This window comes from Streptomyces tritici, from assembly GCF_048500665.1.
GTDB lineage: Bacteria > Actinomycetota > Actinomycetes > Streptomycetales > Streptomycetaceae > Streptomyces > Streptomyces tritici.
This window is the reverse complement of the sequence record NZ_CP183183.1, coordinates 1,631,604-1,686,274: the sequence shown is the minus strand read 5'-3', so window position 1 is coordinate 1,686,274 and position 54,671 is coordinate 1,631,604. Positions and strand designations below refer to the sequence as shown.

Sequence of the window (54,671 nt, the reverse complement as noted above, 5' to 3'; positions counted from 1 at the left end):
CCCGGCTCCAGCGCGAACTGCGCCACCTCGACCAGGAACGCGCCGAGGCGAGCCTCGCCCTCGCCGAACTCGAGCGCAGCCGGCAGCAGGTCGCCCGCCACAAGCGCACGGTCGAACGGAAACTCGCCGAGGCCCGACGCGCCCTGGAGGCCCTGCCCGAGGCGGAGCGGGCGGACTTCGACCGGGCCTCCCGGTCCGGCCGCGACGGCGAACTCCCGCCGCTCGCCGGTCTCGGGGCCTCCTCCTCCCGGGCCGCCGCGGCGCTGATGGCCGCGCGCAGCGCGGTCGGCAAGCCGTACGTCTGGGGCGCCACCGGCCCGTCCGGCTTCGACTGCTCGGGCCTGATGGTCTGGTCGTACCGGCAGGCCGGGGTGAGCCTGCCGCGCACCTCGCAGGCGCAGCGGCACGCGGGCCGGCGGGTGCCGCTCTCCGAGGCCCGGCCCGGCGACCTCGTCACGTACCGCGGCGACGCCAGCCACGTGGCCATCTACGCGGGGAACGGCCAGGTGATCCACGCCCCCTACCCAGGCGCCAGCGTCCGCTACGACCCGGTGAACATGATGTCCGACGTCACGGTCACCCGCGTCTGACCGTACGATCGGGAGGGTGGCAGGGCAGGGGAGGGGACGAGCGCGGCGCGCGGCCGCCTGCCTGCTCGCCCTTCTCGGCCCGCTCGCCGGCTGCGGGCCGGCCGCCGCCCCGGCGGACCCCGCGCGCGGCGAGATCCAGCGGCTCCTGGACCGGCGCGCCCGCGCCGTGCTCGACCACGACCCCGCCGGATACGCCGCCGTCGTCGACCCCGCCGACCCGGCCGCCGTCGCCGCCGCGCGCCGCCTCTACGCGAACCTCGACGAGGTGCCCTTCGCGTCCTGGACGTACCGGGTGACGGACGTCGACCGGAACGGCGACGGCACGGCGGTCGCCGAGGCCGAGCTCGGCCACCGGCTCCGGGGCCACGACGCGGGCCCGGTCACCACCTCGCTCGTCCTGGACCTGACCGAGCGCGACGGCCGCTGGTACGTGACCGGGGAGCGGACCGCCGCAGGCGCCGCCCAGCAGCTGTGGCAGCAGGGCGAGGTGGACGTGGTGCGCGGGGCGCGCAGCCTGGTGCTCGGAGTGGGCCGGAGCGCGGCGCGGCTGCGCGAGCTGGCCGCCGGCGCGGACCGCGCCGCGCCCGCGGTCTCCGCGGCCTGGCCGAGGCCCTGGGCGGGCCGGGTGGTGCTGCTCGCCCCCGACTCCCTCGACGCGATGGGCCGGCTGCTCGGCGCGCCCGCGGCCGGGTACCGGGGCATCGCTGCGGTGACCACCGGCGAGACCGGCGGCGGGCCCGACGCGCCCGCGGACCGGGTGATCGTCAACCCCGAGGCGTACGGCGTGCTCGGCGCGTACGGCCGCCAGGTGGTGCTCACCCACGAGACGACGCACGTCGCCACCCGGGCGCACACCTCGGCCGCCACCCCGATGTGGCTCTCGGAGGGCTTCGCCGACTGGGCCGCGTACCGGGGCGGCGGACGCACCGCCGCGCAGACGGCACCGGAGCTGCGGCGCGCGGTGCTGGCGGGCGAGGCGCCGGACCGCCTCCCGGACGACGAGGACTTCGCCTTCTCCGGCGACGGCGACGCGCTGGCCCGGGCGTACGAGTCGGGCTGGCTGGCCTGCGAGCTGATCGCCTCCGCCTGGGGCGAGCGCGCGCTGACCGACTTCTACGCGGCCGTCGCCGCCCATCCGCGCCGCGAGGGCGCGGTCGAGAAGGCCCTGGGGGACGTGCTGACCACGACGCCGGAGGAGTTCACGGCCCGCTGGCGGGCGTATCTGACGGAGCGTCTGCGCTGAGCCCGTCGAGCACCGCGAGCGCCTCCTTCAGCCAGGCCTTCTCCGCGGTGCCGGTGGCGCGGGCGACGCGGAGCATCCCGGCGCGGAAGAGGTCCGGCTCCTGCTCGGCGCGGACCGGGGCGCCGTCCCGGTAGAAGAAGCTGGCCGGCGTCTCCAGGAACGCGAGCCGGCGGCGCAGTACGGCGGCCTGCGCGGCGGGGGAGTCCAGCAGGCCGAGGAAGGCGAGCACGGTGTTGAAGCGCTGACCGTCGGTGATCTCGGCCTCCTTGGGCTCGCTCAGCCGGGAGCGCAGCTCCGCCCGGCCCGCGTCCGTGAGCGACAGCGTCCGCCGAGCGGCCCCGCCCGCGCCCGGCTCCGTACGGCTCTCCAGGAGGCCCGTCTTCACCAGGCGGGTGAGCGCCGGGTACAGCGCGCCGTCGCTGACCGGCCGGAGGTGGCCGCTCAGTCCGTGGAGGCGTTCCTTGAGCTCGTAGCCGTGCAGCGGGCCCTCGTGCAGGAAGCCGAGGATCGACAGCTCCAGCATCCCGCCCTCCTCTCGCACTTGTCGTGTCCGCGGCCCTCATGATACCTCTCATCGAGGTACCTCGAATCGAGGTATGCGAAAAGGGGGAATAATGGAGCACCGCGGACGGCTCGTCGCGCTGGCGTATCCGGTCTACTTCGAGCTGCTGGCCTCGGTCGCCGCCGGGATCGTCAACATGGTCTGGGTGGCCCGCCTCGGCCCCGCCGCGGTGGCCGCCGTCGCGGTCGCCACCAACGTCGAGAACGTGCTGCTCGGCGTGGTCCTCATGGCCGGCTCCGGGACCACCGTGCTCGTCGCCCGCGCCCGCGGGGCCGGCGAACCCGCCGCCGTACGGGCCGCCGTGCGCGGCGGTGCCGCCCTGTGCGCGCTGCTCGTCCCGCCGGTCGCCGTCGGCGGGTACCTGCTGCGCGAGCCGCTGGCCCGGCTGCTCCTGGGGGAGGGCGGGGCGGCCGGGCTCGCCGCCGGCTACTTCGCGGTCTCGCTGCCCGGCACGGCCGTCTTCTTCGCCGGCCATGTCGTCGACGGCATCCTCAAGGGCGCCGGGAACACCCGGACGCCGATGCGCCTGGCGTTCCTGTCCAACGGCCTGATCCTCGTCCTCGACCCGCTGCTCATCGGCGTGTACGGCGTCGCCGGCGCCGCCCTCGCGACCGTCCTCGGGCGCGCCGTCGCGCTCGCCGCCGGGCTGTACGCGCTGCGCCGCGACGCGCTCCTGCGCGCCGCCCGGGCCGTACCGCCCGCCGAGGGCCTCGGCGCGGCCCTGCGGCGGACCACGGCCACCGGCTTCCCGATGGCGGTGGACTTCGCGGTGCGGATGGCCGGGACGCTCGTCCTCGTCGCCGTCGTGGCGCGGCTCGGGGTCGCCGAGGTCGCCGCGTACGGCATCGCCACCAAGGCCATGTACGTCGCCACCATGGCGTTCTACGCCGTCTGCCAGGCCGCCGCGATCCACACCGCCCACCTGCTCGGCACCGGCCGGGACGCCCGGCGGGCGGTCGGCCGGGAGGTGCGGCTGCTCGGCGGGGCGCTCGGCGCGGCCGCGGCCGTCCTGCTGCTGCTCGTCGCCGGCCCGGTGATGCGAGCCTTCGGCGCGGCGCCCGAGGTGGCCGCCGCCGGGGCGCTGTACCTGCGCTGCCTCGGGCCGTACCTGGTGCTCATGGGCGTGTTCATCGGCCTGGCCGGGGTGTTCGAGGGCAGCGGCGGCACGCCCCTCCTCGCCCGGGTGACGGTGGCCGGCGTGCTGGTGCAGCTGCCGCTCGCGTACGGGCTCTCCGGGCCCGCCGGGCTCGGGCTGCCCGGGGTCTGCCTCGGCATGGCGCTGGCGATGGGCGGCCAGTGCGCCGCGCTGACCGCCTTGCACCGCCGGGCCCTGCGGCCCGCCGGTCAGGAGCCGAGCAGGCTCCCGTCCCGCGCGGGCTGACCGGCGCGGGCCGGAGCGGGCACGGGGGCCGCGGCCGGCCGGGCGGCGGGAACCGTCTGCCGCCACAGGCCGCGGCAGGCCGAGACCGACGCCCACACCAGCAGCCCGTTGCGCACCAGGAGCAGCAACAAGCCCAGCGGGTCGCTGTCCACGACGTGCGAGAACCACACCGGGAACTCGAACTGCGTCACCGCCGTCGCCACGAGCACCAGATGCGCGGGCCGCCGCATGGCGCTGGAACGGTACGCCAGACAGACCGCGGCCAGGCCCACCAGCCAGATCATGTACTGCGGGCTGATCACCCGGCTGGTCACCGTGAACAGCAGCACCGCCGTGAACGCCGCGTCCGCCACCGTCGACGACGAGAACAGCCGGGCCCGGACCCGCCACACCAGCAGCCAGCCGAAGGCGGCCGCCGTCAGCGCCATCGCCGCGGTGCTCACCTGCGGGACGTACGGGCCGAGGAACTCCACCGAGCCGTAGTTCAGCAGCACCTGTCCCTCCCAGCCGAAGTGCCGGGCCACGTGGAACACCAGCGCGCCCAGCGACTCGACCTCCGTGCCCCGGTCCCGCTGGAACGTGAGGAACGCGAAGGCGCCCGGCATCCAGGCGCTGAACACCAGCAGCAGCGCCACGCCGACGCCCGCGGCCGCCGACCAGGAGCGCAGCGTCGCCCGGCCGCGCGGTGTGCCGGCCAGCAGCAGCGCCGGCCAGACCTTCAGCATCGCGCCGAAGGCCGCCAGCGCGCCGAGCACGCTCGGCCGGCGCAGCGCCGCGAGCAGCGCGGCCACGGCGACCGCGGTGACCATCAGGTCGTACCGGGCGTACGCCGTCGGGCCGAGCAGCGGGACGCCCGCGATCCACAGCCACGCCCCGCGCAGGGACCGGCCGCGGCGGCGGCCCGTGTACAGCAGCAGCCCGAACACCACGGCGTCGCAGGCCCAGGCCAGCAGGAAGAAGGCCGCGGGGTAGTCGAGGAACGGCAACAGGCCGGGGGACAGGATCGCGAGGGCGGCGCCGGGCGGGTACTGCCAGGTGACGTCGTCCAGCGGGTACGTGCCCGCTTTCAGGACGTGGCTCCAGTCCTGGTAGATCACCGCGATGTCGGTGGTGACGTCCGGACCCGGGACCACGATCACCCGGAAGACGCAGAGCAGGAGCAGGACCCTGGTCAGGGCCCACAACCCGAGCGGAAGCCGAAGTGCGGTCAGCGTCGATCGCGCGGTCGCGCCCGTCATTCCTACCTCGTCCTTGTCGTGTATGTCCGCGGTAGCGGGATTTGTGATGCCGGGCGGGGTTGTGCCGGAGCCACGGCTCGGGGCCGTTCGGTACTGTCGGCGACGATGCACAAGACCTTGATCGTAACCAACGACTTCCCGCCACGACCCGGTGGAATCCAGGCGTTCCTGCACAACATGGCGCTCCGTCTGGATCCCGAACGGATCGTCGTCTACGCCTCCACGTGGAAGCGCAGCCGCGAGGGTGTGGCGGCGACCCAGGCGTTCGACGCGGAACAGCCTTTCACGGTCGTGCGGGACCGCACCACCATGCTGCTGCCCACCCCCCGGGTGACGGCGCGCGCGGCCGGGCTGCTGCGCGAGCACGGCTGCGAGTCGGTCTGGTTCGGCGCGGCGGCGCCGCTCGGCCTGATGGCCCCGGCGCTGCGGCGGGCCGGGGCGCGGCGGATCGTGGCGACGACGCACGGGCACGAGGCGGGCTGGGCGCAGCTCCCGGCGGCGCGGCAGCTGCTGCGGCGGATCGGGGACGGCACGGACACGCTCACGTACCTCGGCGAGTACACCCGCAGCCGGATCGCCTCCGCGCTGACGCCGGCCGCGGCGGGGCGGATGGCGCAGCTGCCGCCGGGCGTCGACGAGAAGACCTTCCACCCGGACTCGGGCGGGGCGGAGGTGCGCGCCCGCCTCGGGCTGACGGACCGGCCGGTCGTCGTCTGCGTCTCGCGCCTGGTGCGCCGCAAGGGCCAGGACACCCTGATCAGGGCGCTGCCCGCGATCCTGCGCGAGGTCCCGGACGCGGTCCTCCTGATCGTCGGCGGCGGCCCGTACGAGGCCGACCTGCACCGGCTCGCCCGGGAGACGGGAGTGGCCGATTCCGTACGTTTCACCGGCTCGGTGCCCTGGAAGGAGCTGCCGGCCCACTACGGGGCCGGCGACGTCTTCGCCATGCCCTGCCGCACCCGGCGCGGCGGCCTGGACGTCGAGGGCCTCGGCATCGTCTACCTGGAGGCCTCCGCGACCGGCCTCCCCGTCGTCGCCGGCGACTCCGGCGGCGCGCCGGACGCGGTCCTCGACGGCGAGACGGGCTGGGTGGTCCGCGGCGACGCCCCCGAGGACTCCGCCGACCGCATCGTCACCCTCCTCAAGGACCCCGGACTCCGCCACCGCATGGGCACCCGCGGCCGTGCCTGGGTCGAGGAAAAATGGCGCTGGGACCTCCTGGCCGACCGCCTGAAGGACCTGCTGTAGCCCAGCCCCCAACCCCGCGGGGCCGCCGTGCGTCCTCCACTGAGGGACGGGCGACGGGAGGGGACGGCATGGCCGAGCGGCGTTGTCGGAGGAAGGCGATCGTCTGCGCGGAGAGGACCGGCCGTGCCCTGAAGGCCGTCACCGCCGCCGTCTGCCTGGCGGCGCTCGCCATCGGGTACGCCGTCGCGGGGCCGCAGGGCGCCCTGGGGGTCGCCGCCGTGCTCGCCGCCCTCGTCGGCGTCTGTGCGGTCGTCCTGGCCGTGCGCGGGCACACGTTCTCCTGCACGTGGCGCCGCGCTTTGCGCGCCCCGGCCAAGGTGGTGGAGAACCTCGACCCGCTCCCTTGAGGGAACGCCCACGGCGGGATCACGGCCAGGGGCGGGCGGGAGCCGAGAACGCGGACGCCCGTGGCCGTGCCCCTTCGGGGCTGCCACGGGCGTGCGGGTGTCGTACGGGGCGCGTTACGCGCGGTAGATCGCCTCGATCTCGTCGGCGAAGTCCTTCGCGACCACGTTGCGCTTCAGCTTGAGGGACGGGGTGATGTGGCCCGCCTCCTCCGTGAACTGGGTCGTCAGCACGCGGAACTTGCGGACCGACTCCGCCTTCGAGACCGCCGCGTTGCCGTCGTCGATCGCGCGCTGGACCTCCGCCAGCAGGTCCGCGTCCTCGCGGAGCGTCGCCGCCGTCGAGCCCGCCGGCTTGCCGTGCTCCGCGGCCCAGCGGCCCAGGAACTCCTCGTCCAGCGTGACCAGCGCGCCCACGAACGGGCGGCCGTCGCCGACGACCATGCACTCCGCGACCAGCGCGTGCGCCCGGATCCGGTCCTCGATGACCGCAGGGGCGACGTTCTTGCCGCCCGCCGTCACCAGGATCTCCTTCTTCCGGCCGGTGATCGCGAGGTAGCCGTCCTCGTCGAGCGTGCCGATGTCACCGGTGTGGAACCAGCCGTCGGCCAGCGCCTCCGCCGTCGCCGCCGGGTTGTTCCAGTACTCCTTGAAGATGTGCTCGCCGTGCAGCAGCACCTCGCCGTCGTCGGCGATCCGCACCACCGAGCCCGGCAGCGGCTGCCCGACCGTGCCGATCTTCTGCCGGTCCCACGGGTTGAACGCCGTCGCCGCGCAGGACTCCGTCAGGCCGTAGCCCTCCAGCACCGTGAAGCCGATGCCGCGGAAGAAGTGGCCGAGCCGCTCGCCCAGCGGCGCACCGCCCGAGATCGCGAACTCGCCGCGCCCGCCCAGCACCGCCCGCAGCTTGCTGAAGACCAGCTTGTCGAAGAGCTTGTGCTTCAGCCGCAGACCGAGGGACGGCCCCTGCGGCGTGCCCAGCGCCCGGCTGTACGCGATCGCCGTGTGCGCGGCCTTGTCGAAGATCTTGCCCTTGCCGTCCGCCTGCGCCTTCGCCCGCGCCGAGTTGTAGACCTTCTCGAAGACCCGCGGCACACCGAGGATCAACGTCGGCCGGAACGAGGCCAGTTCGTCGGTCAGGTTCTTGATGTCCGGCAGACAGCCCAGCCGGATCGGCGCCATCACCGACGCCACCTCGACCAGCCGGCCGAAGACGTGCGCGGCCGGCAGGAACAGCAGCACCGAGCACTCGCCGGTACGGAACAGCGGCTTCAGCCGCTCCACCACGTTGCCGCACTCCGCGAAGAACGCCCGGTGCGTCAGCACACAGCCCTTCGGCCGGCCCGTGGTGCCCGAGGTGTACACGATCGTCGCGACGTCGTCCGCGTTCGCCGCCGACATCCGCTCGTCGAGGAGCTCGTCGGAGATCTCCGCGCCCGCTTCCGTCAGCCGCGCCAGCGCGCCGTCCTCGATCTGCCGGACGCCCTTCAGCGCCGGCAGGTTCGCCCGCACCGACTCCACCGACGCCTCGTGCGCCGCCGACTCCACCAGCGCCAGCGTCGCGCCCGAGTCGCCGAGGATCCACTGGATCTGCTCCGGCGAACTCGTCTCGTACACCGGCACGGTCACCGCGCCCGCGCTCCAGATCGCGAAGTCGAGCAGCACCCACTCGTACCGCGTCCGCGACAGCAGGGCGACCCGGTCGCCGACGCCCACGCCCGAGGCGATCAGGCCCTTGGCCACGCCGCGCACCTCGGCGAGGAACTGCTTCGCGGTGACGTCCGCCCACGCGCCCGCCACCTTGCGCGCCATCACGGCGACGTCTGGGTGCTGCGCGGCGTTGCGGCGGATGAGATCGGTCAGATTGCCGTCCGCGGGGACCTCGTAAAGGGCCGGAAGGCTGAACTCGCGCAAGACTGCTGCTCCTCATCGGGCGCCGGCGCCACGGCTCTGTGGTGATGCACCGGTGCGGTCCACGACCGGGTGTGCTCCCGTGGGGGCAAGAGCACGACTGGACTGCCCGGACGTTACCCATCAGTACGTGGTTCCCGATAGGGGGTCCCGGCCAGATGTTCCGTGCATCACACACCTGTGGGGGTGCTTTCGCGCACAGTAGTCCACCGCTCTCGAGACTCCCAAGTAACCGCAGGTCCGACGCCCTAAGGTGGGGGCCATGCGAGTCCATGTGGTCAGTGACGTGCACGGGAACACCGGCGGTCTCGCCAAGGCGGGGGACGGGGCGGACGCGCTGGTCTGCCTCGGGGACCTGGTCCTCTTCCTCGACTACGCCGACCATTCGCGGGGGATCTTCCCCGATCTCTTCGGCGAGGCGAACGCCGATCTGATCGTGGAGCTGCGCACCGCCCGGCGCTTCGACGAGGCCCGTGACCTCGGCCGACGGCTCTGGGCCGAGCTCGGCATCGACCGCGAGACCGCCATCGAGTCCGCCGTGCGCCGCCAGTACGCCGAGCTGTTCGCCGCCTTTCCCACGCCGACGTACGCCACGTACGGCAACGTCGACATCCCGGCCCTCTGGCCGGAGTACGCCGGCCCCGGCACCACCGTCCTCGACGGCGAACGCGTGGAGATCGGCGGCCGGGTCTTCGGCTTCGTCGGCGGCGGCCTGCGCACCCCCATGCGCACCCCGTACGAGATCTCCGACGAGGAGTACGCGGCGAAGGTCGAGGCCCTGGGGGAGGTCGACGTGCTCTGCTCGCACATCCCGCCGGACGTCCCGGAGCTCACGTACGACACCGTCGCCCGGCGCTTCGAACGCGGCAGCCGGGCCCTGCTCGACGCGATCCGCCGCGCCCGCCCGCGCTACGCCCTGTTCGGCCACGTCCACCAGCCGCTCGCCCGGCGGATGCGGATAGGGGTCACCGAGTGCGTGAACGTGGGCCACTTCGCCTCGACCGGGAGGCCGTGGGCCCTGGAGTGGTGACACGAGGAGCACGCGATAGCCTTCGTCCCGTCCTCTTCCTTCGCTCACTCGAGGAGCCCCCGCGATGGCGGAACACACCAGCTCGAGCATCACCATCGAGGCGGCCCCGGCCGATGTCATGCGCGTGATCGCCGACTTCGCCCGCTACCCCGAGTGGACCGGCGAGGTGAAGGAGGCCGAGGTCCTGAAGACGGACGCGGCGGGCCGCGCGGAGCAGGTCCGGCTGCTGCTCGACGCGGGCGCGATCAAGGACGACCACACCCTGGCGTACACCTGGACCGGCGACGACGAGGTCAGCTGGACGCTGGTCAAGTCCCAGATGCTGCGCGCCCTCGACGGCTCGTACCGCCTCCGGCCGGCCGGCTCCGGCGACCGCACCGAGGTCACGTACCAGCTGACGGTGGACGTCAAGATCCCCATGCTCGGCATGATCAAGCGCAAGGCCGAGAAGGTCATCATCGACCGCGCCCTGGCGGGCCTGAAGAAGCGCGTCGAGTCGGGCGCGTAAGCCCCACGAGCCGGGCCCGTGCCCGGCCCCGGCGGGCCGTGGGAGCGAGCCGCACCGGTACGGTCGGGGCATGCGGATCATTCTTGTCACCGGCCCCGGTGGCGCAGGCCGGACCACCGTCGCCGCCGCCACCGCGCTCGCCGCGGCGCGGGCCGGGCGTCGGGTCGTGCTGGTCTCCGCCGAGGCCGACGCCGTCCTCGGTGACGTCCCCGAGGGGCTCGACGTGCTCCGGCCCGACGCCGGCGGCGACTTCCGCCGCGAGTTCCTCGCCCTCCAGGAACGGTCCGCCGCCGCCCTCGACCTCCTCGGCGCCGCCCCCTTCGAGGACGCGGAGCTGACCGAACTCCCCGGCAGCACCGAGTTCGCCCTGCTCCGCGCCCTGCGCGACGCCGCCGCCGGCGGCCACGAGCTCGTCGTCGCCGACCTGCCGCCGCTGCCCGAGGCGATCGCCCTGCTCGCCCTGCCCGAGCAGCTCCGCCGCTACCTGCGCCGCCTGCTGCCGCCCGAGCGGCAGGCCGCCCGCGCCCTGCGCCCCATGCTCGCCCAGCTCGCCGGCGTCCCCATGCCCGCCCAGTGGCTGTACGAGACCGCCGCCCGCTGGGAGGCCGAGCTCGCCGCCGTCCAGGACGTCGTCGACGCCCCCGACACCGCCGTACGCCTCGTCGCCGAACCCGGTCCGGCCGCCGCCGACGCCCTGCGCACCGCCCGCCTCGGCCTGGCCCTGCACGGACTGCGCGTGGAGCGGCTCGTCGCCAACCGCGTCCTGCCCGCCGGCTCGCCCGACCCCTGGCTCGCCGCCTGGGCCGAGCGCCAGCACGCCGGGCTGGACGAGCTCCGCGCCGCGTACGGCTCCGTGCACCCCCTGCCCCACCTCGGCCGCGAGCCCCGGGGCCCGGAGGACCTGGCCGCCCTCGGGCTGCCCGACGAGCCCGCCGCCGACCCGCGCCTGCTGCCCGCCCCGCGCTCCGCCGTCGACGAGCCCGACGGGCCCGGCGGCGTCCTCACCTGGCGGCTGCCGGTCCCCGGCGCCGCCAAGCAGGACCTCGCCCTCGTCCGCCGCGGCGACGAACTGCTCCTCGGCGTCGGCCCGTTCCGCCGCGTGCTGCCCCTCGCCCCCGTGCTGCGCCGCTGCACCGTCTCCGGCGCCGCGCTCGTCGACGGCGAACTGCGCATCCGGTTCACCCCCGACCCGGAACTGTGGCCGAAGGGCGCCGTCCCGCCGGTACGGACCCCGTGAACGGACCCCGTGAACGGGCCGCGTCCGTTCGGGTAACGTCGACGGTAGACAGACGGCGGGGACAGCGTCCCGCCGCGCGGCCCGCCCGAGGAGTGCGTCATGAGCGATGCCGGTGAGCGTCCTTCCGTCGACTCGGACGCCTGGGCCAGGGCCTGCGCCGAGGACCTGGAAGCCGAGAAGGCCCGCCGCCGGGCGAACGGCGGCGGCGAGCCCGGCTCCGCCGCCGAGGAGTTCCGCAAGCTCTTCGAGGCCGTCGCCGACAAGGTCTCCGGGCTGAAGTCCCCGCTCATGGGGGCGGCCGCCCAGGGCGCCGTGCAGCAGTTCGTCAACCAGGCGAAGGCCGCCGTCGAGCCGGTCATCGAGCGCAACCCGCAGGTCTTCGACCACCTCGCCGCCGCCGGCAACGAACTGCTCGCCGCCTACCGCTCCGCCGTCCAGGGCCACGAACAGCGCTGGACCCGCGAGCAGCCCGGCCGCCCCGAGAAGAACGACCCGCGCGACGACCCCCGCGACGACGGCCCCGGCCCCGGCGAGCCCATCGACCTCGACTGAGCGGGAACCGGACGGGACCCCGGCGACTGACCGGGACGGCCGGTCCCCTCGGGTACGGTGGCCCTAGCGGGGCACGACCGAAAACTGAGGGACACATGGGACTCACCATCGGCGTCGACATCGGCGGTACGAAGATCGCGGCCGGTGTGGTCGACGAAGAGGGCACGATCCTCGACACCCACACGGTGCCCACTCCGCCGACCCCCGACGGCATCGTCGACGCGATCGGCGCCGCGGTCTCCGAGGCCGGCAAGGGACACCGGATCGAGGCCGTCGGCATCGGCGCCGCCGGCTACGTCGACGACAAGCGCGCCACCGTCCTGTTCGCGCCGAACATCGACTGGCGGCACGAGCCGCTGAAGGACAAGGTCGAGCAGCGCGTCGGCCTGCCCGTCGTCGTGGAGAACGACGCCAACGCGGCCGCCTGGGGCGAGTACCGCTTCGGCGCCGGCCAGGGCCACGAGGACGTCATCTGCATCACCCTCGGCACCGGGCTCGGCGGCGGCATCATCATCGGCAACAAGCTGCGCCGCGGACGCTTCGGCGTGGCCGCCGAGTTCGGGCACATCCGGGTCGTGCCCGACGGCCTGCTCTGCGGCTGCGGCAGCCAGGGCTGCTGGGAGCAGTACGCCTCCGGCCGCGCCCTCGTCCGGTACGCGAAGCAGCGCGCCGCCGCGACCCCGGAGAACGCGCGGATCCTGCTCGGGCTCGGCGACGGCACGCCCGAGGGCATCGAGGGCAAGCACGTCAGCGCGGCGGCCCGGCAGGGCGACCGCGTCGCCCTGGACTCCTTCCGCGAGCTGGCCCGCTGGGCCGGCGCCGGACTCGCCGACCTCGCCTCGCTGTTCGACCCGTCCGCGTTCATCGTCGGCGGCGGCGTCTCGGACGAGGGCGAGCTGGTCCTGGAGCCGATCCGGAAGTCCTTCCGCCGCTGGCTGGTCGGCTCCCAGTGGCGCCCGCACGCCCAGGTCCTCGCCGCCCAGCTCGGCAACAAGGCCGGCCTGGTCGGCGCCGCGGACCTCGCCCGTCAGGGCTGACCTCCGCCGACGCACCGTCACCCGCCCGTCGTGCCCCCTGGGGCTCGGCGGGCGGGTGACGTATGTTGCCGGGCATGGGGAACACCGCGCTGCCCGAGTCCCGTACCGAGGCGGACGGTTCGGCCGTCGTCCGGGTGCTCAGCTACAACGTGCGCTCGCTGCGCGACGACGAGGACGCCCTCGCCCGCGTGATCCGCGCCTGCGCGCCGGACCTCGTGTTCGTCCAGGAGGCGCCGCTGTTCTTCCGCTGGCGCAAGCACGCCGCCCGGCTCGCCGCCAAGAGCGAGCTGCTCGTGCTCACCGGCGGCGGCTCCGCCGCGGGTCCGCTGCTGCTCTGCTCCCTGCGGGCGACCGTGGAACGCACCGAGGACGTGCTGCTGCCGCGCACCCCGGGCCTGTACCGCAGGGGCCTGGCCACCGCCGTCGTCCGCATCGCCCGCGCCCGGATCGGCCTCATCAGCTGCCACCTCAGCCTCCAGGCCCACGAGCGGTACGCGCAGACCGGGCTGCTCCTGGACCGGCTCAAGGCCATGGACGTGCCGCACGGCATCGTGGCCGGCGACATCAACGACCGCCCCGAGGGCCGCAGCTTCCGGCGCCTCGCCGCGGAACTCCAGGACTGCCGCGCGGTGCGCCCCTGGGGCGGCGAGCACACCTTCACCCCCACGGACCCGCGCCGCCGCATCGACGCGGTCTTCGCCACTCCCGGCATCGAGGTCCTCGGCTGCGGCGTCCCCACCGACCTCCCGGGCGTCACCCCCCACGACCTGAGAGCGGCCACGGACCACCTCCCGGTCCTGGCCGCCCTCCGGATCCCACCCGCCTGACGCGCGGCGGACACCGCCGGCTGAGCGCTACACCACCGCGCCGCGGCCCGGGTCGTCGTGGTCGTCGTCCTCGTCGTCGTGCTTCATGCGGGCCACCAGCGTGGCGAAGCCGCCCAGGAAGCCGACGACGCAGACGGTGGTCAGCCACCAGGTCATCTCCCACTGGAAGAGCACCGCGAGCAGCATCAGGACCGGGCTGCCGATCACGCCGAGCCAGGCGAACTTCGTCGTCGCGTCGGCCTCCGGCAGCGGCGGGGGCTCCGGCGGGACGAAGTGGCCCTCGTCGTCGTCCTCGTCGTCGCCCTTGCCCTTCTTCCGCGCCACCGGCGCGTCGTCCGGGTCGACGACCGAGTAGTCGCGCGGGCCCGGGCCGGGCCCCACTCCGGGGGCGAACACGATCGAGCTGCCCAGCGGGGGCTTCACCGGACCCTTGTCGGCGTCCGGCTCGCGCGCACCCCCGACCGCGTCCCCGACCGCGTCCTCGCCGTCCTCGTCCTCCTCGTCGTCCGCGTCCTCGTCGTCACCGTCACCGTCGCCGTCGTCGTCCGCGTCCGAGCCCGCCGCGGACGGCTCCTCGTACGCGGGCAGCGCCAGGTCCTCCACCGGGCGGAACGGCTTCGTGCCCGGAGGATCGGCCGGTTCCTCGCCGTAGCCCGCGACGATCGCCGCCCACGCGGCCTCCTCGTCGATCGGCTGCGGCTCCCGCTCGCCGCCGTCCTGCTGCTCAGCCACCGCTCGTGCTTCCCTTCGTCGCCTCGACGTCCGGAGCGAGCCGGCCGATGAAGGCCCAGCTCTCCTCGAAGATGCGCTCCGCGTCGTGGTCCAACGTCGCCACGTGGTAGCTCTGTTCCAGCAGGATCTCCTTCACGTCCGTGGAGGACACCCGGCTGAGGATCCGCGCCGAGTCCGCCGGCGGCACCACGTGGTCCTGCGGGCTGTGCAGCAGCAGCATCGGCTGCGTGACCTGCGGCAGCTCCTTGTCCACCAGCCGGAAGAACGCCCGCACCGAGTGCGCCGCGTGCAGCGGCACCCGGTCGTAGCCGACCTCCTCGACGCCCTCCTTCGCGATGTCGCTGGTCAGCCCCCTCGTCGTGCGCACCAGATGGCGGGCGACCGGAAGGGCGTACGCGGACAGGCCGTGCACCTTGTTCGCCGGGTTCACGACCACGACGCCGGCGATCCGGTCGCCGTACCTCGCGGCGAGCCGCAGCGACAGCGCGCCGCCCATGGAGAGCCCGAAGACGAAGACCGTCGAGCAGTCGGCGAGCAGCTCCTGCAGGGCCCGGTCCACCTCCGCGTACCAGTCCTGCCAGCCGGTGACGGCCATGTCCTCCCAGCGGGTGCCGTGCCCGGGCAGCAGCGGCAGCGACACGGTGAGGCCGCGCTCGGCCAGGTACTCGGCCCAGGGGCGGAGCGACTGCGGGGAACCGGTGAATCCGTGACACAGAAGGACGCCGACCTCTCCGCCCTCGTGGCGGTACGGCTCGGCTCCAGGAAGGACCGGCACGTCGGTCTCCTGTTCGTGAGGTCTGATGGGCTGGGGGTGGTGCGGGGGACGTACGGGGGAAGTGCGCTCGGTGCCTTCACCGTACGCGACGGGACCGACACCGACCAGGGCCGATGCGGCCCCGTGCGGGGGAGTGCCGGGCCGCACGGGTTAAGGTCTGATCGACGGAACACAGGAGGCACTCGTCTTGATCTACGGCGCAATGAAGTTCTCCATCGGAGGGCCGCTGAAGCTCGCCTTCAGGCCCTGGGTGGAGGGCCTCGAGAACATCCCCGCCGAGGGCCCGGCGATCCTCGCGAGCAACCACCTGTCGTTCTCCGACTCGTTCTTCCTGCCGGCGGTGCTCGACCGCAAGGTCACCTTCATCGCCAAGGCCGAGTACTTCACCACCCCGGGCGTCAAGGGCAAGCTCACCGCCGCCTTCTTCAAGGGCGTCGGCCAGCTCCCCGTGGACCGTTCCGGCGGCCGCGGCGCCGGCGAGGCCGCGATCAGGAGCGGCATCGAGGTCATCGAGCGCGGCGAGCTGTTCGGCATCTACCCGGAGGGCACCCGCTCCCCGGACGGCCGGCTCTACCGCGGCAAGCCCGGCGGCCTGGCGCGCGTGGCGCTGGCCACCGGAGCCCCGGTGATCCCGGTCGCGATGATCGACACCGAGAAGATCCAGCCGCCCGGCAAGATCGTGCCCAAGCTGATGCGCCCGGGCATCCGGATCGGCAAGCCGCTGGACTTCAGTCGCTACCAGGGCATGGAGGGTGACCGCTTCATCCTGCGCTCGGTGACCGACGAGGTCATGTACGAGATCATGAAGCTCTCTGGCCAGGAGTACGTCGACATGTACGCGACCGCCGCCAAGCGGCAGCTCGCGGAGGCGGAGAAGGCGGCCCGTCAGGCCGTCAAGGAAGAGATCGCGGCCCGGCAGGAGTCCGGCGCGTAGCACCCCGCGAGGGGCATCGGGGGTGGGGGAGTTGGCCAAGCGCGAGCGTGTCGTGCGCATGTCCGTGGAGCAGCCGCTGTGGCGTGCGCTCACCGGATACCGCGTACTCACGATGATCTACGCGGTCCTGCTGTTCGTCTTCGGCCGGGACCGCTACGAGCACCCCGCGGTGGCCGTCGCGTTCCTCGCCGTGCTCTGCGTGTGGACCCTGGTGACCCTGCCCAAGGTCGCCGGCGCGGCCCACTGCACCAAGCGCTTCCTCGTCGCCGACCTCACCATCGCCCTCACCGGCATCCTGCTCACTCCCCTCGCCGACGACCACGCGCAGAGCGTCGACGGCCCCACCCTGCCGTCCATCTGGACCGCCGGCGCGGTCCTCGCGTACGCGATCAAGGGCGGCTGGCGCTGGGCCGCCTTCGCCTCCTCCCTGGTCGCCGCCGCCAATCTCGTCGAACGCGGCACGCCCAGCCTCGACACCCTGCACAACGTGCTCCTGGTGTGGGTCGCCTCCGTCGCCATCGGCTACGTCGTCGAGGTCGCCCGCGCCTCCGAGCGCACCCTCGCCCGCGCCCTGGAGATCGAGGCCGCCACCCGCGAGCGGGAGCGCCTGGCCCGGGACATCCACGACAGCGTGCTCCAGGTCCTGGCCATGGTGCAGCGGCGCGGCACCGCCCTCGGCGGCGAGGCGGCCGAGCTCGGCCGGATGGCCGGCGAGCAGGAGGTCGCGCTGCGCACGCTCGTCGCGGGCGGGCTGAGCCGGCCCTCCCACGTCTCCGAGGACGAGTCCGAGGGCGCGGTGGTACGCGTGGTGGAGGAGCCGGACCCCGAGGACGACACCCCGGTCGACCTGCGCGCCCTGCTCGCCCCGCGGGCCGGGGCGAAGGTCAGCCTGGCCGACCCGGGCACCCCGGTGCTGCTCCCGCCGCCGGCCGCGCGCGAACTGGCCGCCGCCGTCGGCGCCGCCCTGGACAATGTGGAACGGCACGCCGGACCGGACGCGCGGGCGTGGATCCTCGTCGAGGACTGGCCCGACGAGGTGATCGTCACCGTCCGGGACGACGGGCCGGGCATTCCGGAGGGGCGGCTCGCCCAGGCGGAGGGCGAGGGCCGGATGGGCGTCGCCCTGTCCATCCGGGGCCGGCTGCGGGACCTCGGCGGCACCGCCGAGCTGATCTCGGTCCCCGGCCAGGGCACCGAAGTCGAACTGAAGGTTCCACGGACCACCGGGAACGCGCGGGGGAAGGCAGGACAAGGACGATGAGCGAGCAGCAGCAGATCAAGGTCATGGTCGTCGACGACCACCCGATGTGGCGGGACGCGGTCGCCCGCGACCTCGCCGAGCACGGCTTCGACGTCGTCGCCACCGCCGGCGACGGCGAGCAGGCGGTCCGCCGGGCCCGCGCGGCCGCGCCCGACGTGCTCGTCCTGGACCTCAACCTGCCCGCGAAGCCGGGTGTCCAGGTGTGCAAGGAACTCGTCGGCGCCGACCCGGCGCTGCGGGTCCTGGTGCTCTCCGCGAGCGGCGAGCACGCCGACGTCCTGGAGGCGGTGAAGTCCGGCGCCACGGGCTACCTGCTGAAGTCGGCCTCCACCGAGGAGCTGATCGACGCGGTGCGCCGCACCGCCGTCGGCGACCCCGTCTTCACGCCCGGCCTGGCCGGGCTGGTCCTCGGCGAGTACCGCCGGCTCGCCTCCGAGCCCGCCCCGGCCGAGGGCCGCGACGAGCCGAAGGCCCCGCAGCTCACCGAGCGGGAGACCGAGGTGCTCCGCCTGGTCGCCAAGGGCCTGAGCTACAAGCAGATCGCCGAGCGCCTGGTGATCTCGCACCGGACCGTGCAGAACCACGTCCAGAACACCCTCGGCAAGCTCCAGCTGCACAACCGGGTCGAGCTGGTCCGTTACGCCATCGAGCGCGGCCTCGACGACGCCTGACGGCCTTTCACTCGAACGAGTGAAGGCGGGACCGGTAACTCCCGCCCGTATGCCTGGAATTCACCCTTCGCCCTGTCTGATGAGTGACGTGGGTCACACTACCGTGGCCCGTGAACCCCACCCACGGCGGCGAAGGGAACTTCCATGCGGGTCGGAGTACTGACCGGCGGCGGCGACTGCCCCGGCCTCAACGCGGTCATCCGCGGCATCGTCCGCAAGGGCGTCCAGGAGTACGGCTACACCTTCACCGGCTTCCGCGACGGCTGGCGCGGCGCGCTGGAGGGCCACGCCGTACCGCTCGACATCCCCGCCGTCCGCGGCATCCTGCCCCGCGGCGGCACCATCCTCGGCTCCTCCCGCACCAACCCGCTGCGCGCCGAGCACGGCGTCCGGCGCATCAAGGAGAACCTCGCCAAGGCCGAGGTCGACGCCCTCGTCGCCATCGGCGGCGAGGACACCCTCGGCGTGGCGGCCACCCTCTCCGGCGAGTACGGCGTGCCCTGCGTCGGCGTCCCGAAGACCATCGACAACGACCTCTCCGCCACCGACTACACCTTCGGCTTCGACACCGCCGTCGGCATCGCCACCGAGGCCATCGACCGGCTGCACACCACCGCCGAGTCCCACATGCGGGTCCTCGTCGTCGAGGTCATGGGCCGGCACGCCGGCTGGATCGCCCTGCACTCCGGACTGGCCGGCGGGGCCAACGTCATCCTCATCCCCGAGCAGCGCTTCGACGTCGAACAGGTCTGCGCCTGGGTCGAGTCCCGGTTCCGGGCCACCTACGCGCCGATCGTCGTGGTCGCCGAGGGCGCCATGCCGAAGGACGGCGACGTGGTCCTCAAGGACGGCTCCCGCGACTCCTTCGGCCACGTCCGGCTCTCCGGCGTCGGCGAGTGGCTGGCCAAGGAGATCGAACGCCGCACCGGCAAGGAGGCCCGGACCACCGTCCTCGGCCACGTCCAGCGCGGCGGCACGCCGAGCGCCTTCGACCGCTGGCTGGCCACCCGCTTCGGCCTGCACGCCATCGACGCGGTCCGGGACGGCGACTTCGGGAAGATGGTCGCCCTGCGCGGCACGAAGATCGTGCGCGTCCCCATCGCCGAGGCCACGGCCAGGCTGAAGACCGTCGACCCCGAGCTGTACGCCGAGGCCGGCGTCTTCTTCGGCTGACACCGGCCCCCGTCGCACGACACGGTCAGACGAGCACGCCCGCCAGCAGCGAGGCGGTCAGCGCCGCTCCCTCCAGGGTCAGCACCGACTCCGGGTGGAACTGGACCCCGGCGAAGCCCGGCCCCCGCAGGGCGTGGACCTCGCCCGTCTCCTCGTCGCGGCTCACCTCGATGCGGTGCATCGCCAGCTCCGCGGCCGTGCGCTCGTCGCAGCGGGCGGTGAAGCTGTTGTAGAAGCCCACCGTCCGCTCCTGGCCGAACAGGTCGATCCGCACCTGCGCCCCCTGGAACGGCGTCTGCTTGCGGACCAGTTCGAGGCCCAGCTCCGCCGCGATCAGCTCATGGCCCAGGCAGACGCCCAGCAGCCCGTGCCGGTGGTTCCGTACGAGCTCCGCCGTCAGCCCGCGCAGGAACCGCATCTTCGGGTCCGCCGCGTCCGCCGGGTCGCCCGGCCCCGGGCCCAGCACCACCGGGCCCTCGTGGGCGAGCGCCAGCTCCCGCAGCCCCGGCTCGTCGTACCGCAGCACCGAGACCTCCAGGCCGGAGGAGCGCAGCAGATGCGCCAGCATCGCGGTGAACGTGTCCTCCGCGTCGACCACCAGCGCGTGCCCGCTCAGCGCCGCGCTCCTGACCTGCATCTTCAGCCAGAACGGCGCCAGGTCCGCCCGCCGGGCGTCCAGCGCGGCCCGCACCCGCGGGTCGTCGGCCAGCCGAGGCGGCACCGGCCCCGCCGCCCCGGCCGGCCGCCCCGGCCGCACGCCCAGCGCGGCCAGCACGCCCGCCGCCTTCGCGTGCGTCTCCGCCACCTCCGACGCCGGGTCGGAGTGCCGCACCAGCGTCGCCCCGACGGGCACCCGCAGCGTCCCGTCCGCCGCGACGTCCGCGGTACGGATCAGGATGGGCGAGTCCAGGGTCTGCGCCCCGCTCGCGTCCGTCCCCAGCAGCGCCAGCGCCCCCGCGTAGTACCCGCGGCCCCCCGCCTCGTGCCGCTCGATCACCCGGCACGCGTTCTGCACCGGCGAACCGGTCACCGTCGCCGCGAACATCGTCTCCCGCAGCACCTCCCGCACGTCCAGAGAGGAACGCCCCCGCAGCTCGTACTCGGTGTGCGCGAGGTGCGCCATCTCCTTGAGCCGGGGCCCGATCACCACCCCGCCCCGGTCGCCGACCGTGCACATCATCTTCAGCTCCTCGTCGACGACCATGGAGAGCTCGTCGCGCTCCTTGCCGTCGGCGAGGAAGGCCAGCAGGCCCTCGGCCGTCGGCGCGGCCCCGGCCGGGTAGCGGTACGTCCCGCTGATCGGGTTCATCACGACCGTGCCCCCGGACATCCTCACGTGCACCTCCGGGCTCGCCCCCACCAGCGTCCGCTCCCCGGTGTGCACCACGAACGTCCAGTACGCGCCCCGCTCGCCCGCGAGCAGCCGCCGGAACAGCGCGAGCGCGTCGGCCCGCGCGAAACCGGGGATCTCGCCGGTGTACGTCCGGCGGATCACGAAGTTCGCGCCCTCGCCGGCGCCGATCTCCTCGTCGATCACCCGCCGCACGATCCGCCCGTACTCCTCGTCGGAGACGTCGAACCCGCCGTCCGCCACGCGCACGTCGTGCGCGGGCAGCCGGTCGAGGACCTCGGCGAGCGGCAGCTCGTACGCCTCCTCGGCGACCAGGACGGCCAGCGGCGTGCCGTCGTCGCGCACCTCGAAGCCGCGCTCCCGGATCTGCCGGAACGGCACGAGCGCCAGCGTCGGCAGCTCCCGTACGGGCAGCTCGGCGAGCCGCTCCGCCTCGTACACCGGGCCGATCAGCACCTCGACGGTGTCGTGGTCACGGCCCGGGGTGCGCCGGCGCAGCAGCGCGAACGGGGGGCAGGAGTCGTCCAGCAGACGGGACAGGTCCATGCGATGCGTTCCTTCCATCGGAGCGGTGGGAGGAACGGCCGGAAAACGAGGAAGGCCGCCCCTCGGGCGGCCTTCGCGTGTCTCGGGTACGCGCAGTCAGTGGGCCGCCGGATGAGCGGTCCACCACCAGTTCTGGGTCGAGTGCGCGAACATGGGGGCGATCGTAGCCCATGATCCGGGTCGCGTCCGTCTCATCCATCGGTCACTGGCGTGGACGGAGCAATTCGCCCCGTACTGTGGGAGGCGTGACCGTGAACGCTGAATCCCACGCCGTCGCCAAGGCGACCTGGCGAGACCTGCCCGCGGCGCAGCAGCCCGAGTACCCCGATGCCGAGGCTCTGCGCAACGTCGTTGCCGAGCTCTCGAGCTATCCTCCGCTCGTCTTCGCCGGCGAGTGCGACCAGCTGCGCGCCCGGATGGGAGCCGTCGCCCGTGGCGAGGCGTTCCTGCTCCAGGGCGGCGACTGCGCCGAGGCCTTCGACGCCGTGTCCGCCGACCACATCCGGGCCAAGCTCAAGACGCTGCTCCAGATGTCCGCCGTCCTCACCTACGCGGCCTCCGTGCCCGTCGTGAAGGTCGGCCGCATCGCGGGGCAGTACTCCAAGCCCCGCTCCAAGGGGACCGAGACCCGTGACGGCGTGACGCTCCCGACCTACCGGGGCGACTCCGTCAACGGCTTCGACTTCACCGAGGCCGCCCGCGTCCCGGACCCCGAGCGGCTCAAGCGGATGTACAACGCCTCCGCCTCCACGCTCAACCTGGTGCGCGCCTTCACCACCGGTGGCTACGCCGACCTGCGCCAGGTGCACGCCTGGAACCAGGACTTCGTGAAGTCGTCCCCGTCGGGCCAGCGCTACGAGCAGCTGGCGCGCGAGATCGACAACGCGCTGAACTTCATGAAGGCCTGCGGCACCGACCCGGCCGAGTTCCGCGCGGTCGAGTTCTACGCCTCCCACGAGGCGCTGCTGCTCGACTACGAGGGCGCCCTGACGCGTACCGACTCGCGCACCGGCAAGCTGTACGACACCTCCGGCCACATGGTCTGGATCGGTGAGCGCACCCGCCAGCTCGACCACGCGCACATCGAGTTCGCCTCGCGGATCGCGAACCCGATCGGGATCAAGCTCGGCCCGACGACCACGGTCGACGAGGCGCTCACGTACATCGACCGGCTCGACCCGGAGCGCGAGCCCGGCCGGCTGACCTTCATCGTCCGCATGGGCGCCGACAAGGTCCGGGACAAGCTCCCGGAGCTGGTCGAGAAGGTCACCGCCTCCGGCGCGGTCGTCGCCTGGGTGACCGACCCCATGCACGGCAACACCTTCGAGGCGGCCTCCGGCCACAAGACCCGCCGCTTCGACGACGTGCTCGACGAGGTCAAGGGCTTCTTCGAGGTGCACAAGGAGCTGGGCACCCACCCGGGCGGCATCCACGTGGAGCTGACCGGCGACGACGTCACCGAGTGCGTGGGCGGCGGCGACGAGATCTTCGTCGACGACCTGCACCAGCGCTACGAGACGGCCTGCGACCCGCGGCTCAACCGCAGCCAGTCGCTGGACCTGGCCTTCCTGGTGGCGGAGATGTACCGCGATCAGTAAGTGGCTTCCTACGACGGTGGGGCGCGGATCCATGTGATCCGCGCCCCACCGTCGTATTCAGGACTGTTGAGCCGCCGCCGCGGCGGGTAAGGTTAGGTTAGCCTTATCGATCTCGGCGGGAGGTGGAACCGCGTGTACGTCTGCTCATGCTTCGGTGTCACGGAGAAGCAGGTCAAGGAGCACGCCGAAGCGGGCGCCTGCACGCCCCGCCAGATCGCCTCCGCCTGCAAGGCCGGCACGGACTGCGGTTCGTGCGTGCGCCGCATCCAGGCGCTCCTCGGCCGCGGCAACTGCCCGCGGCGCGAGCTGGTCGAGCAGGGCATGCCGGCGCTCACCGCCGATCTCGCCGACCTCGCCGACGAGCGGCTGTCGGAAGCCGCCTAGCCCGCTGTCGGAAGCCGCCCAGCCCGTCCGCGTCAGCTCGGCTGCTCGATCAGCGTCGAGAGGTACAGCGCCTCGCCGAGGCTCTCGATCAGCTCCAGCTGGGTGTCGAGGTAGTCGATGTGGTGCTCCTCGTCGGCCAGGATCTCCTCGAAGAGGTTGGCGGACGTGATGTCGTTCTTGGCGCGCATGACCTCGATGCCGCGCTTCAGCCGGTCGATCGCCTCGACCTCGACCTGCCGGTCCGCCTCGAACATCTCCTTGACCGTCTGGCCGACGCGCACGTGGAAGAGCCGCTGGTAGTTGGGCAGGCCGTCGAGCATCAGGATGCGCTCGGTCAGCTTGTCCGCGTGCTTCATCTCGTCGATGGACTCTTCGCGGGTGTACTTGGCGAGCTTGGTCCAGCCCTTGTTGTCCTGGATGCGGTAGTGCAGCCAGTACTGGTTGATGGCCGTCAGCTCGCCGGTCAGCTGCTCGTTGAGGAACTCGAGGACCTCGGGGTCGCCCTGCATGGCAGCGGCTCCTTCCACGCATACGTATGTCGTGACTGGGCAGGATGGCCGCATCCTTGCACCACGATCGTGGGGCGTCCAGTAAGTGCATGCTTAGTGGGAGTTGCCCGATTCGGAGGTGCCCTGGTCATGACCACCCCTCCCGGTCTGTCACCATGGATGACATGGGTCAGCCGGAGAGCGGAGAACACCGGGAAGCGGGGCAGGTGGACCTTCCGCCGGGGCAGCGACTGCAGCGCGGCTGGCCGGTCACCCACTACGGTCCGGTGCCGCGGTTCAAGCCGGACCGCTGGGAGTTCCGGGTCTTCGGGGCGACCGCCGACGGCGAGAAGCACTGCTGGAACCACGAGGAGTTCTCGGCCCTGCCGTTCTCCACGGTGGTGGCCGATCTGCACTGCGTCACGAAGTTCACCATGGTGGGGGCCGAATGGGGCGGGGTGCCCGCCCGGACGATCCTCGAACTGGCCCCTCCGGCGCCGAACGTCACCCATGTGATGGTGTGGGCCGAGTACGGCTTCAGCGCCAATCTCCGCCTCTCGGACTTCGACTCCGACCGCACGATCTTCGCCACGCACAAGGACGGTGACCTGCTCACCGCGGAGCACGGCTTCCCGCTGCGGCTGATCGTGCCGCACCTGTACGCCTGGAAGGGGCCCAAGTGGGTCCGCGGCGTGGAGTACATGACCGCGGACCGGCGCGGTTTCTGGGAGGAGCGGGGCTACCACAACATCGGGGACCCGTGGACCGAGCAGCGCTACTCCTACCAGGAGGAGCCGGGGGACGGTCCCGAGCTCTGATCAGTGGTGGTACTGGTGCACCACCGCGTGGCCCTTGCCGCGGCCGATCAGCCACTTGTTGACCGGGGTGGTGACCAGGAAGGCGACGAGGAACGCGAAGGCGAGCGCGCCCCAGAACAGGCCGTCCGACAGGTGCGCGTCCATCGCACCGGGGACGAGCAGCAGGACCCCGTTGTCGACGATCTCCATCACGGTGATGGAGAGGGTGTCGGCGGCGAGCGCCACGCCGATCGCGGCCTTCAGGCCCAGTCCGGCCCGCTTCACCGCCCAGAGGGTGAGCGAGTAGCCGAAGAAGAAGGCCAGGACGATGGCGAGCGCCATCGTGGGCGCGTTGCCCCAGCCCAGCGCGGTGCCGATGATCATGCCGAGCACCTCGCCGATGGCGCAGCCGGTGAGGCAGTGGAGGGTCGCCTTCGCGGCCATGGCCCAGGTGGCTCCGCCGGCGGCGGCGTGGTCGCCCCCGTGATGCGCGTGGTCGGCGTGTGAGCCGTGGTGCTGGTGGTGTGCGTGCGCGTCGTGCTGCATGGGTGGCCTCCAACGCCCGAGGAACGGTTCCTGCCTCCGGCAGGAACCGTATACCCCCTAGGGGTATTCCTCAAGCGTCAGCCGCGCAGCTCCTTCAGCCGGGCGATGTCCGCCGCGTGCCCGTCCTTCCCGCCCGGCGTCTCGATGATCAGCGGCACGTTCTCGGTGGCCGGATGCTTGAGCAGCTCGCGGAACGGCTCCGCGCCGATGTGGCCCGCGCCGATGTTGGCGTGCCGGTCCTTGTGCGCGCCGGCGACGTCCTTCGAGTCGTTGGCGTGGATCAGCTTCAGCCGGCCCTCGCCGACCGTCTCCACCAGCAGGTCCAGGGTCTGGGTCATGCCGTGCGGGCCGGCCAGGTCGTGGCCGGCGGCGAAGACGTGGCAGGTGTCCAGGCAGACGCCCAGCTTCGGGTGGTGGTCGAGGGCGTCGAAGTACGGGCCGTAGTCCCAGGTGCGGGAGCACAGCGAGAAGCCCTGGCCGGCCGTGGACTCCAGCAGCAGGAACGGGTCGTCGTCGTGGGTCAGCTCGTCGAGCAGGGGCAGCAGCCGCTCCCGCACCTGGGCCAGCGCCTCCGTCCGGGGGCGGCCGCCGGTCGCGGATCCGGTGTGCACGACCACGCCGAGCGCGCCGATCTCGCGGCCGCGGCGCAGCGAGTGCCGCAGCGACTCCACGGAGCGGTCGACGGTGGCCTCCGTGTGCGAGCCGAAGTTGATCAGGTACGGGGCGTGCACGTACGCGGGTATGTCCTCGGCCCGGCACTGGTCCCGGAACAGCTCGTCCTGGACCGGGTCGCCGGTCGGGGTGGCCCAGCCGCGCGGGTTGGCGACGAAGACCTGGACGGTCTCGGCGCGCAGCTCCCGGGCGTACTCCAGACCGACCTTCGCGAGGCCGCCGGCCACGGGGACATGGCCGCCGACGGGGTTGCGCATGAGTTCTCAGAGTCCCTTGATCGTGAGGGTGACGGTGCTGCCCTCGGGGGCGGTGCCGGTGGCCGACTGGCTCTTGACGGTCTTGCCGAGGAACGGGAACTCCCGCTCGACCTTGACCTGGAAGCCCGCGCCCTCCAGGGCGGTGCGGGCCGCCTCCAGCTCCTTGCCGGTGACGTCGGGGACGGCGACCATGCGCGGGCCCTTGGAGACGGTCAGCACGATCGGGTCGCCCTGCGCGGCCCGGCTGCCCCGGGCGAGCGACTGGGCGGCCACGGCGCCGGCGGCCTGCGGCGCGTGCACCCGCTCGGGGGCGACCCGCACCTTCAGGCCGGCCTCCTTGAGCGTGGCGGTCGCGTCGGCGACGGCCTCGCCGGTGACGTCCGGGACGTCGATCGGGACGCCCCTGCTGACGACCAGGGCCACCGCGGAGTCGGGGCGGCGCTCGGTGCCGGGCTCGGGGTCGGTGCGGATCACGGCGCCCTGCGGGATGTCCTGGCTGAAGGCGCGGCTGATCACGCCGGGCACCAGGCCGTCGCGGGCCAGCAGCTTCTTCGCCTCGGCGAGCGGCTTGCGCTTGAGGTTGGGCACCTTCACGATCTCCGGCCCGCGCGAGAGCGTGAGCCGTACGGAGCCGTTGCCCCGGATGCGCGAGCCCGGGGCGGGGTCGGTGGCCATGACGGTGCCGCGGGCGTACACGTCGCTGAAGGCGCGCTCCGTGGCGGCGACGTCGAGACCGGCGTCGGTCAGGCGCTTCATGGCCTCGGCCTCGGTGCGGCCGAGGACGCTGGGGACGCGGGTGAACTGGCCGGAGTTGATGTACCAGACGCCGGAGCCGACGCCCAGGAGCAGCAGGACGGCGAGCACCGCGACGAGCGGGCCGCGGCCGCGCAGCGCGGTGGGCCGGGGCGCGGGCGGCCGCGTCGGCGTGGGCTCGGGGGCTGCGGGCGCCTCCGCGGGGGAGACGACGGCGAGACGGGAGGTTGCGGAGGGCCGGGGGATGACGGTGGTGCGCGTGTCGTCGGCCGTGTCGTCGGCCGGCGGGGTGTCCTGCGGTTCCTCCGCCGGGCGGGCCTTCGGCGGGACGAGGTCCAGCTGGGCGTCGTCGAGGGCGGCGCGGGCCTCCCGGGAGCGGGCCAGCAGGGCGACGGCGTCGTACGGGCGGACGTCGGGGTTGCGGGCGGTCGCGGCCGCGACCAGCTCGTCCAGCTCCAGGGCGAGCCCGGGGACGGCGGCGGAGGGCGCGGGCACGTCGGTGTTCAGGTGCCGGTACAGGACCTGGGCGGGAGTGTCGCCGGTGTGCGGCTTGCCGCCGGTCAGCATCTCGTACAGGACGACGCCGCAGGCGTAGACGTCGGTGCGGGTGTCGGCGGTGCCGTGCTCGATCTGCTCGGGCGCGAGGTACGAGACGGTGCCGAGGACGGTGCCGGTGGTGTTCGTGGTGGAGCCGACGGCGCGGACGAGCCCGAAGTCCGCGACCTTGACGCGGCCGTCGTCCCCTATCAGGACGTTCTCGGGCTTCATGTCGCGGTGCACGAAGCCGGCGCGGTGCGCGGCGCCGAGCGCGGCGAGCACCGAATCCAGGATGTCGAGCGCGGCGCGGGGCTGGAGCGCGCCGCGGTCGCGGAGCACGTCGCGGAGCGTGCAGCCGGCCACGTACTCCATGGCGAGGTACACGTACGCGCCGTCGGCGCCCTGGTCGAAGACGCCGACGACGTTGGCGTGGTCGAGCCGGGCGGCGGACTTCGCCTCGCGGATGAACCGCTCGACGAAGGTGGCGTCCGCGGCGAGCTCGGGGTGCATCACCTTGAGCGCGAGGACGCGGTCGAGGCGGGTGTCGAGCGCACGGTAGACGGTGGCCATGCCGCCGACGGCGATCCGCGCGTCGATGCGGTACCGGCCGTCGAGCAGCTGCCCGACGAGCGGGTCCCTGAGCGTCGTGTCCACGCAGCGAGTCTACGAGTCCCGGCCCTGGTCTCCTGCCGTCCCGCCCGTACTGCAGCGCACCTGTGACGCGCCTCGCGCCCTCCGCCGTGCCCGGTCAGAACGCCGGGCGCTCCGGATCCAGGTGGGCGCGGCCCTCCACGGGGGAGGACGCCTCGGCGAAGTGGCGGCGGGGGATGCGGCCGGCGCCGCGCGCCAGGTGGCCGGACTCGACCGCCAGGCGCATCGCCCGGGCCATGCGCACCGGGTCCTGGGCCCGGGTCACCGCCGAGGCCAGCATTACCGCCGCGCAGCCCAGCTCCATCGCCAGCGCCGCGTCGGAGGCCGTGCCGGCGCCCGCGTCGAGGATGACCGGGACGCCGGCCCGCTCCACGATCAGCTCGAAGTTGTGCGGGTTGCGGATGCCGAGGCCGGAGCCGATGGGGGAGCCGAGCGGCATGATCGCCGCGCAGCCCGCGTCCTCCAGCTTCCGCGCGAGCACGGGGTCGTCGTTGGTGTACGGGAGCACCGTGAAGCCGTCGTCGACCAGCGTCTCCGCCGCGGCGAGCAGTTCCTCGCCGTCCGGCAGCAGCGTCCGCTCGTCCGCCACGACCTCCAGCTTGATCCAGTCCGTGCCCAGCGCCTCGCGCGCCAGCCGGGCGGTGAGGACCGCCTCGCCGGCGGTGAAGCAGCCCGCCGTGTTCGGCAGGACGCGGATGCCGAGGCGGGTCAGGACCGACAGGACCGAGCCCTGCACGGTCGGGTCCAGGCGGCGCATGGCCACGGTGGTCAGTTCCGTGCCGCTCGCCACCAGGGCGCGTTCCAGCACGTCCAGGCTGGGCGCTCCGCCCGTGCCCATGATCAGGCGGGAGGAGAACTCCGTGCCGGCGAGGGAGAAGACGTCGTCGCTCATGCGCCGCTCAGCCTCCCTGCACCGCGGTGAGGATCTCCACGCGGTCGCCGTCCGCCAGGACCGTCGCGGGCCACTGGCTCCTCGGCACCACCGCCTCGTTCACCGCCGCCGCGACCCCCGAGGGGGCCGCCGTCACGGTCGCGACCAGGGCGTCCAGGGAGAGCGGGCCGGGGAGCGCGCGCGGCTCCCCGTTCACGGACACGTTCATGCGGGCTGCTCCTCACGTACGGCGGAGAATCGGCGGGGGCTGAAGGGGCGCGCCTCGTCCGGCAGCGACCCGGTGGCGAGGACCTCGGCCATCACGTCGCCGGTGACGGGGGTCAGCAGCACCCCGTTGCGGTAGTGCCCGGTGGCCAGCAGCAGTCCGGGCAGTTCGGTCGCGCCGAGCAGCGGCGCGTTGTCGGGGGAGCCGGGGCGCAGCCCGGCCCGGGTCTCGGTCAGCGGCAGCTCGGTCAGTCCGGGGACCAGCTCGTGCGCGTCGCGCAGCAGCTCGTAGACGCCGCCGGCGGTGACCGTCGTGTCCCAGCCGAGCTCCTCGCTGGTCGCGCCGATCACCAGCTCGCCGTTCTCCCGGGGCACCAGGTACACCTGCCCGCCCCGCACCACGGCCCGTACCGTCCGGGACAGGAACGGCGCGTACGCCGGCGGCACCGTCAGCCGCAGCACCTGGCCCTTCACCGGCCGCACCGGCGGCAGCACGTCCTCCGGCACGCCCGCGAGCCTGCCGCTCAGGCTGCCGCCGGCGAGCACCACCTGGTCGGCGGCGAGCTCGGTCCCGTCGTCCAGGACCGCACCGGCCGCCCGGTCGCCGACGACCGTCAGGCGCCGCGCCCAGGCCCGGTGGAAGACCACCCCGGCCCGCTCGCAGGCGAGCAGCAGCGCGTCGGCGAGCCGCCGCGGGTCCACCTGGTGGTCCCCGTCGACCCGCAGGCCGCCGCGCACGCCGGGCGCGAGCATCGGCTCCAGGCGGCGGCACTCGCGGCCGCTCAGCCACACCGAGTCCAGGCCGCAGCGGGCCTGCAGCGCGTGCAGCTCGCGCAGGTGCGCCCGGTCGTCGGAGTCCAGCGCCACCGCGAGGGTGCCGCAGGCGCGGTAGCCGACGTCCAGGCCGGTGGCGTCGGCGAGTTCGGCGACGAAGTCCGGATAGCGGCGCGCGGAGGCGAGGTTGAGACCGAGCAGGGTCTCCTCGCCGTAGTGGAGTTCGGTGACCGCGGCCAGCATCCCGGCGGCGACCCGCGCGGCGCCGCCCCCGGGGTCGGGGTCGGCGATCGCGGTGCGCAGTCCGCGCTGCGCCGCGCGCCAGGCCGTGACGAGCCCGACGATGCCGCCCCCGACGACGAGGACGTCCGAATCGGTACGTGCGTGCATGGGCGTCCAGCCCCTCCCTTCGCCGGCATGACCCGGATCAGGTTCGTACGGTCGGAGGCCGGCCAGCCTCCCTCTCAGCCCGGTGCGTCCGGGCTCCCGCGTGTGCTCTGCGTCGACGGCCAGACTAGCCCACCGCTTACTGACGGATCGTCAGGTGCGTAAGGTGGACGGGTGAGCGAGCAGCTGGAACACACAGGACAGCCGCGGCGCGTGGTCGTCGCCGGCGCCGGCATGGCCGGGGTGCAGACCGCCGTCGCCCTGCGCGAGCAGGGCTTCACCGGGGCGGTGACCGTCATCGGCGCAGAGCCCCACCAGCCGTACGACCGGCCGCCGCTGTCCAAGGCCGTGCTCCTCGGCAAGGCCGAGGACTCCGCCTTCGACGTCGACTTCGCCGAGCTCGACGTCGAACTCCGCCTCGGCGTCGAGGTCACCGGACTGCGCGCGGCGGACCACGAGGTCGACACCGAGGCCGGCCCCGTCCCGTACGACGTGCTCGTCCTCGCCACCGGCGCGTACCCGCTCACCCTCCCCGGCTCCGAGGGCGTCCCCGGCGTCCACCTGCTGCGCACCCTCGACGACGCGGCCCGGCTCAGGCCCGTCCTGGAACAGCGGCACACCCTCGTCGTGGTCGGCGCCGGCTGGATCGGCGCCGAGTTCGCCACCGCCGCCCGCCAGGCCGGCTGCGCCGTCACCGTCGTCGAGGCCGCCGGCCGGCCGCTCGCCGGCGCCCTGCCCGCCGAGGTCGCCGAGCCGATGGCCGCCTGGTACGCGGAGAGCGGCGCCGACCTGCTCACCGGCGCCCGCGTCGAACGGCTCGCCCCCGGCGAGGTCGTCCTCGCCGACGGCCGGAAGCTCCCCGCCGACGCGGTCGTCGTCGGCATCGGCGCCCGCCCCGCCACCGGCTGGCTGGCCAGCTCCGGCATCGCGCTGGGCCCCGACGGCTCGGTCACCGCCGACGACCGGCTGCGCACCTCGCTGCCCGACGTGTACGCGGTCGGCGACTGCGCGTCCTTCCCCTCCGCCCGCTACGGCGAACGCCTGCTCGTCCACCACTGGGACAACGCCCTGCAGGGCCCGCGCACGGTCGCCGCCGGGATCGTGGGCGAGGCGCCCGCGCCGTACGACCCGGTGCCGTACTTCTGGTCCGAGCAGTTCGGCCGCTTCGTCCAGTACGCGGGACACCACGCCCACGCCGACACGCTGCTGTGGCGCGGCGCGCCCGGCGACCCCGCCTGGTCGGTGCTCTGGCTGCGCGGCGACGTGCCGGTGGCGCTGCTCGCCGTGGGCCGGCCGCGGGACCTGGCCCAGGGGCGGCGGCTGATCGAGGCGGGCTCGGTCGTCGACCCGGGGCGCGCCGCGGACCCGGCCGTCCCTCTGAAGGCGGCAGTGCGGTAGGCCCGACTACCGGCTGTCGGTCCCAGATGGCAGGCTTGTCCCGTGACCGAGATTGACGCAAAGATCGATGCTCTCGTCCCTGCCTGGCTCCACCTCCCCGACATCGCGGAAATGCTCGACGTCGAGGTGACGCGGGTGCGCCAGCTGGTCAAGGAGGGCCAGCTGATCGCCGTGCGCCGCGGGGAGAACAGGACGCTCCAGGTGCCGGCCGCCTTCATCCAGGACGGCAAGGTCGTCAAGGGCCTCAGCGGCACCCTGACGCTCCTGAAGGACGACGGCTTCACGGACGAAGAGATGCTGGAGTGGCTCTTCACCCCGGACCCGAGCCTGCCGGGCACCCCCGCGCAGGCGCTCAGCGAGAATCGCGGCACCGAGGTGAAGCGCCGCGCCCAGGCGCTCGCCGTCTGACGCGACAGCACCACGACCACCAGGCGGTGCGCGGCCCCGGGAGACCGAGCCGCGTGCCGCCGCACCACCCGGGGGGAACCGCCTCATGTCCACGCCTCGCGCCCAGCTGTCCGACGCCCGGCTCTACCTGTGCACGGACGCCCGCAAGCGCCAGGGCGACCTGCCCGCGTTCCTGGACGCCGTGCTCTCCTCCGGCGTGGACATCGTCCAGCTCCGCGACAAGGGCATGGAGGCCGGCGAGGAGCTGGAGCACCTCGCCGTGTTCGCCGACGCCTGCCGCCGGCACGGCAAGCTGCTCGCGGTGAACGACCGGGCCGACGTCGCCCACGCCATCGGCTCCGACGTGCTCCACCTCGGCCAGGGCGACCTGCCGGTGCCCGCCGCCCGGGCCGTCCTGGGCGACGAGGTGCTGATCGGCCGCTCCTGCCACGCCGAGTCCGAGGTGGCCGCGGCGGCCGCCGAGCCCGGCGTGGACTACTTCTGCACCGGCCCCTGCTGGCCCACCCCGACCAAGCCCGGCCGGTACGCGCCCGGCCTGGACCTCGTCCGGTACGCGGCGAAGCTCGGCCAGGACCGGCCGTGGTTCGCCATCGGCGGCATCGACGCGGGGAACCTGGACGAGGTGCTGGACGCGGGCGCCCGCCGGATCGTGGTCGTCCGGGCCGTCACCGAGGCCGACGACCCCGGGGCGGCGGCCGCCGAACTGGCCCGGCGGGTCCGCGAGCGCGCGTAGCGAAGGCGCGCGAGCGGGACGGCCGGACGGGCGCGGGCGGACGGGCGCGCGGCCCGACGGCCGGGTGAACCCTGGTGTCCAAAGAGGTGTCCACCTCGTGGACGGCCCTTCGTCGAGCCATGGACCCCGTCTAACCTGCCCCTATGGCACTGGGAACCGCTTCGACCCGCACGGACCGCGCGCGCACCGTCCGCGAGATCCTCGCGTCCGGCAAGACGTCGTACTCGTTCGAGTTCTACGCGCCCCGGACGGAGAAGGGCGAGCGGGGCCTGTGGAACGCGCTCCGGCGCGTCGAGGCCGTCGGTCCCAGCTTCGTCTCGGTGACCTACGGCGCCGGCGGCACCACCCGGGTCGGCACGGTCAAGACCACCCACGAGATCGCCTCGGACACCATCCTCACCCCCGTCGCCCACCTCACCGCCGTCGACCACTCGGTGGCCGAATTGCGGAACGTTCTCGGCCAGTATGCGGACGCCGGCATCCGCAACATGCTCGCGCTGCGCGGCGACCCGCCCGGCGACCCGCTCGGCGAGTGGATCGAGCACCCCGAGGGCGTCCGGTACGCGGCCGACCTCGTGCGGCTGATCAAGGAGTCCGGGGACTTCTGCGTGGGCGTCGCCGCCTTCCCGGAGATGCACCCGCGGTCCACGGACTGGGACACCGACATCCGGCACTTCGTGGACAAGTGCCGCGCCGGCGCGGACTACGCGATCACCCAGATGTTCTTCGATCCCGAGCGGTATCTGCGGCTGCGCGACAGCGTCGAGAAGGCGGGCTGCGAGACCCCGATCATCCCCGAGGTCATGCCCGTCGTGACCGCGAAGACCATCGAGCGGCTGCCCCAGCTGAGCAACGCGGTCTTCCCCGCGGACGTGAAAGAGCGGATGCTCGCCGTCAAGGACGATCCCGCCGCTGTACGCTCCATCGGTATCGAGTTCGCGACCGAGTTCTGCGCGCGACTGCTGTCCGAGGGTGTCCCGGGGCTGCACTTCATCACGCTGAACAACTCGACCGCGACGCTCGAGATCTACGAGAATCTCGGACTGCACGAGCAGTCGTGATCGGCGTACCCGCCCCGACCCGCGGCGTACGCCGTAGGAGAGGGGCGGGCGGGCATGGGGTGGACGGTTCTCTACATCGCGTTCGGGATCGTCGCGCTGTGGCTGCTGGGTGAGGTCCTGCTGCAGTACAAGGCGCGGCTGCGCTGGCGGTTGCTGGCTTTCGGCGGCTTCCTGCTGGTGGTCCTGGGCGTCCTGCTGCCGTCGGTGGCGGTGATCGTCGTCGGCGCGCTGGCGTTCGCCGTCGGCCAGACGTACGTGACGCTGTCGTACCGCCGCGGCTTCTCCACGGGCTGGGCGATCGGCGGCAGCCCCGGCGCGAGCCGCCGCCGCAGGTCCGGCCCGCCCGCCGACCGGGGGCCGCAGCTGGAGGTCACCGAGCTGTCCTACGAGGAGCCGGCCGAGCCCGCCCCCGCCGAGGCCGCGGCCGTGTACGAGCCGCAGCCGCTGCCCGACGACACCGGCCAGTACGGCGTCTACGACACCTCCTACGACCAGGCGCATCCCCAGCCGCAGCAGGGGTACGGCGGCTACGACTCCTACCAGCCCGGCTACGACCAGCCCGCCGCCTCGTACGACTACGGCTCCGGCGCCCCGCAGCAGCAGTACGCCGCGTACTCGGACCCGTACATCGGGCCCGGCACCGACCAGCAGTACGCCGCCTACGACTACGGCCAGGGCCAGCCGGGCCAGGCCGACCCGTACGCCCCCTCGTACACCTACGACACCCCGCCCGGCGGCGTGTGGGTGCCGCAGCAGCGCGACGGCGAGCAGCCGCCGTACCCGCAGCAGCCCCCGCAGCCCGAGCAGTACGGCTACTACGACCAGGACCAGCAGCAGTACCGCTACTGAGCCCCGGGCGGCCTACTGCGAGCCGCGGAAGTCCGAGCCCTCCACGATCAGGCCCGCCACCAGCGCGCCCGACATGCCCGCGTGCGCGAGCCCGCCGCCCGGATGCGCCCAGCCGCCCGCGAGGTACAGGCCGGGCAGGGGGGAGAGGTTGGCCGCGGGCAGGAAGCGGCCGCCGCCCCCGGCGAGCGCCGGGCCGGGGACCTCGGCGGCGCCCGTCTCCCGCAGGGTGTCCTCGGGCGTCCGGACCTCCTGCCAGAGCAGCCGCTCGCGCAGCCCCGGGACCGCCGCCTCCGCGTGGGCCGTCATGCGCGCGGCGATCTCGGACCAGTCCGTGCCCGGCCACACGTACTGCGTCGCGGTGAGCGTCACCGCCTCGTGCCCGTCCGGGCGCAGCGCCGGGTCGTCGGGCCGCAGCACGGTCACCGTGGGGTGGTCGTCGACCCCGTGCACGACCGTCCGGTGCACCGCGTCCGCCTCCCGGGCCCCGCGCAGCGCCAGGCAGACCGTCACCCGGCCCGTCCCCTCGGTGCGGTGCCGCGGCCGTACGTCCTCGGGGAGCACCCCGTCGCGCAGGAGCGCCGGGACGGGCGCGCCCGCCACGACGTGGTCGGCCTCGACGGCCGTGCCGTCGGCCAGCCCGATCCCGGCGGCCCGGCCGTCCCGCGTGCGGACCTCGGTCACCTCGGCCCCGAACACGAACTCCACCCGGCGCTGCCGGCAGCGCTCGAACACCGCCGTCGCCAGCGCCCGCATGCCGCCGGCCACGTACCAGCTGCCGAAGGTCTGCTCCATGTACGGCAGCACCGCCGCCGAGGCCGGGGCGGTGTCCGGGTCGAAACCGTGGGACAGGGCGTACGAGCCGAGCAGCGCCACCAGCCGGGGGTCGCGCAGCTCCCGCGCCCCGATTTGGGCCAGCGTGGTCGTGGGCCGCCTGAGGAAGCCCGCCTTCAGCGCCGGGTACGGCTCCCGGCCGAACACCGAGGGGTCCGCGGGCTGCGGCTCCTCCAGGAGCGGCCGGCGGGTGCGGTCCCAGGCGTCCCGGGCACGCACCAGGAAGTCGCCCCAGCGCTCGCCGGCGCCCGCGCCGAGCGCCGCGTCCAGGGCGGCGACCGTGCCGGCGCGGGAGGCGTTCGGCAGGTCCACGCGGGTGCCGTCGGCGAAGACGTGGCGGCTCGCCGGGTCGACCTCGGTCAGCTGAACGCAGCGCTCCAGGGGCTCCTTGCCGGTCTTCACGAACAGGTCGCGGTAGACGGCGGGCAGCTGCAGCAGCCCGGGGCCGGTGTCGAAGGCGAAGCCGTCCCGCTCCAGGCGGCCCACGGCCCCGCCGTACGTCTCCGTCCGCTCGTACACCGTCACCCGGTGGCCGGCCACGGCCAGCCGGGCCGCCGCGGCCATGGCGCCCAGACCTGCCCCGATCACTGCGATTCGTGCCATGCGGGCGACTTTATCCGTTGCCGCGAGGCGCTCAGCCGGGCGGTGCCGCACCCATCCTGGCCAGCCGTTTCTCCTCGCGGCGCGCGGCCCGCCGGCGCAGGAACCGGCGGATCCGGGAGACCAGGAAGAACAGCGTCACCAGGCCCGCGATCAGCAGCGCCGCGGCGATGAACGCCGCCGCCACCGGATGGAAGATCGCGAAGGTGATCAGCCCGGCGACCCCGAGGTCCTCCGCGATGCTGAGCACGATGTTGCTGGCCGGCTCCGGGGAGGTGTTGACCGCCATCCGCGTGCCGGCCTTGACCAGATGGCTCATCAGCGCCGTCGAGCCGCCGACGGCGGCGGCCGCCACCTCCGGCAGCGAGCCGGTCTCACCGGCGAGCAGCGCGCCGAGGACCGCGCCGGCCAGCGGCCGGATCACCGTGTGCACGGAGTCCCACACCGAGTCGACGTACGGCACCTTGTCCGCCACCGCCTCGATGAGGAAGAGCACCGCGGCCGCCACGAGGACGTCGGTGCGCTGCAGGGCGGCGGGGACCTCGTCGGAGAGGCCGGTCACGCCGAAGAGGCCGAGGAGGAGGACCACCGCGTACGCGTTGATCCCGCTCGCCCAGCCGCTGGTGAAGACCAGAGGGAGTACGGACACGGAGGTGATCGTAGCCAGGCGGGACGCCCTGCGGGCGAGTATCCGTACAGATGTCTGAGTACCCGTACTCAGGCCGCCGGTTGAGTAGCCGCGCGGATGGGGCCGGACCCGCCCGGACGGAAGAGTGGGGACCACGGAAGGGGCGCGGGACCGGACCGCCGGCACGGGGCGGCGGAACGGACCCGCGCACCGGCCGGAACGGGGGTGCACGACCGCCGGTACGGGGGTGCCTGCGGTGCACGACCGCCGGTACGGGGGTGCCGGCGGGCACACAGAGCCGGTCCGGCGAGGCTCGGGGGGATCGAGCCTCGCCGGACCGGCTTCTTTCTGCGCCGTTCCGCTCCTACTCGGCGGTGAGCCGGGGGGCGCCGGGGCCGTGGACGCGGCCGTGCAGCAGCAGGGACAGCGCGCCGTGCACGTCGTCCAGTGAGCGCTCGCTCTGGAACGCCTGCCAGTCGAGCGCGGCCACCAGGACCATCCCGACCAGCGCCGCCGCGGTCAGCTGCACATCGATCTCGGCGCTCAGCTCACCCGCCTCGACGCCCTCGCGGATCACGTCCTCCACCACGGCGACCGCCTGCTGGCGGACGACCAGGAGGGTGGAGTTCCAGGTGCGGTTGGTCCGCCAGAGCTCGGCCACGTACAACTGCGTGAACGACGGGTACCGCTCGATGAAGACCAGGCCGGCGCGGATCATCGCGTCCAGCGCGTCGATCCGGGAGCCGCCGCGGGCGGAGGTCTCGTCGGCCGCCGACCGCAGCGAGGCGGTCAGCAGCGCGACGCCGTGCCGCAGCAGCTCCTCGAACAGCTCGTTCTTGCTCTTGAAGTTGTAGTAGACGGTGCCCTTGGCCACGCCCGCCCGCTCGGCGATCTCGTCCACGGTCGTGGCCGAGAAGCCCTGCTCCGCGATGAGGGTGACCGCCGCCTCGTACAACTTGGCCCGGGTGGCCTGGCGTCTGGTGCTGCTGCTGTCCATGAGGCCGATTGTCACAGGTTCCTCCCGTTCACCGGGTCCGCCGGGTCACAGGCTCAGTTCCGGGTGCAGCCGGTCCAGCGTCCACACCTGCTTGCGGCGGGCGGAGACCGCGGTGAGCGCCAGCGCGCCCAGGGTGAACGCGGCGAGCACCGCGACCGCCTGCCAGACCGGTCCGACCGGGCCGCCGGAGATGAGCCGGCGCAGCGCCTCGACCACGTAGGTCATCGGCAGGTACGGGTGGATGGCGTTGAAGAAGCCGGGGCTGGTCTGCACGGGATAGGTGCCGCCGGCCGAGGTCAGCTGGAGCATCAGGACCGCGAGGACCAGGATCCGGCCGGCCGCGCCGAAGCGGGCGTTGAGCCACTGGATGATCGCGGCGAAGCAGCAGGTGACCAGGGCGAGGAAGCCGATCGTGCCGGCGGCGCGGGCCATCTGCAGCCCGAGGCCCCAGTGCAGGACGGACATCAGCGCGGCGACCTGGAGCAGGCCGATGACGGCCACCGGGAACCAGCCGGCCAGCGCGATCCGCCAGGCGGACGCCCCGGCGGCCAGGGCGCGCCGGTTCATCGGCTGGATGATCATGTACGCCACCATCGCGCCGACCCAGAGGGAGAGCGGGATGAAGTAGGGCGCGAAACCGGTGCCGTAGTTCGGGGCCTTGTGCATCGACTCGGCGGCGAGCTTGACCGGGTCGGCCATGACCTCGGTGCGCCGGTCGCGCTCGTCCTTGTCGTAGTCGGGGATCTTCTCGACGCCGTTCTTCAGGCCGGTGGCGAGCTCGCCCGAGCCGTCGACCAGCTTGAACAGGCCGCCGTCGAGCTCGCCGGCGCCCTTCTTCAGCTTGCCGACACCCGTGTCGAGGTTGCCGGATCCGGTCTTGGCGCCGGTCAGGCCGGTGTGCAGCTTGTCCGCGCCGGTGGCGACCTTGTGGGCGCCGGTGTTGAGGGCGTTGATCTTCGCGACGGCGTCGTTCAGGTTCTTGTGCAGGCTCGGGGCCTGCTTGATCAGGCCGTCGGCCTGCTTCTCCAGGGTCCTCAGCTGACCGTCGAGCTTCTTCAGGTCCCCGTTGCCGTCCTTGGTCAGCTCGTGCAGGTCGTCGGCGATCGTCGCGACGTCGTCGGCGGCGACCTTGGCCTTCTTGAGGGACTTGCAGACCTGGGCGTCGGGAAGGGGGTTGAGCACGCAGCGCTCGCGGTGCAGCTTCTCCAGCTCGTCGTCCGCCAGATGGGCGGCGGTGCGGGCGTGCGGGGCGCGCTCGGCCAGGTCCTTCAGGTTGTGCCGGACGGCGCGCGCGGAGTCCCGGACCAGGCGGGCGGAGTCGGCGATGGTCTTGCCGTCCTTCTTCAGGAACGGACGGACCTTCTCGGCGGCCCCGTTGACCTTGTCCGCCAGCTGCTGGGTGCCGTCGGCCACCTGGCGCGAGCCGGTCTCCAGATCGGCGGCGCCCTTGTCCAGCTTCTTCAGGCCGGTCGCGAGATCCTTGCTGCCCTTCTTCGCCGACTTCAGGCCGTCGGCCAGGCTCTTGGAGCCGGCCTTGGCCTTGACCGTGCCGTCCTTGAGCCGGCCCGCGCCCTTGGCGGCCTCGGCGGTCGCGTCGTGGATGTCGGAGAAGGAGATGAAGATCTTGTCGAGGAAGGTGCGCGAGGACTTGGTGGAGGCCGCCGTGCGGACCTCGGAGAACACCGTGCGGGAGATCTGCCCGACGATGTAGTTGTTCGCGTCGTTGGTGCGCACCTTGAGCGCGCCGGTCTCCGGGGAGTCCCCGGAACTGGAGGCGATGCGCGCGCTGAAGTCGCGGGGCATCGTCAGGGACAGGTAGTACGTGCCGTCCTCGACGCCCCGGCGGGCCTCGGCGTCGGAGACCTCGCGCCAGTCGAAGACCTTGCTGTCCCGCAGGCCCTCGACGAGGTCGTCGCCGGCGGCGATCCTCTTGCCCCCGGCGGTGGCGCCCTCGTCCTCGTTGACCAGCGCGACGGGTATGCGGTCGAGCCTGCTGTACGGGTCCCAGAAGGACCACAGGTACAGCGCGCCGTACAGCAGCGGCAGCAGCAGGACGGCGACGAGCGCGGCGCGCGGCAGCTTCCCCCTGCCGAACCGCTTCAGCTCAAGCGCGGCCAGTCTCGGCGAGCGCATCGGCTGCCCCCTCCTCGGTGTTGTCGTCTTCGGTCGCTTCGGTCGCTTCGGTCGCTTCTTCGGCGGTTTCGGCGGTGGCGTCGGCGGTGGCCTCGGCGTCGGCGGGTTCTTCGCGGGAGTCCGCCGTGCTCGCCGTGCTCTTCGTGCTCGTCGTGATGCGCAGGGCGTCGGCCGGGGCCTCGCTGCACACCGCGAGCACGGTCGTCCCGGCCTCCGCGACGCTCCTCATCAGCGCCCAGGCCTCCGCGCGGTCGGCGTCCGAGAGCTTCAGGTCGGTGTCGTCGACGGCCAGCAGGCGCGGCTCGCCGATCAGGGCCAGCGCGACGGAGAGACGCAGCGCCTCCAGCCGCTCCAGGTCCCGTACGGAGGTCCGTTCGGCCTTCGGCAGGGCGTCGAGGTCCAGGCCGGAGGCGGTCAGCGCGGCCTCGATGCGCTCGCGCGCGGCGGCGGTGCGCTGCGCGGGGGAGCGGAGCAGGGCGCGGACGGAGCCGTCGTACCGGCGCTGCAGCAGGGCGCGTTCGCGCAGGTGCTCCAGGACGGTGAAGGCCGGGTCGAGTTCGCTGACCCCGGGCACGTGGCCGAGGGCGGTGATCCGGCGCACGGCGGCCATCTTGCGGGGCAGGCGCAGCCCGCCCACCTCGGCGTGGCCCGCCGTCGGCTTCATCCGGCCGGTGAGCGCGAGCAGCAGGCAGGTGCGGCCGGAGCCCGACGGGCCCTCGATCGCCACCAGCGAGCCGGGCTCGGCGCGGAAGCCGACGTCGCGGAAGGCCCAGCCGCGCGGCCCCTTCACCCCGAACCCCTCGGCCTCGACGGCGGCTCCGTGCGGGCTCGCCGGGACGGCGTCCTGGCTGTCCACGGTTCCTCCCCCTCTTTTGAACTGACCAGTCAGTGCAAAAACCTACCGCTGATGAGCCGTGGTACGCAAAGCGGGGCTGCCGTCCGGGGACGGCAGCCCCGCCAGGGGTGCGGTGCGCGGCCTACAGGGCCGGGTCGCGGTGGGTCGGGCGGCCGTCGAGGACCGTCAGGAGGACCGGTACGTCCGCGAGTTCGGCGGCCGGGGTGGCGAGCGGGTCGGCGCCGAGCACGGTGAGGTCGGCGCGGTACCCGGGCTCGATCCGGCCGGCCTCGTGCTCCTCGCCGGCCGCGTACGCGGCGGCGACGGTCATGCCCTGCAGCGCCTCCAGGGCGGTGAGCGCCTGCTCGGGGCCGTGCGGGGGCCGGCTGAGGTCGCGGGTGGGGCGGCGGTGGCGGGCGCCGGCCATGACGCCGAGCGGCGGGTACGGGGCGATGGGCCAGTCCGAGCCGAGGACCACGGTCGCGCCGGAGTCCCGCAGGTCGCGGCAGCGCCAGGCGCGGCCGGCCCGCTCCTCGCCGAGCCGGCGGGACCAGTTGTCGGTGTGGTCGGCGCGGGTGAAGTCGCAGCAGTGGGTGGGCTGCATGGAGGCGATGACGCCGAGCCGGGCGAAGCGGCGCAGCGTGTCGTCCGGCACCGTCTCGATGTGCTCGACCCGGTGGCGGACCTCGGGCCCGCCGTCGGCCCGGGCCTTCTCGACCGCGTCCAGGACGTGCCGTACCGCCGCGTCGCCGATGGCGTGGGTGGCGACGGGCACCCCGGCGCGGTGCAGCTCGCCGACGATCCGGGTGTAGACCTCGGGGTCCGGCCAGAAGGCGGCGGTGGACTCGCCGTGCCGGTCGGGCTGTTCCAGCCAGGCCGTGCCGTTGTCGATCGTGCCGTCCATGAAGATCTTCACGCCGTCGACCCGCCACAGCCGGCCGCCCCGGCCCTGCAGTCCGATCAGCTCCCGGACCCCGTCCGCGTCCGTGCCGGGCTGGCACCAGGGCGCGACGCGCAGCCGCAGCGGCAGCTCGCCGGCCTCGTCGAGCTCGCGGTAGAAGGCGAGGCTGTCGCCGTTGGCGTCCATCGCGTGGCCGCCCGTCAGGCCCGCCGCGGCCATGGCCCGCAGCGCGGCGGCGAGCCGGTCCCGGCGCTCGGCGCGGGTCGGCTGCGGGGCGGCCGGCTCGACCAGCTCGCAGGCCGCGTCCTCCAGGAGCAGCCCGGTGGGCCGGCCGTCCGCGTCGCAGACCACCTCGGCCGACGCCTGGTCGAACCGCCGCGGCCCGTCCACGCCGGCCAGCTCCAGAGCGCGCCGGCTGGCCAGCAGGGAGTGGGCGTCGAAGAGCAGCAGCAGCGCCGGGACCCCGTCCAGCACCTCGTCGAACGGGGCGGTCTCGACGGGCCGGTCGCCGAACACGTTCGGGTCCAGGCCCCAGCCGTGCAGCCACGCGCCGGGGGCGAGCGCGCGGACCCCTCGGGCCAGCGCCTCGCGCACCCCGTCCACGTCGGTGCAGCCCGACAGGTCCAGGCCGTGGGTGAGTTCGGCGCCGGAGACGGGGTGCAGGTGCCCGTCGACCAGGCCGGGCGTGACGACCGCGCCCTTGAGGTCGATCACCGTCGTCGAGGAGTCCGCGAGGGCGCTGATCTCCCGGTCGTCGCCCAGGGCCGCGATCCGTCCGCCGGAGGCGGCGAGCGCGGTCTGCGGCAGGAACAGGCCGGTCACCGGGTCGAGCAGACGGGCGGAGAGCAGGACGAGACGGTCGTTCACGAAGGGCTCCTGGGTGCGGGAGTCGAGGGTCAGGGGGCGGCGGAGCGGGTCGGTGCGGGGGCGTCGAGCGTGCCGCCGGGCAGGCCGAGTTCGCGCTCGGCGGTGGCCACCGCCATGCGGGTCACCGCGGCGGGGCGGTCGGTCGTGTCGGTGTTGGCGTGCGCGCCGAGACCGTCGAGCACCACCAGGATCTGAATGGTGGTCACGTACGGGTCGGCGGTGCGGAACTCCTCCCGCTCCACGCCCGCGCGGATCACGCCCTCCAGCCGGCCGCGCCAGGCGGCCTCCTGCTGGGCGACCCGGTCGCGCAGCACCTCCCGGTAGCGGCTGAGGTGCCGGGCGTTGATCCAGAGCCGGCTGATGGCGTCGTAGTCGGGGCCGGAGGTGTGGGCGAAGAACGCGGCCAGCCGCTCGGTGGGCGTCGCGCCGGCCGGGTCCTCGGGCAGCAGCCGGTCCAGTTCGGCGGTGGCCGCGCTCCCGAAGGCCTCCGCCACCAGGTCCTCGACCGAGGGGAAGTAGTGGCTGATCAGACCGGGGCGCACATCGAGCTCCTCGGCGATCCGCCGCAGGGTGAGGCACTCCAGGCCCTCGGTGAGGGCGACCCCCGTCGCGGCCTCGACGATCTCGGCGCGGCGCTCCCCGGGAGACTTGCGAACTCGTTTGCGCTGGACGCTTGACGACATGCCACGGATGCTATTGAGTGTGCGACCAATAAGCAAGCGGGTGGTGAACAGCCGTCAACCGGAGGGCCCATGGCGTCCACGATCAACGACCCGCACCCGGACGCGGACGGGGCTCCGGAGCCCGTACGAACCGAAGCGGAACGAGCCGTACGGGTCGAGGCGCACGGCATCGACCACATCCCCGACACCGAGCGGCACGGCCGGCCCCGCGATCTCTTCGCGGTCTGGGCGGCCGCCAACGTCAACTACCTCAGCCTGGTCGTCGGCGGCGCCCTGGTGCTCATGGGGCTGAACCTGTGGCAGTCGCTCGCCGTGATCGTCGTCGGCAACCTGTTCTGGGTGTTCACCGGCCTCCTGGCCACCTCCGGGCCCGCCGCCGGCGCGCCCAGCGAGGTCGTCACCCGGGCGCTGTACGGCGTGCTCGGCAACCGCGTCAACAACGCCGTCGGCGGCTGGCTCGTCTCCGTCTGCTACTTCGCGCTCAACCTGGCCGCCGCCGCGACCGCCGCCTTCGCGCTCGTCGAGCAGGCGGGCGTCACCGCCACCACCGGCGTCCAGGTCGTCGTCATCGTGGTCATCGCCGCCCTCACGCTCGTCATCAGCGTGTACGGCCACGGGCTGATCATGAAGCTCTACCTGCCCATCACCCTCGCCCTGGCCGCGGCCTTCGCCGTCGTCGCCGTCGCCGTGGTGCGCCACGCCGACTTCGGCTACCGGCCCGAGGCCGAACTCTCCGGCGTCCAGCTGTGGGCCGTCCTGATCGCCGGCACGACGCTGATCGCCTCCGGCCCGCTCTCGTACACCACCAGCGCCGACTTCTCGCGCTACCTGCCCGCGGACTCGTCCCGGCGGGCGATCGCCGGCTGGACCGCCCTCGGCGCCTTCCTGCCCAGCGTGCTCACCTGCGCCGTGGGCGCCCTCGCCGCCACCGCGGTCGACATGACCGACCCGCAGGCCGCGCTCCAGCAGATCCTGCCGGGCTGGTTCGCCCCGGTCTTCCTGATCGCGCTGGTCCTCGGCACCGTCTCCCTCAACGCCCTGACCGCCTACAGCGCCGGCCTCGCCCTCCAGGCCGTCGGCCTGCGCATCCGCCGCACCGTCAGCGTCCTCTTCGACGGCGTCGTGGCCGTCGCCCTCACCCTGTACGGGCTGCTGGTCTCCGACTTCCTCGACACCGTCAGCAACGCGCTCCAGGTGATCGTGGTCCTCATCGGTCCGCTCACGGCCGTCTACGCCACCGACATCGTGCTGCGCCGCTGCCGCTACGACGGCCTCGCGCTCTGCGACGAGACCCCCGGCAGCCCCTTCTGGTACACCGCCGGCGTCAACCTGCCCGGCGCGCTCGCCCTCGGCGCGGGCGTCGCCGCGGCCGCCCTGTGCGTCGACACCCTCTACACCGGGCCGGTCGCCGGCGCCCTCGACGGCGTCGACCTCTCGCTCCCCGCCGGGATGCTCGTCTCCGCCGGCCTGTACGCCGCCCTCATGCGCCGGCACCCCACGGTGCTCGCCGCCCGGCGGAACTGAAGGCGAAACCCTGGGCCTTTGCCCGCTTCTGACGGCAAAGACCCAGGTCAGCCTGATTGTCAGTGGGGGGCTGCACGATGGGTGCAGACGGCGACAGACCGTCACACGACGACAGGAGGCTCGTCATGGCCAGCTCGTCCGCGGCAGCCGCACCCCGGCGCCGTGCCACCGCCCGCCTCGCCGCCCCGTCCGCCGGTCCCGCGTCCGACGTCCACCCCGTGCTGCGCCGCGCCACCGCGCCGCCCGCGGCCCTCGACCTGCTCGCCCAGGCCCGCGCCGGCCTGGACGAGGCGGCCACGCTCGCCGTGCCCAACGAGCGGTACGCCACGGCCCACCTCGCGGCTCTCCGCACCGCCGCCGCCGTGCTCGCCGCCCGCGGCCGCCCCGAGGCCAACCCCCGCCGGCGCAACCGGATCCGCAGCGCCTGGGAGGTCCTGCCCGAGATAGCCCCGGAGCTGACCGAGTGGAGCGCGCTGTTCGCCTCCGGGGCGGCCCGCCGGGCGCGCGCCGAGGCCGGCATCGCCGGCGCGGCGAGCAGCCGGGACGCCGACGATCTGGTGCGCGACGCGATGATGTTCCTCCGCCTGGTCGAGCGCCTGCTGGTCCTGCAGCCGGTGCTGCCCCGGCAGCCGGGAGCGGGGGACGCCGTGGGATGACCGGCCCGCGCCGCCGAGGCCATAGGGTGGGGGACGATCACACCCGTAGTCGAGGAGTCAACTGCCGTGTCGGACCCTTCCGCTGTCTTCGCCCGGGAGACCTCCACGCGCCCGTCGCGTGCCTCCCTGCGCACCGCCGTCGTCTGGGACGTCCTCAAGGACGCCCTCGACCGCCGGGCCGCGGCCACCGGCAAGGACTCCCTCGACGTCCTGGACACCGGCGGCGGCTCGGGCAACTTCGCGGTCCCGGTCGCCCGCCTCGGCCACCGCGTCACCGTCGTCGACCCCAGCCCCAACGCGCTGTTCGCGCTGGAGCGCCGGGTCGCCGAGGCCGGCGTGGCCGACCGGGTCAACGGCGTGCAGGGCGACATCAAGGGCCTGTTCGACGTGGTCGAGCGAGGCGGCTACGACGCGGTGCTGTGCCACGGCGTGCTGGAGTACGTCGACGACCCGGTGGAGGGCGTGGCCAACGCGGTCGCCGCGCTGCGGCCCGAGGGCGCGCTGAGCCTGCTCGCCGCCGGGCTCGGCGGGGCCGTCCTGGCCCGCGCCCTCGCCGGCCACTTCAGCGAGGCCCGGCACGCCCTCGGCGACCCGGACGGCCGCTGGGGCGACGCCGACCCGGTGCCGCGGCGCTTCACCGCCGAGCAGCTCACCGGCCTCGTCACCGACGCGGGCCTGGAGGTCGGCGCGGTGCACGGCGTCCGGATCTTCGCGGACCTGGTCCCCGGGGTCCTGGTGGACACCGAGCCGGGTGCCCTGGAGGCCCTGCTGAAGCTGGAGGAGGCCGCCGCGGAACTGGCGTCCTTCCACGCCGTCGCCACCCAGTTGCACGTGCTCGCCGAGAAGCGCGCCTGACGCGGCCCGCCCCGGCGCGCCCGACGCAGCCCGGGCGGGCGGCTGATCAGCGGCGCAGCCGCAGATGGAGTACGCCACAGGACCCCCGATCGAGCGGTTCGCCCCGTATGATCGGGGGACACCATCCGGCATGACGGATCGGAGGTCGGGGAATCTACGCCTCAGCAACCGAACCGCCGTGGCGGCCCGGAATGGCGATTGCGCGTAGAGGGCGGGTTTCACGGGGGCGATTCCCTGCCTATCCTGAAAGGGCCGCATACCGGTCGCCCCCGCGACCGACGACAGGAGGACTCCGTGCCGCTCTCGGAGCACGAGCAGCGAATGCTCGAGCAGATGGAGCGAGCGCTGTACGCCGAAGATCCCAAGTTCGCGACAGCGCTCGAGGGAAGCGGACTGCGTACGTACACCCGGCGACGGGTCTACCAGGCAGTCGCGGGCTTCTTGGTGGGTATCGCGCTCCTCATGGCGGGAATGATCGCTCCTTGGATCTGGCTCAGCGTGGTGGGGTTCCTCGTCATGCTGGCCTGCGCGGTCCTGGCCGTCACCGGGTGGCGCAAGGCCCCCAAGCGCGGTGAGCAGCCGGCCGCCGCCGGCCATGGGCCGCGGCAGCGCCGCTCGATGATGAACCGCATCGAGGAGCGCTGGCAGCGCCGCCGCGACGAGCAGCAGGGCGGCGGTCACTGACCCGCCGGCCTCCGGTCCTCCCAGAGAACTGCCCGCTGCCCCGGTGCGTGATCACGCACCGGGGCAGCGGCGTACCCGGCCCCGGCTCCTCCCTGCGCGGCTGCGGCACGTGACATGCGCAGGGCCCCGCGGTGCGTCACCGCGGGGCCCTCGCTCTCCCGGCCCTGTCGCTCTCAGGGTCCTGCCTCAGCTGTGCCGGCGCAGCAGCCTGCGGGTCATGGCGGCTCGGCGGACCGAGAGCTCGTTGCCGAAGCCCTCCACCCGGCCGGCCCACCGCGACCACCGCTCCTGCACCGCCCAGATCACCCGAACGGACGAACGCGGCAGCAGCAGCGCCCGCAGGTGCTCGCCCCGCGTGGCCAGCGCCGCCAGCCCCGCCCGGACCTGCTGCACCTCGCCCGCCAGACCGGCCACCGGACGCGGTCCGGGCGCGTACAGCACCTGCTCCACGGCCCGAGCCACCCGGTGCACCGCGTCCGCCGGATCACCCTGCAGGTGGCCCAGGCGCACGATCCGCGCCGCCGCCTTGCGCAGCGTCAGCGACTCGTCCGGGACGATGCCGTAGTCCCACGCCGTGTCGACCAGCTCCCGCCAGGCCGCCAGCGTCCGCGGCGCCGCGTCCTCCGGCGCCACGGAGGTCACCGGCCCGGCCGCGGGGCCGCCGCCGGCGGCCGCCCCGGACTCCGGCGTCGAGGCCACCAGACCCGACGGCCCGGCGGCCAGCCGCCCGGACCGGACCCGTGTCCGCCACAGCAGCGGCAGGGCCAGCAGCAGGAGCAGCACCAGCACCCCGAGCACGATCCACAGCGCCAGCAGCCAGCCCGGCAGCCCCTCGTCCGCGGCCTGCTGCGTCTGCTCCGGCCGGCCGCACTCGCCCTGCCGCTGCAGCTGCGGCGAGCAGCCGGCCGAGGACTTGGTCGGCGCCGGAGCCGCGGCCGACTCGCTCGCGGCGGGCGCGGAGGGCCCGTTCGACGGGCTCGACGGGGTCTCCCCCCGGGTGTACGGGGGCACCGTGCCGCGCTGCGGCGTCGGCTCGAAGCGGGTCCAGCCCACGCCCTCGAAGTACAGCTCCGGCCAGGCGTGCGCGTCCCGTATGCCGACCGAGACCCGCCCGTCCAGCTGCTGCGTGCCCGGCATGAAACCGACCGCGACCCGCGCCGGGATGCCCAGCGTCCGGGCCATCGCCGCCATCGAGAACGAGAAGTGGACGCAGAAGCCCTCCTTCTGCTTCAGGAAGCGGGTGATCGCCTGCGCGCCGGTCCCCGAGGCGACCGTCGTGTCGTAGCGGAATCCGCCGGCCCGGGTGAACCACTCCTGCAGCGCCACGGCCCGCTCGTACGCGTTGTCGGCCTTCTGCGTCACCTGCCGGGCCGTCGCCGCCACCTCGGCGGGCAGCGACTCCGGCACCTTCGTGTACTCGCGGCGCAGGTCCTCCGGCGGGGCCGGGGCGTTCGCCAGCTGCCGCGCCGTCGGCTCCACCCGCAGGCTGGAGACCGAGTACCGCACGCCCCGGGTGCTCTGCTCGTCGTCGCCGACGAGCATCCGCCCGGCGGGCTCGTACCGCCAGCGCCCGCCGATCTCGACCCGGGTCGCCGGGTACGGCATCGGCAGCCACTTCTGGTCGTACGACGCCGAGGCCACGAAGTTGCCGGTCACCTCGGTCCGCGCGATGCCCGCGCCGAGCCCCTGCGGGGCGGGCAGCCGCTCCGGCACGTCCTGGACCGAGCGCTTGGAGGACTTCCACGAGGTGCCGTCGAACTGGTCGAGGGCCACCAGACGCAGATACAGGTCCGAGGTCTCGGTCGCGTTGGTCCGGTAGCTGAGCACCTCGCGGTCCTCGGGCTGGTTCAGGTTGTCCTGCAGCGACACCAGCGGGTTCACCGCCGAGATCGTGCCGCCGCGGCCGCCGCCCGGCCCGTTGCCCGGACCCGGCCCGCCGAACATGCCGCCGCCCATCGCCGGAAGCACCGTCGGCACGGCGAGCGCCAGGCCCATCGCGACCACGCCGATCCGCCGGCCCGTGCGCACGGGGGAGGAGGCCGTGCCCCCGGACTCCAGTGCGGCCGCCCGGCCCGCGGACCTCGGCACCCCGCCGAACACCCGGCCCCACTGCGACAGCCGGTCCCTGCCCTCCGCCAGCAGGAGCAGCAGATAGCCGCCGGCGGCCAGCAGGAACCACGCCCAGCTCGCGCTCCCGCCGGACAGCCCCGCCGCCACCGAGTACAGCGCGAGCAGCGGCAGACCGGCCGGGGCGGCCAGCCGGAACGTCACCGCGAGGGCGTCGACGACCAGCCCGATCACCAGCACCCCGCCGACCAGCATCAGCTGGATGCCGTCGGTGGCCGGCGCCGGACTCGCGTACCGGCTCACGTCCGCCGCGCCCGCCTCGAACAGCCCCGCGAACGCCACGAACGCCCGCGGCCCCGGCAGGAAGCCGAGCAGCGCGTGCTCCCGGACGAAGACCAGCGTCAGCGCCAGCAGCCCGGCCAGCGCCTGCGCGCCGATCGTCAGCGGGCGCGCCAGCGGCACCCGGCGGGTCAGCGCGCCGACCCCGCTCGTCACGCCCAGCAGCACCGCGGCCGTCACGATCCACGACGACGGCTGCACCAGCGGGATCAGCGCGCCCGCCGCCATCAGCGTTGCCGCGTACGCGCACAGCGTCAGCCTGGCCCGGCCGCTCATGACCGTCCCCCCGGGTGGTTCGTCGTACCGGTGCGCGCACCGGCCGGCGCGGTGACGCCCGCGCCGCCGGCCTGCTGCCACAGCGCGCTCAGGGACGCGCCCCGGCGCACCGGGACTGCCGTCCAGCCGTGGTCGCGCAGCGTGCGCAGCCGGGCCTCGATCGCCCCGGCCACCGCGCCGCCGGTCAGCCATTCTCCGCTGTCCAGCACGAAGACCACGGCCGCGCCGCTGCGCCGCCGCATCCGGCCCAGCAGTCGCGCCTGCTCCTCGTCCAGGTCGCCGACGAAGGCGACGAGCAGGCCCGCGTCGCCGCCGCGCAGCACGTCGGACGCGCGGGAGAACCCCGCCCCGTCCGAGTGGTCCACGACCGCGAGGGCGTCCATCAGCAGGCCCGCCGCCTCGGCGGAGTCCGTGGCGGCCGGGGTCGTGAAGCCCTCGCCGCCCTCGCCGGGCACGGCGGTCCCGTCGTCCGTCAGCAGCCGCGCCGAATAGCCCCGGCCCAGCATGTGCACCAGCACCGACGCCGCGCCGGAGACCGCCCACTCGAACGCCGAGTCCGGGCCCGCGCCCTGGAAGGCGATCCGCCGGGTGTCGAGCAGCACCGTGCAGTGCGAGCGCTGCGGCTGCTCCTCGCGGCGGACCATCAGCTCGCCGTAGCGGGCCGTGGAGCGCCAGTGGACCCGGCGCAGGTCGTCGCCGTGCCGGTACGCGCGCGGGATCACGTCGTCGTCGCCGGCCAGCGCCACCGAGCGCTGCAGCCCCTCGCCGTGCCCGGCGCCCTCGCCGCCGAGCCGCACCGGCGCCAGCGGCTCGGTCCGCGGGATCACCGTGAGCGTGTCGTACGCGCTGAACGAGCGGGTCAGCTCGCACATGCCGAACGGATCGCTCAGCCGCAGCTGCAGCGGCCCCAGCGGGAACCGCCCGCGCAGATCCGAGCGGACCTTGTACGAGACCTCCCGGCGGCCCCCGGGCTCCACCCGGTCCAGCACGAACCGGGGCCGCGGCCCGAGCGTGTACGGCACGTGGTCCTGGAGCATCAGCAGCCCCGTGGGCAGCCGCGACACGTTGTCCATCCGCAGGTGCACCCGGGCCTCGGAGCCCGTGGCCACCCGCACCGGCGTCAGCCGGCGGCTGCCCGCCACCCGGTAGCGGGTGCGGTGCAGCACGAGCACGCAGATCAGCGGCAGCACGGCCAGCAGCAGGCCGACGCGCAGCAGCTCGCCCTGGCCGAGGACGTACGCGCAGACGCCCGCGGCGACCCCGGCGGCCAGGAACGACCGGCCGCGGGTGGTCAGGCCGGCCAGGGCGGCCCGCAGCCCGCCCCGCTCCTCGCCCTGCCGTCCGTCGTCCGGCCGCCCGCCGCCCGGTGCGCCGCTCGCCGCGGCGGCGGGTCCGGCGGCCGCCATCACAGCCGCCGGGTGCCGTGCTGGTGCTGGCCGTACAGCGGGCCGGCCGGGGGTGCGGCCGGCGGCGCGGCCTGCGGGACCGGCGTCCGCTGGAGGATGTCGAGGACGACCTGCTCGGCGGTGAGCCGGTTCAGCTGGGCCTGCGCGGTCGGCAGCAGCCGGTGCGCGAGGACCGGGCCGGCCAGGGCCTGCAGATCGTCGGGGAGCACGTAGTCGCGGCCGCTCAGCGCGGCGGACGCCTTGGCGGCCCGCAGCAGGTGCAGCGTGGCCCGGGGCGAGGCGCCGAGCCGCAGGTCGGGGTGGGTGCGGGTGGCCGCGACCAGGTCCACCGCGTAGCGGCGCACCGCCTCGGCGACGTGCACCGTGCGCACCGCGTCGATCAGCTTCACCATGTCGTGGGCGTGCGCCACCGGCTGCAGGTCGTCCAGCGGGGAGACCGCTCCGTGCGCGTCCAGCATCGCCAGCTCGGCCTCGGGGCTCGGGTATCCCATGGAGACGCGGGCCATGAAGCGGTCCCGCTGCGCCTCGGGCAGCGGGTAGGTGCCCTCCATCTCCACCGGGTTCTGGGTGGCGACCACCATGAAGGGGCTCGGCAGCTCGTACGTCTGCCCGTCGATGGTGACCTGACGCTCCTCCATCGACTCGAGCAGCGCGGACTGGGTCTTGGGCGAGGCGCGGTTGATCTCGTCGCCGATGACGATCTGGGCGAAGATCGCGCCCGGCTTGAACTCGAAGTCCCGCCGCTGCTGGTCGTAGATCGACACACCGGTGATGTCCGAGGGCAGCAGGTCCGGCGTGAACTGGATGCGCCGCACCGAGCAGTCGACCGACCGCGCCAGCGTCTTGGCCAGCATCGTCTTGCCGACGCCCGGCACGTCCTCGATCAGCAGGTGCCCCTCGGCGAGCAGCACCGTCAGCGCCAGCCGTACGACCTCGGGCTTGCCCTCGATCACGCTCTCCACCGACCGGCGGACCCGATCCGCTGTGGTGGTCAGATCTGAGAGGCTCGCTCGCTCGTCATAGGTCGTCACCCGGCCCTCCTTGCCGTAACACGACACCGGGTCCCCAGTCGTTCCGAGGGGGTGTCACCCCGCATTCTTGTCAGGGCGGCCGCGTCGTGTCACTCGCCTGTGGACAAGTGCCACGGATATGCCGGGGTTTGCCGCTTTCAGGCGGGGTCGATCTCGCGCAGCAGGCCGGTGTGCACGTCGAAGACGAAGCCGCGGACGTCGTCGGTGTGCAGCAGGAACGGGGAGGTGCGCACCCGCTGCATCGACTGGCGCACGTCCTGTTCGACGTCACGGAAGGCCTCCACCGCCCAGGCCGGCCGCTGCCCGACCTCCATCTCCAGCTCGTGCCGGAACTCCTCGGTCAGCGACTCCAGACCGCAGCCGGTGTGGTGGATCAGCACCACGCTGCGCGTGCCCAGGGCTCGCTGGCTGATGGTGAGGGAGCGGATCACGTCGTCGGTGACCACGCCGCCCGCGTTGCGGATGGTGTGGCAGTCGCCGAGCTCAAGGCCGAGCGCGGCGTGCAGGTCGAGCCGGGCGTCCATGCAGGCGACGACGGCGACGTTCAGGACGGGCCGGGCGTCCATGCCGGGGTCGCTGAAGCGGGCGGCGTACCGCTCGTTCGCCCGGACGAGGCGGTCCGTGACGGTGCCGTCGGCGGTCGCGGCGTCGGCGGAGGGGTGCGCAGAGGTCGACATGTCTACGACGGTAGTGGTCACGAACCTTCGCGTCCCGTTGTGAGGCCGGACAAAGAACGTCAATGCGGCGTGTTGTGAGGTACTCCACAGGGGGTCCGGGAGACGCCGCCGAACGGGTGGGCGCGCCGGAATTCCCGCCCGTCCCGGACGCCCCGGGCGACGCGCTGGCCGGTTGATTGACCGGGCCGACCTGTGGACTAGAGTTGCGCGCAGTTCACGGAGACATTGCGCGATTTCAGTGGTTTCTCCCCGCGTGGGCGGCGGCTGCGTACGGGGGGCCCGGCTGTGACCCGACCGTACGAAGCGCCGCGCCGGATCTACGAGAGGGCGGCATTGAGCAACGACCGACACGTCCCGGTGATGCTCCAGCGGTGCCTGGACATGTTGGCCCCGGCGCTGCGGCGGCCGGACGCGGTCGTGGTCGACTGCACCCTCGGCCTGGGCGGACACAGCGAGGAACTGCTGCGGCAGTTCCCCGAGGTGCGTCTGATCGCCCTCGACCGGGACAAGGAGGCGCTGCGCCTCTCCGGCGAGCGGCTCGCCCCGTACGGCGAGCGCGCCACCCTCGTCCACGCCGTGTACGACGAACTGCCCGAGGTCCTCGACCGGCTCGGCGTCCCGCGCGTCGACGGCGTCCTGTTCGACCTGGGCGTCTCCTCCATGCAGCTGGACGAGGCCGACCGCGGCTTCGCCTACGCCCAGGACGCCCCGCTCGACATGCGCATGGACCAGTCGACCGGCATCAGCGCCGCCGAGGTGCTCAACACCTACCCGGCCGGCGAACTGGTCCGCATCCTGCGCGCCTACGGCGAGGAGAAGCAGGCCAAGCGGATCGTCTCGGCGATCGTCCGGGAGCGCGAGAAGGAGCCGTTCACCAACAGCGCCCGCCTGGTCGAGCTGATCCGCGACGCGCTGCCGCAGGCCGCCAAGCGCACCGGCGGCAACCCGGCCAAGCGCACCTTCCAGGCGCTGCGGATCGAGGTCAACCGGGAGCTGGAGGCCGTCGAGAAGGCGATCCCGGCGGCCGTGAAGGCCGTCAAGGTCGGCGGCCGCGTCGTCGTGCTCTCGTACCAGTCGCTGGAGGACCGCATCGTCAAGCAGGTCTTCGCGGCCGGCGCGGCGACCACGGCCCCGCCCGGACTGCCGGTGGTCCCGGAGAAGTACCAGCCCCGCCTGAAGCTGCTCACCCGCGGCGCCGAACTGCCCACCGAGGAGGAGGTCGCGGAGAACCGCCGCGCGGCCCCGGCCCGGCTGCGGGGCGCGGAGCGGATCCGGGAGGACGAGCCGTCGTGAGGAACGGGGACGCACGGTGACGAAGCAGGGGCCGCTCAAGGGCCGCGCCGCCCGCCTGGGACGGCTCATGCCGTCGGGGCCGAGCACGGCGGCCCGCACCCCGTTCGTCCTGCTGGTCGTCGTGCTCCTCGGCGGCGGCCTGATCACGCTGCTGCTGCTCAACTCCGCGCTCAACCAGGGCTCCTTCAAACTGCGCGACCTCAAGGCCCGCACCACCGAGCTCACCGACGAGGAACAGGCCCTCCAGCGCGACGTCGACGACCACTCGGCCCCCGACGCGCTGGAGCGCCGGGCCCGCGAGCTGGGCATGGTGCCCGGCGGCAGCCCCGCCTTCCTCGACCCCGACGGCAAGGTCCGCGGCGAGCGCTCGGTCGCCACCGCCCCGCCGGAGCCGAGCCCCGAGGCCGGCACCACGCCCCCGCGCACCTCCGCCGACGCGGCCCCCGGCGCCGCGTCGCAGCCGGACGCCCCGCGGCCCGGGACGAACCGGCCGCCGACCTCCAGGACGCCCGCAGCCCCACCCGAGCCCGCCCCGACGACCTCCGGCAGGTGACGCCGTGCCCTCCAAGGAACCCCCGGGCCGCCGGGTCCCCGGCCCCGCGCGCCCCCGGCCCTCCTCCTCCGCGGCCCCGCGCAGGACCGCGACGCCCCGCCCGTCCGCCGCGCAGCCCGGCCGCCCGTCCGCCGCGCGCCGCCCGGCCGGCGCCCGCCCCGCCCGGCCGCGCCCCAGGGCGCGCACCATCCGGCTGGGCCGCCCCCGGCCGCGGCTGCGCCTGGTCTCCATCGGGCTGACCCTCGTCATGGTGGCCTTCGTGGTCCGGCTGCTCCAGGTGCAGGCCGTCGACGCC

Annotated in this window: 55 protein-coding genes and 1 riboswitch (2 of these 56 cut by a window edge); of the genes, 30 read left to right on the top strand and 25 right to left on the bottom strand. The window is 73.9% G+C overall.

Annotated features, from left to right (window positions below; genetic code table 11):
* Positions 1-590: the 3' portion of an NlpC/P60 family protein gene (locus ACNJ93_RS07840; protein WP_418956620.1), read on the top strand. The gene continues 421 nt to the left of window position 1, outside the view; only the last 590 of its 1,011 coding nucleotides appear in the window; the start codon falls outside the window, past its left edge; the stop codon is at positions 588-590.
* Between the two features lie 16 nt (positions 591-606).
* Entirely contained in the window at positions 607-1,833 is a 1,227-nt protein-coding gene (locus tag ACNJ93_RS07835; protein WP_418956619.1) for a hypothetical protein, read from the top strand.
* Here the strand turns inward: ACNJ93_RS07835 and ACNJ93_RS07830 are convergent.
* Complete coding sequence (locus tag ACNJ93_RS07830) at positions 1,790-2,356, bottom strand: PadR family transcriptional regulator (RefSeq protein ID WP_418956618.1); 567 nt, start codon at positions 2,354-2,356, stop codon at positions 1,790-1,792. The genes ACNJ93_RS07835 and ACNJ93_RS07830 overlap by 44 nt on opposite strands.
* A gap of 91 nt (positions 2,357-2,447) precedes the next feature.
* On the opposite strand from ACNJ93_RS07830, the gene ACNJ93_RS07825 reads away from it, so the two are divergent.
* Positions 2,448-3,776, top strand: coding sequence for an MATE family efflux transporter (locus ACNJ93_RS07825; protein ID WP_418956617.1), 1,329 nt, complete (start codon positions 2,448-2,450; stop codon positions 3,774-3,776).
* Here ACNJ93_RS07825 and ACNJ93_RS07820 read toward each other — a convergent pair.
* A complete protein-coding gene (locus ACNJ93_RS07820; protein ID WP_418956616.1) occupies positions 3,740-5,014 on the bottom strand; it encodes a glycosyltransferase 87 family protein in 1,275 nt (424 codons plus the stop codon). The two genes, ACNJ93_RS07825 and ACNJ93_RS07820, sit on opposite strands and share 37 nt — an antisense overlap.
* A 105-nt stretch (positions 5,015-5,119) precedes the next feature.
* Between ACNJ93_RS07820 and ACNJ93_RS07815 the strand changes: the two genes are divergently transcribed.
* Positions 5,120-6,262 carry a glycosyltransferase family 4 protein gene (locus ACNJ93_RS07815; RefSeq protein ID WP_418956615.1) on the top strand — a complete coding sequence of 381 codons (1,143 nt, stop codon included), beginning with the start codon at positions 5,120-5,122 and terminating at the stop codon, positions 6,260-6,262.
* Positions 6,263-6,330: 68 nt separating this feature from the next.
* Positions 6,331-6,609, top strand: a complete 279-nt coding sequence (locus ACNJ93_RS07810) for a hypothetical protein (protein ID WP_418956614.1) — start codon at positions 6,331-6,333, stop codon at positions 6,607-6,609.
* 114 nt (positions 6,610-6,723) lie between these two features.
* Here the strand turns inward: ACNJ93_RS07810 and ACNJ93_RS07805 are convergent, their stop codons facing one another.
* A complete protein-coding gene (locus ACNJ93_RS07805) occupies positions 6,724-8,520 on the bottom strand; it encodes an AMP-dependent synthetase/ligase (protein WP_418956613.1) in 1,797 nt (598 codons plus the stop codon).
* Between the two features lie 259 nt (positions 8,521-8,779).
* Between ACNJ93_RS07805 and ACNJ93_RS07800 the strand changes: the two genes are divergently transcribed.
* From ACNJ93_RS07800 to ACNJ93_RS07775, 6 genes are all read left to right on the top strand, one after another.
* Complete coding sequence (locus ACNJ93_RS07800; RefSeq protein WP_418956612.1) at positions 8,780-9,547, top strand: metallophosphoesterase family protein; 768 nt, start codon at positions 8,780-8,782, stop codon at positions 9,545-9,547.
* Positions 9,548-9,611: 64 nt separating this feature from the next.
* Entirely contained in the window at positions 9,612-10,055 is a 444-nt protein-coding gene (locus ACNJ93_RS07795) for an SRPBCC family protein (RefSeq protein WP_418956611.1), read from the top strand.
* 70 nt (positions 10,056-10,125) lie between these two features.
* Positions 10,126-11,292, top strand: coding sequence for an ArsA family ATPase (locus ACNJ93_RS07790; protein WP_418956610.1), 1,167 nt, complete (start codon positions 10,126-10,128; stop codon positions 11,290-11,292).
* 99 nt (positions 11,293-11,391) lie between these two features.
* Complete coding sequence (locus tag ACNJ93_RS07785; RefSeq protein WP_418956609.1) at positions 11,392-11,844, top strand: DUF5304 domain-containing protein; 453 nt, start codon at positions 11,392-11,394, stop codon at positions 11,842-11,844.
* Positions 11,845-11,939: 95 nt separating this feature from the next.
* Entirely contained in the window at positions 11,940-12,881 is a 942-nt protein-coding gene (locus ACNJ93_RS07780) for an ROK family glucokinase (protein WP_418956608.1), read from the top strand.
* A gap of 74 nt (positions 12,882-12,955) precedes the next feature.
* Complete coding sequence (locus ACNJ93_RS07775) at positions 12,956-13,708, top strand: endonuclease/exonuclease/phosphatase family protein (RefSeq protein ID WP_418956607.1); 753 nt, start codon at positions 12,956-12,958, stop codon at positions 13,706-13,708.
* 27 nt (positions 13,709-13,735) lie between these two features.
* Here ACNJ93_RS07775 and ACNJ93_RS07770 read toward each other — a convergent pair whose 3' ends face one another.
* Together ACNJ93_RS07770 and ACNJ93_RS07765 are read right to left on the bottom strand one after the other, a co-directional pair.
* A complete protein-coding gene (locus ACNJ93_RS07770; protein WP_418956606.1) occupies positions 13,736-14,440 on the bottom strand; it encodes a hypothetical protein in 705 nt (234 codons plus the stop codon).
* Positions 14,433-15,215 (bottom strand): alpha/beta hydrolase, encoded by a 783-nt coding sequence (locus tag ACNJ93_RS07765; protein ID WP_418956605.1) that lies wholly within the window; start codon positions 15,213-15,215, stop codon positions 14,433-14,435. The genes ACNJ93_RS07770 and ACNJ93_RS07765 overlap by 8 nt, the downstream gene beginning before the upstream one ends.
* A 202-nt stretch (positions 15,216-15,417) precedes the next feature.
* Here ACNJ93_RS07765 and ACNJ93_RS07760 point away from each other — a divergent pair, with 202 nt between their 5' ends.
* The 4 genes from ACNJ93_RS07760 to ACNJ93_RS07745 all read left to right on the top strand — a co-directional run bounded on the left by ACNJ93_RS07760 (position 15,418) and on the right by ACNJ93_RS07745 (position 19,254).
* The gene (locus ACNJ93_RS07760) at positions 15,418-16,149 is read left to right on the top strand and encodes a lysophospholipid acyltransferase family protein (RefSeq protein WP_418961341.1); all 732 of its coding nucleotides are present in this window, start codon (positions 15,418-15,420) and stop codon (positions 16,147-16,149) included.
* A gap of 31 nt (positions 16,150-16,180) precedes the next feature.
* Positions 16,181-17,410 (top strand): MacS family sensor histidine kinase, encoded by a 1,230-nt coding sequence (gene macS / locus ACNJ93_RS07755; RefSeq protein WP_418961340.1) that lies wholly within the window; start codon positions 16,181-16,183, stop codon positions 17,408-17,410.
* Positions 17,407-18,081 (top strand): response regulator, encoded by a 675-nt coding sequence (locus tag ACNJ93_RS07750; RefSeq protein ID WP_418956604.1) that lies wholly within the window; start codon positions 17,407-17,409, stop codon positions 18,079-18,081. The genes macS and ACNJ93_RS07750 overlap by 4 nt, the downstream gene beginning before the upstream one ends.
* Before the next feature lie 144 nt (positions 18,082-18,225).
* Positions 18,226-19,254, top strand: coding sequence for a 6-phosphofructokinase (locus tag ACNJ93_RS07745; RefSeq protein WP_418956603.1), 1,029 nt, complete (start codon positions 18,226-18,228; stop codon positions 19,252-19,254).
* Between the two features lie 25 nt (positions 19,255-19,279).
* Here ACNJ93_RS07745 and ACNJ93_RS07740 read toward each other — a convergent pair whose 3' ends face one another.
* Positions 19,280-21,151 (bottom strand): anthranilate synthase family protein, encoded by a 1,872-nt coding sequence (locus ACNJ93_RS07740; protein ID WP_418956602.1) that lies wholly within the window; start codon positions 21,149-21,151, stop codon positions 19,280-19,282.
* A gap of 96 nt (positions 21,152-21,247) precedes the next feature.
* On the bottom strand, positions 21,248-21,304 hold the full coding sequence (locus ACNJ93_RS07735) for a trp operon leader peptide (RefSeq protein WP_071528813.1): 57 nt from the start codon (positions 21,302-21,304) through the stop codon (positions 21,248-21,250).
* A gap of 92 nt (positions 21,305-21,396) precedes the next feature.
* Here ACNJ93_RS07735 and ACNJ93_RS07730 point away from each other — a divergent pair, with 92 nt between their 5' ends.
* Both ACNJ93_RS07730 and ACNJ93_RS07725 read left to right on the top strand, forming a co-directional pair.
* Positions 21,397-22,749 (top strand): class II 3-deoxy-7-phosphoheptulonate synthase, encoded by a 1,353-nt coding sequence (locus tag ACNJ93_RS07730; protein WP_418956601.1) that lies wholly within the window; start codon positions 21,397-21,399, stop codon positions 22,747-22,749.
* Positions 22,750-22,881: 132 nt separating this feature from the next.
* The gene (locus ACNJ93_RS07725) at positions 22,882-23,133 is read left to right on the top strand and encodes a (2Fe-2S)-binding protein (RefSeq protein ID WP_418956600.1); all 252 of its coding nucleotides are present in this window, start codon (positions 22,882-22,884) and stop codon (positions 23,131-23,133) included.
* 32 nt (positions 23,134-23,165) lie between these two features.
* Here ACNJ93_RS07725 and bfr read toward each other — a convergent pair whose 3' ends face one another.
* Positions 23,166-23,642 (bottom strand): bacterioferritin, encoded by a 477-nt coding sequence (gene bfr, locus ACNJ93_RS07720; protein ID WP_331921260.1) that lies wholly within the window; start codon positions 23,640-23,642, stop codon positions 23,166-23,168.
* A 164-nt stretch (positions 23,643-23,806) separates the two neighbouring features.
* On the opposite strand from bfr, the gene ACNJ93_RS07715 reads away from it, so the two are divergent.
* Positions 23,807-24,439 carry a sulfite oxidase-like oxidoreductase gene (locus tag ACNJ93_RS07715; RefSeq protein WP_418956599.1) on the top strand — a complete coding sequence of 211 codons (633 nt, stop codon included), beginning with the start codon at positions 23,807-23,809 and terminating at the stop codon, positions 24,437-24,439.
* Here ACNJ93_RS07715 and ACNJ93_RS07710 read toward each other — a convergent pair whose 3' ends face one another.
* The 6 genes from ACNJ93_RS07710 to thiO all read right to left on the bottom strand — a co-directional run bounded on the left by ACNJ93_RS07710 (position 24,440) and on the right by thiO (position 30,094).
* Positions 24,440-24,964, bottom strand: coding sequence for a DUF4396 domain-containing protein (locus tag ACNJ93_RS07710; protein WP_418956598.1), 525 nt, complete (start codon positions 24,962-24,964; stop codon positions 24,440-24,442). It abuts the gene before it with no gap.
* A 77-nt stretch (positions 24,965-25,041) separates the two neighbouring features.
* A complete protein-coding gene (locus ACNJ93_RS07705) occupies positions 25,042-25,893 on the bottom strand; it encodes a deoxyribonuclease IV (protein WP_418956597.1) in 852 nt (283 codons plus the stop codon).
* Positions 25,894-25,899: 6 nt separating this feature from the next.
* The gene (pknB, locus tag ACNJ93_RS07700) at positions 25,900-27,837 is read right to left on the bottom strand and encodes a Stk1 family PASTA domain-containing Ser/Thr kinase (RefSeq protein WP_418956596.1); all 1,938 of its coding nucleotides are present in this window, start codon (positions 27,835-27,837) and stop codon (positions 25,900-25,902) included.
* 94 nt (positions 27,838-27,931) lie between these two features.
* A complete protein-coding gene (locus ACNJ93_RS07695) occupies positions 27,932-28,726 on the bottom strand; it encodes a thiazole synthase (RefSeq protein ID WP_418956595.1) in 795 nt (264 codons plus the stop codon).
* Between the two features lie 7 nt (positions 28,727-28,733).
* Complete coding sequence (gene thiS / locus ACNJ93_RS07690) at positions 28,734-28,934, bottom strand: sulfur carrier protein ThiS (RefSeq protein ID WP_418956594.1); 201 nt, start codon at positions 28,932-28,934, stop codon at positions 28,734-28,736.
* Positions 28,931-30,094: a glycine oxidase ThiO gene (thiO, locus tag ACNJ93_RS07685; protein WP_418956593.1), complete on the bottom strand. Its 1,164-nt coding sequence runs from the start codon at positions 30,092-30,094 to the stop codon at positions 28,931-28,933. Before thiO ends, thiS begins: the two co-directional genes overlap by 4 nt.
* Positions 30,092-30,204, bottom strand: a riboswitch (TPP riboswitch). Its footprint overlaps the gene before it by 3 nt.
* Before the next feature lie 61 nt (positions 30,205-30,265).
* Here thiO and ACNJ93_RS07680 point away from each other — a divergent pair.
* The 5 genes from ACNJ93_RS07680 (at position 30,266) to ACNJ93_RS07660 (ending at position 34,540) form a co-directional block, all read left to right on the top strand.
* Positions 30,266-31,489: an NAD(P)/FAD-dependent oxidoreductase gene (locus tag ACNJ93_RS07680; RefSeq protein WP_418956592.1), complete on the top strand. Its 1,224-nt coding sequence runs from the start codon at positions 30,266-30,268 to the stop codon at positions 31,487-31,489.
* Between the two features lie 42 nt (positions 31,490-31,531).
* Positions 31,532-31,897 carry an Rv2175c family DNA-binding protein gene (locus ACNJ93_RS07675; RefSeq protein ID WP_418956591.1) on the top strand — a complete coding sequence of 122 codons (366 nt, stop codon included), beginning with the start codon at positions 31,532-31,534 and terminating at the stop codon, positions 31,895-31,897.
* Between the two features lie 85 nt (positions 31,898-31,982).
* A complete protein-coding gene (gene thiE / locus ACNJ93_RS07670; protein ID WP_418956590.1) occupies positions 31,983-32,630 on the top strand; it encodes a thiamine phosphate synthase in 648 nt (215 codons plus the stop codon).
* 143 nt (positions 32,631-32,773) lie between these two features.
* Positions 32,774-33,691 (top strand): methylenetetrahydrofolate reductase [NAD(P)H], encoded by a 918-nt coding sequence (gene metF / locus ACNJ93_RS07665; RefSeq protein ID WP_418956589.1) that lies wholly within the window; start codon positions 32,774-32,776, stop codon positions 33,689-33,691.
* Positions 33,692-33,745: 54 nt separating this feature from the next.
* On the top strand, positions 33,746-34,540 hold the full coding sequence (locus tag ACNJ93_RS07660) for a hypothetical protein (RefSeq protein ID WP_418956588.1): 795 nt from the start codon (positions 33,746-33,748) through the stop codon (positions 34,538-34,540).
* A 12-nt stretch (positions 34,541-34,552) separates the two neighbouring features.
* On the opposite strand, the gene ACNJ93_RS07655 is transcribed toward ACNJ93_RS07660, so the two are convergent.
* The 7 genes from ACNJ93_RS07655 to ACNJ93_RS07625 all read right to left on the bottom strand — a co-directional run bounded on the left by ACNJ93_RS07655 (position 34,553) and on the right by ACNJ93_RS07625 (position 43,015).
* Entirely contained in the window at positions 34,553-35,974 is a 1,422-nt protein-coding gene (locus tag ACNJ93_RS07655) for a phytoene desaturase family protein (RefSeq protein WP_418956587.1), read from the bottom strand.
* Between the two features lie 31 nt (positions 35,975-36,005).
* On the bottom strand, positions 36,006-36,620 hold the full coding sequence (locus tag ACNJ93_RS07650) for a DUF4126 domain-containing protein (protein WP_418956586.1): 615 nt from the start codon (positions 36,618-36,620) through the stop codon (positions 36,006-36,008).
* Between the two features lie 343 nt (positions 36,621-36,963).
* Positions 36,964-37,596 carry a TetR/AcrR family transcriptional regulator gene (locus ACNJ93_RS07645; protein ID WP_418956585.1) on the bottom strand — a complete coding sequence of 211 codons (633 nt, stop codon included), beginning with the start codon at positions 37,594-37,596 and terminating at the stop codon, positions 36,964-36,966.
* A gap of 45 nt (positions 37,597-37,641) precedes the next feature.
* Positions 37,642-39,729 (bottom strand): YhgE/Pip family protein, encoded by a 2,088-nt coding sequence (locus ACNJ93_RS07640; protein WP_418956584.1) that lies wholly within the window; start codon positions 39,727-39,729, stop codon positions 37,642-37,644.
* Positions 39,701-40,585 carry an ATP-binding cassette domain-containing protein gene (locus tag ACNJ93_RS07635; RefSeq protein ID WP_418956583.1) on the bottom strand — a complete coding sequence of 295 codons (885 nt, stop codon included), beginning with the start codon at positions 40,583-40,585 and terminating at the stop codon, positions 39,701-39,703. Before ACNJ93_RS07635 ends, ACNJ93_RS07640 begins: the two co-directional genes overlap by 29 nt.
* Before the next feature lie 121 nt (positions 40,586-40,706).
* Positions 40,707-42,332: an amidohydrolase gene (locus ACNJ93_RS07630; RefSeq protein WP_418956582.1), complete on the bottom strand. Its 1,626-nt coding sequence runs from the start codon at positions 42,330-42,332 to the stop codon at positions 40,707-40,709.
* Positions 42,333-42,361: 29 nt separating this feature from the next.
* Positions 42,362-43,015, bottom strand: coding sequence for a TetR/AcrR family transcriptional regulator (locus tag ACNJ93_RS07625; protein WP_418956581.1), 654 nt, complete (start codon positions 43,013-43,015; stop codon positions 42,362-42,364).
* 69 nt (positions 43,016-43,084) lie between these two features.
* Here ACNJ93_RS07625 and ACNJ93_RS07620 point away from each other — a divergent pair, with 69 nt between their 5' ends.
* The 4 genes from ACNJ93_RS07620 (at position 43,085) to ACNJ93_RS07605 (ending at position 46,734) form a co-directional block, all read left to right on the top strand.
* Positions 43,085-44,539, top strand: a complete 1,455-nt coding sequence (locus ACNJ93_RS07620; RefSeq protein ID WP_418956580.1) for a purine-cytosine permease family protein — start codon at positions 43,085-43,087, stop codon at positions 44,537-44,539.
* Between the two features lie 125 nt (positions 44,540-44,664).
* A complete protein-coding gene (locus tag ACNJ93_RS07615) occupies positions 44,665-45,195 on the top strand; it encodes an SAV_6107 family HEPN domain-containing protein (protein ID WP_418956579.1) in 531 nt (176 codons plus the stop codon).
* 66 nt (positions 45,196-45,261) lie between these two features.
* Complete coding sequence (locus ACNJ93_RS07610; RefSeq protein WP_418956578.1) at positions 45,262-46,050, top strand: methyltransferase; 789 nt, start codon at positions 45,262-45,264, stop codon at positions 46,048-46,050.
* 294 nt (positions 46,051-46,344) lie between these two features.
* Complete coding sequence (locus ACNJ93_RS07605; protein WP_418956577.1) at positions 46,345-46,734, top strand: DUF3040 domain-containing protein; 390 nt, start codon at positions 46,345-46,347, stop codon at positions 46,732-46,734.
* A 186-nt stretch (positions 46,735-46,920) separates the two neighbouring features.
* Here the strand turns inward: ACNJ93_RS07605 and ACNJ93_RS07600 are convergent, their stop codons facing one another.
* From ACNJ93_RS07600 to ACNJ93_RS07585, 4 genes are all read right to left on the bottom strand, one after another.
* Complete coding sequence (locus tag ACNJ93_RS07600; RefSeq protein ID WP_418956576.1) at positions 46,921-49,416, bottom strand: transglutaminase TgpA family protein; 2,496 nt, start codon at positions 49,414-49,416, stop codon at positions 46,921-46,923.
* Positions 49,413-50,822: a DUF58 domain-containing protein gene (locus ACNJ93_RS07595; RefSeq protein WP_418956575.1), complete on the bottom strand. Its 1,410-nt coding sequence runs from the start codon at positions 50,820-50,822 to the stop codon at positions 49,413-49,415. Before ACNJ93_RS07595 ends, ACNJ93_RS07600 begins: the two co-directional genes overlap by 4 nt.
* On the bottom strand, positions 50,822-51,853 hold the full coding sequence (locus ACNJ93_RS07590) for an AAA family ATPase (protein ID WP_418956574.1): 1,032 nt from the start codon (positions 51,851-51,853) through the stop codon (positions 50,822-50,824). The genes ACNJ93_RS07595 and ACNJ93_RS07590 overlap by 1 nt, the downstream gene beginning before the upstream one ends.
* Positions 51,854-51,990: 137 nt before the next feature.
* Positions 51,991-52,530 (bottom strand): beta-class carbonic anhydrase, encoded by a 540-nt coding sequence (locus ACNJ93_RS07585; protein WP_418956573.1) that lies wholly within the window; start codon positions 52,528-52,530, stop codon positions 51,991-51,993.
* Positions 52,531-52,863: 333 nt separating this feature from the next.
* Here ACNJ93_RS07585 and rsmH point away from each other — a divergent pair, with 333 nt between their 5' ends.
* The 3 genes in view from rsmH to ACNJ93_RS07570 are tightly spaced (at most 16 nt apart) and all read left to right on the top strand, a layout consistent with a single transcriptional unit that may run on beyond the window.
* Positions 52,864-53,823 carry a 16S rRNA (cytosine(1402)-N(4))-methyltransferase RsmH gene (gene rsmH, locus ACNJ93_RS07580; protein WP_418956572.1) on the top strand — a complete coding sequence of 320 codons (960 nt, stop codon included), beginning with the start codon at positions 52,864-52,866 and terminating at the stop codon, positions 53,821-53,823.
* 16 nt (positions 53,824-53,839) lie between these two features.
* Positions 53,840-54,376 carry a septum formation initiator gene (locus tag ACNJ93_RS07575; protein ID WP_418956571.1) on the top strand — a complete coding sequence of 179 codons (537 nt, stop codon included), beginning with the start codon at positions 53,840-53,842 and terminating at the stop codon, positions 54,374-54,376.
* A gap of 4 nt (positions 54,377-54,380) precedes the next feature.
* Positions 54,381-54,671, top strand: partial view of a peptidoglycan D,D-transpeptidase FtsI family protein gene (locus ACNJ93_RS07570; RefSeq protein ID WP_418956570.1) — the 5' end (the start) only. It continues 1,713 nt past the right edge of the window; only the first 291 of its 2,004 coding nucleotides appear in the window; its start codon is at positions 54,381-54,383; the stop codon falls past the right edge of the window.

Excerpts from the sequence above, each read along its gene's own strand:
- ACNJ93_RS07830 (WP_418956618.1), bottom strand. The coding sequence starts at position 2,356 with ATGCTGGAGCTGTCGATCCTCGGCTTCCTGCACGAGGGCCCGCTGCAC.
- ACNJ93_RS07825 (WP_418956617.1), top strand. The coding sequence starts at position 2,448 with ATGGAGCACCGCGGACGGCTCGTCGCGCTGGCGTATCCGGTCTACTTC.
- ACNJ93_RS07820 (WP_418956616.1), bottom strand. The coding sequence starts at position 5,014 with ATGACGGGCGCGACCGCGCGATCGACGCTGACCGCACTTCGGCTTCCG.
- ACNJ93_RS07815 (WP_418956615.1), top strand. The coding sequence starts at position 5,120 with ATGCACAAGACCTTGATCGTAACCAACGACTTCCCGCCACGACCCGGT.
- ACNJ93_RS07810 (WP_418956614.1), top strand. The coding sequence starts at position 6,331 with ATGGCCGAGCGGCGTTGTCGGAGGAAGGCGATCGTCTGCGCGGAGAGG.
- ACNJ93_RS07800 (WP_418956612.1), top strand. The coding sequence starts at position 8,780 with ATGCGAGTCCATGTGGTCAGTGACGTGCACGGGAACACCGGCGGTCTC.
- ACNJ93_RS07795 (WP_418956611.1), top strand. The coding sequence starts at position 9,612 with ATGGCGGAACACACCAGCTCGAGCATCACCATCGAGGCGGCCCCGGCC.
- ACNJ93_RS07790 (WP_418956610.1), top strand. The coding sequence starts at position 10,126 with ATGCGGATCATTCTTGTCACCGGCCCCGGTGGCGCAGGCCGGACCACC.
- ACNJ93_RS07785 (WP_418956609.1), top strand. The coding sequence starts at position 11,392 with ATGAGCGATGCCGGTGAGCGTCCTTCCGTCGACTCGGACGCCTGGGCC.
- ACNJ93_RS07780 (WP_418956608.1), top strand. The coding sequence starts at position 11,940 with ATGGGACTCACCATCGGCGTCGACATCGGCGGTACGAAGATCGCGGCC.
- ACNJ93_RS07775 (WP_418956607.1), top strand. The coding sequence starts at position 12,956 with ATGGGGAACACCGCGCTGCCCGAGTCCCGTACCGAGGCGGACGGTTCG.
- ACNJ93_RS07760 (WP_418961341.1), top strand. The coding sequence starts at position 15,418 with ATGAAGTTCTCCATCGGAGGGCCGCTGAAGCTCGCCTTCAGGCCCTGG.
- ACNJ93_RS07750 (WP_418956604.1), top strand. The coding sequence starts at position 17,407 with ATGAGCGAGCAGCAGCAGATCAAGGTCATGGTCGTCGACGACCACCCG.
- ACNJ93_RS07745 (WP_418956603.1), top strand. The coding sequence starts at position 18,226 with ATGCGGGTCGGAGTACTGACCGGCGGCGGCGACTGCCCCGGCCTCAAC.
- ACNJ93_RS07740 (WP_418956602.1), bottom strand. The coding sequence starts at position 21,151 with ATGGACCTGTCCCGTCTGCTGGACGACTCCTGCCCCCCGTTCGCGCTG.
- bfr (WP_331921260.1), bottom strand. The coding sequence starts at position 23,642 with ATGCAGGGCGACCCCGAGGTCCTCGAGTTCCTCAACGAGCAGCTGACC.
- ACNJ93_RS07715 (WP_418956599.1), top strand. The coding sequence starts at position 23,807 with ATGGGTCAGCCGGAGAGCGGAGAACACCGGGAAGCGGGGCAGGTGGAC.
- ACNJ93_RS07710 (WP_418956598.1), bottom strand. The coding sequence starts at position 24,964 with ATGCAGCACGACGCGCACGCACACCACCAGCACCACGGCTCACACGCC.
- ACNJ93_RS07705 (WP_418956597.1), bottom strand. The coding sequence starts at position 25,893 with ATGCGCAACCCCGTCGGCGGCCATGTCCCCGTGGCCGGCGGCCTCGCG.
- ACNJ93_RS07695 (WP_418956595.1), bottom strand. The coding sequence starts at position 28,726 with ATGAGCGACGACGTCTTCTCCCTCGCCGGCACGGAGTTCTCCTCCCGC.
- thiS (WP_418956594.1), bottom strand. The coding sequence starts at position 28,934 with ATGAACGTGTCCGTGAACGGGGAGCCGCGCGCGCTCCCCGGCCCGCTC.
- thiO (WP_418956593.1), bottom strand. The coding sequence starts at position 30,094 with ATGCACGCACGTACCGATTCGGACGTCCTCGTCGTCGGGGGCGGCATC.
- thiE (WP_418956590.1), top strand. The coding sequence starts at position 31,983 with ATGTCCACGCCTCGCGCCCAGCTGTCCGACGCCCGGCTCTACCTGTGC.
- metF (WP_418956589.1), top strand. The coding sequence starts at position 32,774 with ATGGCACTGGGAACCGCTTCGACCCGCACGGACCGCGCGCGCACCGTC.
- ACNJ93_RS07660 (WP_418956588.1), top strand. The coding sequence starts at position 33,746 with ATGGGGTGGACGGTTCTCTACATCGCGTTCGGGATCGTCGCGCTGTGG.
- ACNJ93_RS07655 (WP_418956587.1), bottom strand. The coding sequence starts at position 35,974 with ATGGCACGAATCGCAGTGATCGGGGCAGGTCTGGGCGCCATGGCCGCG.
- ACNJ93_RS07645 (WP_418956585.1), bottom strand. The coding sequence starts at position 37,596 with ATGGACAGCAGCAGCACCAGACGCCAGGCCACCCGGGCCAAGTTGTAC.
- ACNJ93_RS07640 (WP_418956584.1), bottom strand. The coding sequence starts at position 39,729 with ATGCGCTCGCCGAGACTGGCCGCGCTTGAGCTGAAGCGGTTCGGCAGG.
- ACNJ93_RS07625 (WP_418956581.1), bottom strand. The coding sequence starts at position 43,015 with ATGTCGTCAAGCGTCCAGCGCAAACGAGTTCGCAAGTCTCCCGGGGAG.
- ACNJ93_RS07620 (WP_418956580.1), top strand. The coding sequence starts at position 43,085 with ATGGCGTCCACGATCAACGACCCGCACCCGGACGCGGACGGGGCTCCG.
- ACNJ93_RS07615 (WP_418956579.1), top strand. The coding sequence starts at position 44,665 with ATGGCCAGCTCGTCCGCGGCAGCCGCACCCCGGCGCCGTGCCACCGCC.
- ACNJ93_RS07600 (WP_418956576.1), bottom strand. The coding sequence starts at position 49,416 with ATGAGCGGCCGGGCCAGGCTGACGCTGTGCGCGTACGCGGCAACGCTG.
- ACNJ93_RS07595 (WP_418956575.1), bottom strand. The coding sequence starts at position 50,822 with ATGGCGGCCGCCGGACCCGCCGCCGCGGCGAGCGGCGCACCGGGCGGC.
- ACNJ93_RS07585 (WP_418956573.1), bottom strand. The coding sequence starts at position 52,530 with ATGTCGACCTCTGCGCACCCCTCCGCCGACGCCGCGACCGCCGACGGC.